Here is a 42,085-nt window from a genome sequence, read left to right as displayed (position 1 = left end):
ATTCATCGTCACGCGAAGCGCTTGCCCGGCCTTGTGTTCACCGGCTTGGAAGACGCGTTTCCACACGGCCTCGGTGGCTTGCGGACGTTGGCCTGTTAGATTGGCTGGCGATCGTTGGGGGTGCACATGACTGTAATGCAGTGGCTTTACGCGGTGGCGATCGCGATGGTCTTGGCCGCTCTGCTACAGCTTCTGGGAACGCGGTTCGCCAAACTGGTAAAAAGGCATTCGCCTGAGACCAAAATCGTGGTGATCGCGCGGTTCATCGCGTTCTTTATCTTCTTTCTGTATTCCGCCGCTCGGACCATGGCCCCAGGCCTTGATCGGCAAATCCCGCCAGCGGCATTCCTTTTCGGCTGGGTAATCGTCGGCGGCGTCGCGCTTCACCTGATTTCTGAAGCACAGAGCAGTAAGAAGGCCCCAGCCAGTTCTGAAGCAGACCCACCGACCGCCGGCTAAGGATGGAAGTCGGCCCTAGCACTGCTAAGCTCGACCGATGACCCACGGTTCTCCCCGCACATTCGTGATCGAAGACGAGCTTCACTGCGAAATCATCGGTGAGTTCGTAGCAAAGTCGGATGCCGTCGATATGCTGAAACGGTTGGCCCAGGCCCCCTGGGATGAGCAGCCTAACTGCGCGCCTTGCATGAGTTGGAAGACGTGCGGTCGCGAGTACGTTCTCATCGAGTACGACACCGCATCCGAACCCTGGGATGAACTTAGCCGAAGCGGCGCACTGAATATTTCGGCGGCCAAAGTCGAGTGGCTTCTACCTTCGACCTAACGTCCGCCTAGGGTCGGGAGCGGAAATTGGATCCGTCGCTCAAAGCGGACATCCCGCCTGTCGGGTCTGCCGGCGGCTCCCGGAACACCGCGGTTCCCGGCGCGCGAACACCCGTCGGAGCGCGGGGATTCATCCTTCTCCCCTTGCGGGAGAAGGTGGCCGCCGAAGGCGGTCGGATGAGGGGTCGCGCGAGGCTCAACAGCTTGCGCCGCAACGTTAATCGGAAACATCCATCAACCCCTCATCCGGCCCTTCGGGCCACCTTCTCCCGCAAGGGGAGAAGGGAAGGTCACGGGGATTGAAGCCGTCCCATCCCCGGCTCCGAAACCTGCCGTATCCTCTATCCACCTCGAAGCACTGGGGAGGGCGCGCGGCCAGCGACCTTCGCGGCTTCGGGGGGCGGTCGAGCGGGCGCGCTCGTCGGCGCGGGGGAAACTCCGCAACTGCATCCCTCTGGCGGCGGTCGGCCCTGGAACACAGAAACGACGTGGGATGTGGACCGACGGCGCGACGGGGGAGCTGAAAGGCTCCTGTCCGGGACCGGGCTTCGCGGTCCGGCCCGCCCGTCGGAGGCTTCAAGGGCGATCAGGCGCGAACAGCGTCGGCGCGCCACGCTTCCGGATAACGATCGCGCGGGGCGCTGCGCTTCGTCGAAACGGTATTTCTCCATCTGCTCCGGGCGAGGTCCCGGCGCCCCGCTGCCCTCCCCGTGCCCTCCGCCGCGCCGCGTCGGAGCGCATCGACCTGTCTGGAGAAGAGCCCATGCCGCGCCATCACAGCCCCATTCCGCCAGATACCGCCTGGCCGCCGGCCCGCAAGGCGCAGTTGCGACGGAACGTCTGGAAGAAGATGCGGAAGTTCCGCGCCTCGGCCGAATACGCGCGGATGGTCGCCAAGGAAAAAGCCCCCGGCCTTACGACCGGGGGCTCTGTAGATCTTGTCATCCCGGGCGAAGACCCGGGACCGCCAGAAACGCAGGCGCTTGCCGTGGTCCCGGCTCGGCGCGCTACGCCCCCGGCTCAAGGCCGGGGCGGGATGACCGTTTTAACGGACTAGCGGATGACCCGCGCGCCCTTGCCCTTCATCACGGCCTCGACCTCTTCCTTGCGCACCATCGAGGTGTCGCCCGGGGTGGTCATGGCCAGGGCGCCGTGGGCCGCGCCGTACTCGACAGCGGCCTGGGGGCCCTTGCCTTCCATGAAGCCGAACGCGAGACCGGACGCGAAGCCGTCGCCGCCGCCGACACGGTCATAGATCTCGAGGTTCTCGCGCATCATCGAGGCATAGAACTCACCGCCGGCGTACAGGATCGCCGACCAGTCGTTGACCGAGGCGGTCTTGGCGTTGCGCAGGGTGGTGGCGGCGACCTTGAAGTTCGGGAACTGCTTCACAGCGGTCTCGATCATCTTCTTGAAGTTGGCCGGGTCGATCGAGCTGATGTGCTCGTCCAGGCCCTCGACTTCAAAGCCCAGGCAGGCGGTGAAGTCTTCTTCGTTGCCGATCATCACGTCGACGTACTGGGCGATGTGACGGTTGACCTTCTGAGCGCCTTCCTTGCCGCCCTGCGACTTCCACAAGCTCGCGCGGTAGTTCAGGTCGTAGGAGATCACGGCGCCGTACTTGCGGGCGACTTCCACGGCTTCGATCACGGCTTCGGCCGTGTTCGAGGCCAGGGCCGCGAAGATGCCGCCGGTGTGGAACCAGCGCACGCCTTCCTCGCCGAACAGCTTTTCCCAGTTCACTTCACCGGGACGGATCTGCGAGGCGGCCGAGTGACCCCGGTCGCTGCAGCCCAGGGCCGGGCGAACGCCAAAGCCCTTTTCGGTGAAGTTCAGGCCGACGCGGGTGTTGCGGCCCAGGCCGTCGAAGTCGCGCCAGATGACGTGCGAGGTGTCGACGCCGCCCTGCATCATCAGATCCTCGACCAGCCAGCCCAGGTCGTTCACCGGCAGCGCCGTGACGGCGGTCGAGCGCTTGCCCCAGCACTTGCGGAAAGCGCGGGCGACGTTGTATTCGCCGCCGCCTTCCCAGACCTGGAACTGGCGGGCGTTGCGGACCCGGCCGAAGCCCGGGTCGAAGCGCAGCATCACTTCACCGAAGGACGCGCAGTCCCACTTGGTCTCCGAAGCCGGGCGGATGTTGAGGATATTGTCGGTCATTTAGGCCTTCCCACGAACCTTCTTGATCAGGTCAACAGTCTCGCGGACCTTCTTGGTGATGCCCGCGTAGTCCTTGGCGTCCAGCAGCTCTTGGGTGATCAGCTTGGAGCCCATGCCGGCGGCGACGATGCCCGCGCCGAACCACTTCTTGACCGAGGCCTCGTCCGGATCGACGCCGCCCGTCGGCATGATGCGGGTCCAGGGCATCGGGCCCAGCACCGCCTTGACGAAGTCCGGGCCGCCGACCGACGAGCCGGGGAACACCTTGACGATCTCGCAGCCCAGCTCTTCGGCGTACGAGATTTCCGAGGCCGAGCCGCAGCCCGGCGAATACGGGATCTTGCGGCGGTTGCAGACCTTGGCGACGTCGGCGTTCAGGATCGGGCCGACGACGAACTTGGCGCCGTTGGCGATGTAGATGCCGGCGGTCGGGGCGTCGACGATCGAGCCCACGCCCATGATCACGCGCGGATCGGCCTCGTGGAAGTAACGGGTCACTTCGTAGAAGACGTGGCTGGCGAAGTCGCCGCGGTTGGTGAACTCGATGCAGGGCGCGCCGCCGTCGGCGCAGGCCTGGATCACCGCCTTACAGACCTCGACGTCGGGGTGATAGAAAACCGGGATGACACCCTGGTCCATCAGGGCGGCCAGCACCGCCATACGGTCTTTTACCATCATAGACTCCTTCCCGAAGGATCGATCTTGCGCGGAGGGCCTTTTGGGCGGCCGCGCATGCAAGATTTCGCCGGAATTGGCTCAGGGCGATCCCTTAGACCGCGTTGCCGACGAGCGCCACACCGGGCTTGCCGTAACGTCAAACTAAGGGGTTTTGAAGCACGGTTTCACGACCGCTCGGCGGCGTTTTCCGCGCCTTGGATCTCTGGTCTCGCTTCCATCCCCGAACGTTTTTCCTTCGGCTCCCTCCCCCGCCCCGGACGCAAAAGTGAGGGCGCCGGTATGACCCGACGCCCCGGAAGTTTGCGCAGGAGCGAGCTCAAAGAGCCGCAAACGAGACGGACCGACCAAGACGCCGAACCGAACCGTGTTGATACCGGTGTCACGGAAATCCGGAAAAGTGGCCAGGCCACTTCGCCACCGGTGTCATGAGCAGATAACCAGAAACCGCCAGGGAGCGCAAGCGCCGTAAAGGCAGGAGGTGAGAAGGGGCAAATTGTTGAAAAGGAAAGCCTTTGCGGGCTTGGGAATCCCGCGTTTCGCCGCCCCACCTTCCCTTGTCATCCCGGACGGCCTGCAAGGCCGATCCGGGACCGCGGGAAACGCGGGCGCTTGCGGCGGTCCCGGCTTTCACCGGGATGACAGGGTAAAGGCGCTCACCCTGTATTGCGCAGGCCCGCCGCGATGCCGGCCACGGTCAGCTGGATGGCCAGGCGCAGCTCCTCGTCGGCCTCCCCCGCCCGGCGGCGCGACAGCAGCTCCAGCTGCAGGTGGTTCAGCGGATCCACCGAACGGCTGGCCAGGCTCACCGACTCGGCCAGGTCCGGCTGGTTGTCGAGCAGGGCCGAACCGCCGCGGATCGCCAGGGCGATGCGCGAGGCCGCGTCGTGCTCGCGCTGGATGGTCGCGAAGATGCGCGCGGCGTTTTCCTTGTCCGGCGACAGGGCCATGTACCGGGCGGCTATGCCCATGTGGCTCTGGGCCAGGGCCAGTTCCATGTTCGACAGGAGGGACGCGAAGAAGTCGAAACTTCCGGCCAGGTCGCGCAGTTGCTCGACCGACAGCTTGGCCCGCTCGACGCCCGAGGCGAAGCCGTACCAGCCCGGCAGCATGAACCGGGCCTGCGACCAGCTGAACACCCACGGGATGGCCCGCAGGTCCTCGATCTTGCGGCTGGCGGTGCGGCTGGCGGGACGGCTGCCGATGTTCAAGCCCACGATCTCGCTGATCGGCGTGACCGACCAGAAGAAGTCCTCGAACGCCGGATCGTCATACACCAGGGCGCGGAAGCCATGGAACGAGGCCTCGGCCAGGGCGGTCATGGCGGCCTCGACCTGGGGGTCGGGCTTGTGGACCGGGCGCTCGCTGGACATCAGCACGGCGGCGGCCAGGCCGTCGAGGTTGCGGCGGGCGGTGGGCTGGTCGCCGAAACGGCGGGCGATCATCTCGCCCTGCTCGGTCATGCGGATGCGGCCCTGGACGGTGCCGGCCGGCTGGGCCAGCACGGCCTCGGCGGCGGGACCACCGCCCCGTCCGACGCTGCCGCCGCGTCCGTGGAACAGCTGCAGACCGACGCCCATCCGGTCGGCCTCGAACGCCAGGGCCGAGGCGCCGCGAGCGACACCCCGGCGGCTGGCCACGTACCCGCCGTCCTTGTTGCTGTCGGAGTAGCCGAGCATGATCTCCTGCACCGGCCGGTCGCCCAGGATCGTCCGGCTCAGCGGCAGTTCCAGCCACTGGCGCAGCACGGCCGGGCCGTTCTCCAGGTCGCCGATGGTCTCGAACAGCGGCGCGACCTTGACCGAGGCGCGCGGCGCGGCCCCGCCCCAGACCAGGCCGACCTGCTTGAGCAGAACGAGCGGTTCGAGGATGTCGGACAGGGTCGCCGACTTCGAAATGATGTACGCCCCGAGGCAGCCATGGCCGTAGTCGCGCACCGCCTGGGCGGCGGCCCGCATGGTGGCCAGCTCCTTGGTCGTCTCCTCGCCATAGGCGGTGAACGGCGAGACCAGGGGGCGCTGGTGCGACAGCTCCTCGATCAGGACCTTGCAGCGGGCATCCTCGTCGAGCTTGAGATAGGACACGCCCGTGCCGGCCCGCTGGAACAGCTCGTCGAGCGTCCGTTCGTGAACGTCGGCGTTCTGGCGCAGATCCAGGCTCATCAGATGGAAGCCGCAGGCCTTGGCCACCTCGACCAGGGTGCGCAGAGCCGAGCCGACCAGCCGCTCGCCGCCGTTGCGCTCAAGGCTGTCGATGATCACGGTCAGGTCGGCGACGAAGGCATCGGGATGACCATAAGCCTCGACGTCGGTCGCGCCGGTGGCGTAGGCGACCGGGGCGCCGGTCAGCTTCTGCGACACGGCCGTCAGGCGGTCGAAGATCAGCTCCAGGGCCAGACGGTAAGGCTCGTCCAGACGGTGGATCGACGGGTCGCGGGTCTGGGCCGCCAGGGCCAGCAGCTCGTTCGAGACCGGCGTATAGGCGGTCGAGACGGCCAGGTTGGACCACAGCTTGCGCACCTCGCCGGCGTACCAGTCGAGGATCACGCGGGACTGGCTGGCGAAGGCCAGCTTCAGGGTCTCGCCATTGACGCCGGGATGGCCGTCGCGGTCGCCGCCCAGCCACGAGCCCATCTTCAGCAGCGGCGCCATATGGCCGTGCGAACCGATCTTGGCCGTCCAGTCGCCATAGAGCTCGATCATCGCCGGCAGGATCGAGGTGCGGACGATCGACAGGGCGTTGCGGATCTCGTCCTTCACGGTGATCCGCTCGGGACGATAGAGGCGGGTGCGCCACATCAGGGCGATCTCGCGGAACAGGCCCTCGCGGATCTCGGCGTCCAGGTCCGCCGGCAGGTGGTGACGGCGCAGGGCCATCAGGCGCGAGATCTCGGTCTCGCGGTCGACCATGCTGCGGCGACGCACCTCGGTCGGGTGGGCGGTCAGCACCGGCACCACGTTCATGGCCGCGAAGACCCTGGCCAGCTCGGCGTCGGTCTTGCCGCGCCCCTTCAGGCGCTTCACGGCGTCGACCAGGGTGCGCGGCCGCTCGTCGCCCGGCTGGGCGTCGGCCTCGGCGTGACGACGGCGGCCGGCGACGTCCTCGCCGATATTGGCCAGCAGCGAGTGACTGGCGAAGGCGCGGGCCAGGAACACGGCCTGATCGTTGGTGAGATCGGCGAACAGATGGTCGAGGACGGGCGCGTCGCTGGTATCCTCGTCCTCGCCAGAGGCGGCCTTGCGCGCCTTGGCCACCAGAGCGGCGGCCTCCTCGCCCTCGAGATAGGTGATCGCCTCGATCAGGAGATCGTTCAGCAGGTTGGCGTTCTGGCGGACGTGACGGCTGGTGGGACGGTCGACGTCGATCGACAGGGCCGGATTGCGCATGCGCGAACTCCAGGATCGGCCGGAGCCGTTCGGGACGGGAATGGATCACGAGAAAGCGTCGACGACGCGGGATCGATCCCAGGCGCTGACGTTACGGCGCCCTCTAGCGCGCTTCACCGGGCGGGAAAACCCGCCCGGCACAATGGTTGCGCTACCATCGCATTTTTGCGTGGTTTTCTTTCGTCAGCGCGCCAGCCAGCCGCCATCCACGGGCAAGGTAATGCCCTGAACGTAGTCGGCGGCCGACGAGGCCAGGAAGACGGCGGCGCCGCCGATATCTTCCGGGCGGCCCCAGCGCCCGGCCGGGATGCGGGCCAGGATCGAGGCGTTGCGGTCGGCGTCGGCGCGCAGGGCCTCGGTATTGTTGGTGTCGAAATAGCCGGGGGCGATGGCGTTGACGTTGATGCCTTTGGCCGCCCACTCGTTGGCCAGGATCTTGGTCAGGCCGGCCAGGCCCGACTTGGCGGCCGTATAGGACGGCACGCGGATGCCGCCCTGGAACGAGAGCAGGGACGCGATATTGATCACCTTCGCGGTCACACCGTTCACGGGCCCCTGCTTCAGCGCCTGCTTGGCGAAGGCCTGGGTCAGGAAGAAGACGACCTTCAGGTTGGTGTCCATCACCGCGTCCCAGTCGGCTTCCGAGAACTCGATCGAGTCGGCGCGACGGATGATGCCGGCGTTGTTGACCAGGATGTCGACCTTGCCGAACGCGGCCACGGTCTCGTCGACCACGCGCTGGACGGGTTCGGTCGAGCCGAAGTCGGCCTTGATCGACAGGAACTTGCGGCCCAGGGCCTCGACGGCCTTCCGAGTGTCGGTCGGCGCGCTGCGGCCCGCGGCGGCGATGTCCGCGCCGGCGGCGGCCAGGGCGATGGCGATCCCCTGCCCGATCCCGGTGTTGGCGCCGGTGACGAGCGCGACCTTGCCTTCGAGGCTGAACGGATTGGCCATGGTGCGAAGCTTCCCTTGAAGATTGTCATCCCGGACGACCCGAAGGGTCGATCCGGGACCACCACAAGCGCAAACGCGTTGGGCGGTCCCGGGCCTACGCTACGCTTCGCCCGGGATGACAAGCGAAAGGCGCGGTGGCTTTCGCCCCTACTTCAGCTGGCAGATGTCCAGCACGTTCATGTCGGTGTAGTCGAGGTTCTCGCCGCCCATCGCCCAGATGAAGGTGTAGTTGGCGGTGCCCGAGCCCATGTGGATCGACCACGGCGGACTCATCACGGCTTCCTCGTTGGCGATCACGATGTGACGCATCTCATCCGGCTCGCCCATGTAGTGGAAGACCCGGTCGTTCTCGCCCAGGCCGAAGTAGAAATAGGCTTCCGAACGACGGTCGTGCAGGTGGGGCGGCATGGTGTTCCAGACGCTGCCCGGCTTCAGCACGGTCATGCCCAGCAGCAGCTGAGCCGACTTGCAGGTGGTCGGCACGATGTACTGGTAGATGGTGCGCTCGTTGCTGGTCTCCAGCGCGCCGCGCTCCAGGGCGACGGCGTCGGCGAAGGCCAGCTTCTTGGTCTCGAACGCGGCGTGGGCCGGCAGGCTGACCAGGTAGAAGCGCGCGGCTTCACCGTTCAGGCCCTCGAAGGTCACGTCCTTGGCGCCCATGGTGACGTACAGGCCGTCACGCGGAACGATCTCGTAGGCGACGCCGTCGACGGTGATCTTGCCGGTGGTCTCGCCGACATTGATCACGCCCAGCTCGCGGCGCTCCAGGAACGGGTGGCCGGCGGCCGAGGCGGGCTCGGTCTGGTCGGGCAGCTTGATCGCCGTGGTGGCCACGACGCCGCCGACGACGAAGCGTTCGGCGTGGTTGTAGGTCAGAACGATCTGGCCGTCCTGGAACAGGTCCTGCATCAGGTAGCGGTCGCGCAGGTCGTCGTTGCTGACCGCGAACATCATGTCCGGATGGGTGGCGTGATAGGTCTTGGCGAACATCGGGAAGTCTCCGGAAGGGTGTTCTTATTCGGCGGCGACGGCCAGCGCCGCGACGGGACGGGCCCAGTCGGGACGCCGATCCAGCTTGTAGGCCTTCTTGGGCAGGTTGTACGTCAGGTCGACGATCAGCGCCTCGGCCTCGACCAGATCCATCCGGTGCTCGGCGACCATGCGGGCCAGGAAGGCGCTATCGACGCGGCGGGCCACGTCGTGGCGGGCCGGGATCGACAGGAAGGCGCGGGTATCATCGTTGAAGCCGACGGTGTTGTAGAAGCCGGCGGTCTCGGTGACCTGCTCGCGGAAGCGCATCATGCCTTCCGGGCTGTCGTGGAACCACCAGGACGGACCCAGCTTCAGCACCGGATAGTGCCCGGCCAGCGGGGCCAGTTCGCGGCTGTAGACGGTCTCGTCCAGGGTGAACAGGATCACCGACAGGCGCGGGTCGTTGCCCAGGCGGCCCAGCAGCGGCTTCAGCGCCGAGACGTACTCGGTGCGCATCGGGATGTCGGCGCCCTTGTCGCGACCGTGCGAGGCCAGCAGGCCCGTATTGTGGTTGCGGTGCGAGCCCGGGTGGATCTGCATGACCAGCCCGTCGTCCAGGCTCATCTTGGCCATCTCGGTCAGCATCTGGGCGCGGAACAGCTCGGCCTTCTCGGGCGTGACGTCGCCCTTCACCAGGCTTTGGAACAACGCCTCGGCCTCGACGTCCGAGAGGTCGGCGGTGGCCGCCGTCGGGTGGCCGTGGTCGGACGAGGTGGCGCCGGCTTCGATGAAGGCCTGGCGGCGCAGGCGGTGCGCCTCCAGGTAGCTCTTCCAGCTGTAGACGTCCTGGCCCGAGGTCTCGGCGAAACGCTCGAAGGCCCGCGGCGAACGCTCGTCCTCGAAGTCGATGACCGCGTCGGGGCGATAGGCGGTGATGACGTGACCGCCCCACCCGCTCTCGCGGATGGCCGCGTGATGCTTCAGGCTCTCGTGCGGGCCCTCGGTGGTGGCCAGGGTCTCGATGTTGAAGCGATCAAACAGGGCGCGCGGACGGAAGGCGTCCGTGGCCAGGGCTTCGTTGATACGGTCGAAATAGTCGTCGGCGTTCGAGGTCTCGAGGAACTCGGTGAAGCCGAACACCTTGGAGAACACGTGGTTCAGCCAGATCCACGACGGCGTGCCGCGGAAGAGGTGGAAGTTGCTGGCGAACAGCTTCCAGGCCGCGCGCGGGTCGGTGTCCGGAACGCCAGCCTTCGAACGCACCTTCAGGTCGTCCAGGCTGATCCCCTGGCTGTAGAGCATCCGGTACAGATAGTGGTCCGGCGCCAGCAGCAGGTCGGTGGCGTCCTGGAAGGGCTCGTTCGTGGCGAACCACGAGGGATCGGTGTGCCCGTGCGGGCTGATGATCGGCAGGTCCTTGACCAGCGAATAAAGGCCGCGCGCGTAAGAGCGCGTCGCCGGGTCCGCCGGAAACAGACGATCCTCATGAAAATTCAGCGGCCTGGGCATTTTTCGCTTCCTCTTCCCAACGTCTGGACGGCCTCGCGGCGGGCTGTCGTGACGCGCTTGGTAACCGGTGTCACGACGCGTTGCAAGAAAGGAGGCAGGCGTCGCTACGGGTTGTCCTCAGGACTTCGGCGGCGCGGCCGAGGACTCCCGCAGGACAAGATATGGGATTGTGCTGGCGGGATCACGCGCTTCGCGACTTTCCCGTCCGATGAGCTTTTCGGCGGCGATACGGCCCACCTCGCGCGTCGGGATGTGGATCGTGGTCAGCGGCGGCCAGACGGCCTGGGCGATCTGGAAGTCGTCGAAGCCGACGACGGTCAGATCCTCGGGAACCCTCAGCCCCGCGCGCCGCGCCGCCTGCAGCGCGCCGGCGGCCATTTCGTCGTTGCCGCAGAAGATGGCGGTGGGGCGCGGCTTCATGGCCAGCAGAGCCTCGCCGCAGGCCAGGCCGGACTCGAAGGTATAGGCGCCCTGGACGACATAGTCGGGCTTCAACTCTACCCCGGCCTTCCGAAGCGCGTCCTCCAGCCCGCCCCTGCGTTCGTGCGAGGACCGGAAGTTGGGCAGGCCGCTGATGAAGCCGATCAGCGTGTGACCCAGGTCGACCAGGTGCTGACCCATCACCTCCCCGCCCAGACGGTCGTGGCCGACGATCATGTGCTCGGGCTTGTCCAACTCGACCGAGGCGATGCGGATGTACGCGCAGCCGATCTCGTTCAGCAGCTTGGCGACACGTTCGTCCTCGGACACCGACGGCGGCAGCACGACGCCGAACAGCTTCTGGCGCTCCACGAAGGCGCGGATGTCCGTCAGGAAAGTCGGGCTGGCGCGGTTGCAGGGGTGGACGACCAGCTCGAAGCCCGAGCCGCGCATGCCGTCCAGCAGCCCCAGCTGCATGTTGACGACGTACTGCGGGTTGGGGTTGTCGTAGATCATGCCGATCAGGAACGAGCGGCGGAACGCCAGGCCCCGGGCCTGCGGATCGGGCGCATAGCCCCACTCGGCGATCACCGCCTCGATGCGCTCGCGGGTCTCGTCGCGGACGAAGGGAGACTGGTTGATGACGCGGGAAACGGTCTTCTTGGACACCCCGGCAAGCCGGGCGATGTCGTTGATCGTGGCCCGCTTGCGGCCGCCCTCGACGCTGCTCTCTGGATCTTCCGGGGACGAGGAAGGCGTCTTCGAAGAGTTCACGGCGTTTCCAAGCAGCTTTAAGCGTTGTCTTTTGTCATACTCTAGCCGCGCGGGCGTCGCCAACCTAGGACGAAACCTCCGCTTTTGGGGTGACTGACACCGGTTACCATGTCACTAGGCAGTGAAATTGACGACACGAAACTCGGCGGCGAAGACGAACCCATGACCGATACGACCCTGGCGCCTCACGAATCGATCCACCCCGTCGACCCGCGCGACCACGTGGCCACCGCCCTGCGCGACCTCGTGGCTGGCGAGGTCTTGGACCTGCACGGCCAGGCGATCACCGTCCGCGCCGACATCCCCAAGGGTCACAAGATCGCCATTCGCTGTGCCAGCGCTGGCGCCGACGTCCTGAAGTACGGCTGGCCGATCGGCCGGGCCACGGTCGACATCGCGATCGGCGACCATGTCCACGTCCACAATGTCGAGACTCGCCTGCAAGGCGTCGAGGGCTACAGCTTCGCCCCGACCGCGCCGGAGCCGCACGTCGAGCCCGCCCCTCGCACCTTCGACGGTTATCGCCGCAAGAACGGCCGGGCCGGCACCCGCAACGAGATCTGGGTGCTGTGCACCGTCGGCTGCGTGGCCAACACCGCCCGCCGCATCGCCGAAAAGGCCAATGCCCGCTTCGCCGGCCGCGTCGACGGAATCTACGCCTTCCCCCACCCGTTCGGCTGCTCGCAGCTGGGCGACGACCTGACCCACACTCGCAGCCTGATCTCGGGCCTGGCCGCCCACCCCAACGCCGGCGGCGTGCTGATCCTGGGCCTGGGCTGCGAGAACAACCAGCTGCAGACCCTGCTTGAGAGCGCGCCGGACCTCGACCGCGACCGCCTGCGCAGCTTCACGACCCAGATGGTCGAGGACGAACTGGAGGACGGCCTCGCCGCCGTCGAGGCCCTGGTCGCGATCGCCGAGCAGGACAGGCGCGAGCCGATGCCGGTCTCCGAACTGGTCGTCGGCCTGAAGTGCGGCGGCTCGGACGGCTTCTCTGGCGTCACCGCCAACCCGCTGGTCGGCCGCATCGCCGACAAGGTCGCCGACGCGGGCGGCACGCCGGTGCTGACAGAGATTCCGGAGGTCTTCGGAGCCGAGAACGTGCTGCTGCAGCGCGCCGCCAGTCGCGAGATCTTCGACCAGGCCGTCGGCGTGATCGACGACTTCAAGCGCTACTTCATCGACAACAACCAGCCAATCTACGAGAACCCCTCGCCCGGCAACATCGCCGGCGGCATCACCACGCTCGAGGAAAAGTCCCTGGGCGCGGTGCAGAAGGGTGGCCGGGCCCAGTTGGTCGAGGTGCTGCGCTACGGCGAGCGCGTCGGCCCGCACGGCCTGACCCTGCTGGAGGCCCCCGGCAACGACGCGGTCTCGTCGACGGCCCTGACCGCCGCTGGCGCGACGGTCATCCTGTTCACCACCGGCCGCGGAACGCCGCTGGGCTTCCCGGCCCCGACCCTGAAGATCGCCTCCAATTCGGGCCTCGCCCAGCGTAAACCCGGTTGGATAGACTTCGACGCCGGCCAGGTGCTGGAAGGCGTGTCGATGGACAACGCGGCCGACCGGCTGATGGACCTCGTGGTCGACACCGCCTCGGGCAAGGCCACCAAGGCCGAACTCAACGGAGAACGCGAGATCGCCATCTGGAAGTCCGGCGTGACTCTTTAAAAATGGTCAGGCCAATTGCCGGCGTTGTCAGACTACCGCATTTAGACGATCGACCCTTCCGCTACGAAACTCCAGGCGTGCTCCCTTGACGGCTTCTCCCACGACCTCCCCCGCCCTGCGTCTGAGCGCGACCAGCTATCCCGGCGCGATCCCCGGCACGACCCTGCCGACCTATGACCGCGACAAGGTGCAGGTCGGGGTCGTCCACTTCGGCCCGGGCGCCTTCCATCGCGCCCACCAGGCCTTCTATTTCGATCAGCTGTTGGCTACCGATCCGCGCTGGGGCATCTGCGCCGTCTCGTTGAAGAGCCCGGGCGTCCGAGACGCCCTGCAGCCGCAAGACGGGCTCTACACCCTGGCCCAGCTGGACGCCGAAACCACGTTCCGCATCGTCGGCTCCATCGTCGAGGTGCTGGTCGCGCCCGAGGATCCGCCGTCGGTCTTCGCCCGCCTGGCCGCACCGACCACCCGCATGGTCACCCTGACCGTGACCGAAAAGGGCTACACCCTGTCGGCCGAGGGCGGACTGGATGAGAAGCATCCGGACATCGTTCACGACCTGGCCCATCCGCGCGAGCCGAAGAGCGCCGTCGGCTATATCGTCGAGGGCCTGCGCCGCCGGTTCGCGGCGGGCCTGTCGCCCTACGCCGTCGTGGCCTGCGACAACCTCGCCGACAACGGCTGGCGCCTGAAAGCGGCCGTGGTCGCCTTCGCCGACAAGATCGACGCCGACCTCGCCGCCTGGATCGAGGCCGAGGGTAGCTTCCCGCGCACCATGGTCGACAGCATCACGCCCGCCACCGACGACGCCCTGCGGGCGCGGGTCCAGACCGCCACGGGCCTGGAGGACGCCTGGCCGATCCAGCGCGAGGCCTTCACCCAGTGGGTCGTCGAGGACGTGCTCCCGGACGATGCGCCGGACCTGGCCAGCGTCGGCGTCATCCTGACCGACGACGTCCGTGGCTTCGAACGCGCCAAGCTGCGCCTGTTGAATGGGGTCCACTCGACCCTGGCCTATGCCGGCATCCTGCGCGGCCACGAGACGGTGTTCGAGGCGGTCAGCGATCCGGTGCTGGAAGCCCTGGCCCGCGACCTGATGGCCAAGGACATCATCCCAACTCTGACCGCGCCGCGCGGCCTGGATCTGGCCGACTACGCCGAAGCCATCCTGGCCCGCTTCCGCAATCCCGAGATCCGCCACTACCTGGCGCAGATCGCCTGGGACGGTTCGGCCAAGCTGCCCTTCCGCATCCTCGGCACGTTGACGGAAACCCTGGAGGCCGGCCGCTCGATCGAGCGCCTGGCGATCCCGCTGGCGGCCTGGATGCGCTTCATCGCCCTGCGCGCCAAGACCGGCGAGGCGATCACCGACCCGCTGGCTGACAAGCTGACCGAGATTGGCGTAGGCGTCACCGGCGACGCCAAGACCGACGTGGCGGCTTTCCTGGCTCTGGACACCGTCTTCCCGGCGGCGCTGACCAGAAACCCCACTTTCGTGGCGGCGATCGAGAAGGCCTATACGGACCTCACCTGAACTAGCGGGTCACGCCCTTGGCGGTCAGCACCGGCACGACGGTGCTGACCATGATCTCCAGGTCGAACAGGAATGAGCGCCGAGCCAGGTACTCTGCGTCGAGCGCCACCTTGTCCGGAATGGCCAGTTCGTCGCGGCCGTTGATCTGCGCCCAGCCCGTGACGCCAGGCCGCAGGACATCGACGCCGGCGGCCTGGCGGGCGGCGATCAGGTCGTCCTGATTGAACAGCGCCGGGCGCGGCCCCACCAGGCTCATGTGGCCGACTAGCACGCTCCAAAGCTGCGGCAGCTCGTCCAGGCTGAGCTTGCGCATCACCGGCCCCAGCGGCGTCAGCCAGCGGTCGGGGTCCTCCAGCAGGTGCGTGGCGACCTCGGGGGTGTCGATCCGCATGGTCCGGAACTTGGGCATCGGAAACAGCGCCGAGCCCCTGCCCACCCGCCGCGACCAGTAGAGCCCCGGTCCCGGCGAGGTCAGGCGCACCAGCAGCCACAGCATGGCGAGCGGCAGGGCCAGCAAGATCAGGCCGACCGCCGCCGCCACGAAATCAAAGGCGCGCTTCACTAGACCCTAGCCGAGATCGCCGCTGGCCGCGTCGAGCAGAAGGTAGGCCCGGCCGGCGTCCGACGACAGCAGAGCCGCCAGCAGGAAGCCCTCGCGGTCCTGGCCCGCCGCCTCTTCGATCATGCCAGCGTAGCGCTTCAGGAAACGCTCCGTATTGGCCTTCAACGTCGAGTCGGAGAACAGACGGCGGACCAGGCGGCGGATGGCGGCCGGCGCCAGGCGCTTGACCACCTCGCGAGCCCCGCCGTCGTCACGCGTCTGCAGGGCGGCGGCGATCTCGTCTATCCGGCCGCGCGGCAGAAGGGCGTGCGGGTCGATGCCCATGGCCGTGATCTCGGCCGCCAGCTTCTCGCCCAGACCGGCGTCGCCCGGCGAGCTGTTCTCGATGCCGGCCAGCAGGTTGCGCCAGCTCCAGCCGCCCTCGCCGTCAGGATCGGACGCTGGCTGGGGAGGCGTCTGTTTGCGGGCCGAGGCCTGCTCGAACACCGAGCGGAATTCCTGGTCGGTGGCCGTCGGCGTCAGGCGCAGCCGGCGACGGTCGGTCGGCGGCTCCTCGTCCTCGTCGTCGAACACGGCCATCGGCAGCGGCTCGGGCTGGACCGGAGGCGGCGGCGGGGCGCCGGCGCGCGTCCGGCTCGGCGGCGCCTGCGCCGAGGTCGAGCGGGCGGCCACGGTCGAGGCGCTGGACGCGGTGATGGCCCCCGCCGCTTCGCTCAGCATCTCGTAGTTGCGACGGACGCGCTCCTGGAAGGCCTGATCGATCGCGGCCGTCTCCTCGGCGGTGCGACGGACGGCGTTCATCAACTGCTCAACGCCCTGCTCGATGGACACCCGGACCTCGACGGCTTTCTGCAGCGCCTCGGCCGGCAGGTCGGCGGTGCGCTTGCCGATCTCGGCCAGCATCGCCTCCAGCTCGTCCAGCGTGCCGCGGGCGGCCTGGACCGAGTCGGCCAGCTTCTGCGAGGTGCGCGCCCCGGCCTGCTCGACCATCTGGGCCGAGTGCTCGATGATGTCGCGCGCTTCTTCCATGCGGGACTCGAACACCGCGTCGGCCTTCTGACCGGCGGCGAAGGCGATCTCGTTCAGCTGGTCGACACGGCTGCGGGCGGCCTCGACGCGGGCCTCCACGCCCTCTGCCGCCTTCAACGCCGACTCGGCCATAGCCTCCATGGCCGCCTTCAACTCATCCTCGAGCAAGGTGCGCTGGTTCTCGGCGACATCGCCGATGGTTTCGAGCGTCTTCTTGGCGTTGTCAGCCAGGGCCTCGCGCTGGCTGGTGGCGCCCTCGGCCAGTTCGCGGAACTGATCGGCGGCCGCGCTGATCAGGCCGCGCAGGATCTCCGCGCCCATCGCGGCGGCGTCCGACAGTTCGGTGGCGCCGACACGGGTATAGGCGACGAACTCGGTGAGCTGAGCGGTGCGGGTCTCGGCCTCGGAGGCGAAGTCCTCCTGGTCCGAGCGCAGGGCCTGGCTGATCTCGACGAGCGCGGCGCGCTGGGCGGCAAGGCTCTTCTCGACCGACGAGACCTGGTCGCCGACCCCATGACCGGCGGTCTCCAGCCGGGCGATCTGGCGCGACAGGTCCTCGGCCCCGACCCGGGCGGCGTCCGACGCTTCGGCGGCGGCGGCGGCCAGGTCGGCGGCGCGGGCCGCCAGGGCGGCTTCGGCCTCGCGCAGCTGGGTCTCGGCCAGGTCGGAGGCCTCGGCCACCATGCGGGCTTGGCTGCCGATCGCGTCGACCACCGCCGTGGAGCGGGCGTCCAGCGACTGCGACAGGGTCTCCATGGCCGTGCGCTCGTGACCCAGGCCCTGGGCCAACTGCTTGGCCATCTTGGCGGACTCGGCGGCGGCCTCGGCCAGACGCCCGGTCTCCTCGGCCAGGGCCTGGCGCAGCGAGACGATGTGCTCGCGCGCCCGCTGGGCGGCGGTGGATGCGTCATCCACGCCCTGGCGCAGGGCGTCGACCGCGCTGGACGCGCCCAAGGCCGCCAGGGCGGCCGGAGTCACGATGCGGTCGGTCAGTGTGCGGGTGCGACGCAGTTCATCGGCGATGCCGGTCGCTTGGCGCAGCAGATAGGCGCCTAGCAGGGTCAGCAGCGCCGGACCGAGGGCCAGACCGGCGAACACCGTCAGGGCGAAGCCCTCGACCTTGAAGGCCGGCACGCCGCGGGCATAGCCCAGGGCGAAGGCGATCGGAGCCAGGGCCCACAGGAAGGCGATGGCGGTGGCCAGGGTCCAGAACAGAACGCCAGACATGCGGCGCGGAACGTCCTCGGTCCGTAGCGGCACGGTCGCTTCGGGTCCCCGCAGGTCCAGGGTCGGCTCGCGGCTCTCGGCCTTGGCAGGCGCGGCGTGTTCGGGCTCGACCACCGGGGCTGGCGGCTGGGCGGTGGCGGCCAGCGAGGTGGCCAGTTTCAGCTCGGGTTCGGAAAAGCTCTCGACCGGCTCGGGATCGGGCTCCCGGCGCCGACGCGAGCGCACGGTCATCGGCGGCGGAACGGCCAAGTCATCGTTCAGCGTGTCCTGCAAGCTCAGGGGTTCGGCGGTCGGAACGTCCGCCTCCGGCCCGGCGAACGACGTCGCCCCAGGAACCTCCGGAGGGAGTTCAGGCGTGGTCTTGGTTTCCTCGGGAGGGGCATCCGTCGGCGTAGCGGAAAAATCGAGCGGTTGGCGCTTCTTAGGCTTCATACACAGCCAGGGTCCCAAGGCGTCGGCGAGGGGCGCAAGAGACAACCTTCGCGCGCCGGACCCCTCCTTCGCGTGTCACATGAACCTAACGGCGAAAAGCCTTGGCGAAAAGCGACTTCCGTTGCGTTCGCGGGGTCTGGGCGCCTTGCGCGCGTGTTCACGCGTCGCGCGCGGTCGCCTCGGCCGTTCCGCGAGGCGCATTCACCGCGATCGGCGCGCCGCGCGGCGAGCGGGCGACCGTCCTGGCCGAGGCGCTCTTGGCGTGCGGGCAGACGGCGTGCTCGACGCTCACCCCGAACTGGCAGAGCGCGAACGAGGACAGCCAGACGACCGCCACAGCCAGCATTTCCGTCAGAAAGCCCATAGCCCGTCCCTGGACCGATACCGGCGTTATGCTAGCGTTCTTGGACGGGGGCGAGTGAACTTTTGGTCATGAAGGTCGGTGCTCACCAGCCTTGGCGCCATGTCCACTGACAGCGCCCCCAGAATTCCAGCGGTTGTCCGCGGCCTCGCCCGGGCCTAGGTCGCAAGGTGACGCAGCGCGCTCCTCGACGGACGCGCTGGGACGTTTTTCCTTTGCGGACCCTCGCCTTGGCCCTTACCCAATTCGCACCCGCCGCGTACCCGCCGGACTCCGCAATGACCGAAATCTCGCCGGCGCGCCTGACCCACCTCCAGCGCCTGGAGGCCGAGAGCATCCACATCCTGCGCGAGGTGGCGGCCGAGTGCGAACGGCCGGTCATGCTGTATTCGATCGGCAAGGACAGCGCGGTGATGCTGCATCTGGCCGCCAAGGCCTTCTACCCCAGCAAGCCGCCCTTCCCCCTGCTGCACGTCGACACGACCTGGAAGTTCCGGGACATGTACGCTCTGCGCGACAAGGTGGCGTCCGAGCTGGGCTTCGACCTGATCGTCCACAAGAATCCCGACGCCGAGGCGCGCGGGGTCAATCCGTTCGACCACGGCAGCGCCCTGCACACCGACCTCTGGAAGACGGAGGGCCTGAAACAGGCCCTCTCCAAGTACGGCTTCGACGCGGCCTTCGGCGGCGCTCGCCGCGACGAGGAGAAGAGCCGGGCCAAGGAGCGGGTCTTCTCTTTCCGCTCGGCAGAGCAACGCTGGGACCCGAAGAACCAGCGGCCCGAGCTGTGGAGCCTCTACAACACCCGCAAGCACCCGGGCGAAAGCCTGCGCGTCTTCCCGATCTCCAATTGGACCGAGCTGGACGTCTGGCAGTACATCCACCTCGAGACCATCCCGATCGTGCCGCTCTACTTCGCGGCCGAACGGCCGGTGGTCGAGCGCGACGGGGCGCTGATCATGGTCGACGACGACCGCTTCCGCCTGCGCGACGGCGAGGTCCCGCAGATGCGGAGCGTCCGTTTCCGCACCTTGGGCTGCTACCCACTGACGGGCGCGGTCGAGAGCGCCGCGGCCACCCTCCCCCAGGTCATCCAGGAAATGCTGCTGACCACGACGTCGGAGCGCCAGGGCCGGGTCATCGACCATGACCAGTCCGCCTCGATGGAGAAGAAGAAGCAAGAGGGCTACTTCTGATGGCGCACCAGTCCGCCCTGATCGCCGAGGACATCGACGCCTACCTGCATCAGCACCAGCACAAGTCGCTGCTGCGCTTCATCACCTGCGGCAGCGTCGACGACGGCAAGTCCACCCTGATCGGCCGCCTGCTGTACGACAGCAAGATGATCTTCGAGGATCAGCTGGCGGCCCTCGAAGCCGACAGCAAGAAGGTCGGCACCCAGGGCGGGGCGATCGACTTCGCCCTGCTGGTCGACGGCCTGGCCGCCGAGCGCGAGCAAGGCATCACCATCGACGTCGCCTACCGCTTCTTCTCGACCGAGAAGCGCAAGTTCATCGTCGCCGACACCCCCGGTCACGAGCAGTACACGCGCAACATGGTCACCGGCGCCTCGACCGCCGACGCGGCCGTGATCCTGATCGACGCGCGCAAGGGCGTGCTGACCCAGACGCGGCGCCACAGCTATCTCGTGTCTCTGCTCGGCATCCGCCACGTGGTGCTGGCCGTGAACAAGATGGACCTGGTCGGCTGGGATCCGGCGGTATTCGACCGGATCGTCGCCGACTATCGCGCCTTCGCCGAGCGGATCGGCCTGACCGTGTTCACGCCGATCCCGATCTCCGGCCTGGGCGGCGACAACATCGCATCAAGCAGCGAGCATACGCCCTGGTTCAAGGGGCCTATCCTGATGGACTGGCTGGAAGGCGTGGAAGTCGAGGACGACCTGCGGTCCAAGCCGTTCCGCATGCCGGTGCAGTGGGTCAATCGCCCGAACCTCGACTTCCGGGGCTTCTCGGGCCTGATCGCCTCGGGGAGCGTCAAGCCAGGCGACCGCATCCGCGCCCTGCCCTCGGGTCGCGAGAGTCGCGTGGCCCGCATCGTCACCTTGCCCGGCGATCTCGACCAGGCCGTCGCCGGCCAGTCGGTGACCCTGACGCTCGAGGACGAGATCGACATCTCGCGCGGCGATGTCATCGCGACCGCCGACGCGCCCGCCCCGGTCGCCAACCAGTTCGAGGCCACGCTCGTCTGGATGGACGACGAGCCCCTGCCCCCGGGCCGCACCTATCTGCTGAAGCTGGGGACGAGGACGGTCGGCGCCAGCGTCACCGACATCAAGCACCGCGTGAACGTCAACACGCTGGAGCACACGGCCGCCAAGCGCCTGGAGCTGAACGAGATCGGCCTCGTGAACCTTTCACTCGACCAGGCGATCCCGTTCGAGGCCTATGCCGACAACCGCCAGATGGGCGGCTTCATCCTGATCGACCGCCTGTCCAACCGCACCGTCGGCGCCGGGATGATCAACTTCGCCCTGCGACGGGCCGACAACATCCACTGGCAGCACACCGACGTCACCAAGGCCTCGCGATCAGCGCTGAAGAGCCAGCGCGGCCAGGTCGTCTGGCTGACGGGCCTCTCCGGCGCGGGCAAGTCGACCATCGCCAATCTGGTCGAAAAGCGCCTGCACGCCCTGGGCCGCCACACCTATCTGCTGGACGGCGACAATGTCCGGCATGGGCTGAACAAGGATCTCGGCTTCACCGAGGAGGACCGCGTCGAGAACATCCGCCGGGTGGCCGAGGTGGCCAAGCTGATGGTCGACGCCGGGCTGATCGTGCTGACCGCCTTCATCTCGCCGTTCCGCGCCGAACGCCAGTTGGCGCGCGACATCCTGGAACCCGGCGAATTTATCGAGGTCTTCGTCGACACGCCCCTGGCCGTGGCCGAGGCGCGGGACGTGAAGGGCCTCTACAAAAAGGCCCGCTCTGGACAGCTGAAGAACTTCACCGGCGTCGACAGCCCGTATGAAGCGCCGGAAGCCCCGGAGCTACGCATCGACACCACCGCGATCGATCCCGTGGAAGCGGCTGAACGGATCGTGGCCTGGCTGGAAGGCCAGGAGATCGACTACACGATCTGAGATCTCGAGCGGCGCGACAGCAGGATCGCGCCGCCCAGGCCCAGCAGGGCCATGAAGGCGGTGGCCAGGTAGCCGTACGCCCCCAGCCGATCGAACAGCGGCCCCGACGCCAGGGTCGCGATGCCCAGCGTGAAGCCCGACGACAGCGCGGAGTTGATCGCCTGGGCCGGCGACGCGGCGGCCGGCGGGGCCAGCTTCTCGATCAGGCGCAGCGAGGCCAGGAACGAGGCCGCGAAGGTCATGGCGTGCAGCATCTGCAGCGGGAACAGCGCCCACAGCGGCGGCTCGAACGCGTAGAGCGTCCAGCGCAGCACGGCGGCGCTGGCGCCCAGGATCAGGAACCGCTCCGGTCCCCAGCGGCGGCGCAGCGGCTCCAGGAACCACATGAAGCCGACCTCGGCCGCGACGCCCACGCCCCACAGGACGCCGATCATCGGCTCGGAGATTCCCTGCTTGCGCCAGAGGATGGCCGAAAAGCCGTAGTAGAAGGCGTGCGCGCCCTGGATCAGGCCGGCGGTGACCACCGCCAGCACGAAGGTGCGATTGCGCAGCAGCTCGGAGAGGCCTTTCCAGCGCTCCGACCGGTCGGGCTTGGCGCCTTCGGCGTGGACGCGCTCGGGCGGCACGAGCACCGCGGCGGCCAAGGCCGCGATGAAGCAGGCCGTGGCGATCCAGATGGCGATGATGGTCGGCGCGGCGAAAGTCAGGATCGACCCCATGGCCAGGTTCGCCGCGATAAAGGCGCTGGAGCCGGTGCCGCGCGGGATCCCGTAGTTGAAGCCCTCGATCCGCGCCCGGCGCAGAGTGATGATGTCGATCAGCGGCGAGACGGTCGACAGCAGGGTCTGGCCGACGAACCAGGCCAGGATGAACCACCACAGGTTCGGAGCGGCCAGCAGGCCCGCATAGCCCAGTCCCGCTCCGACCAGCAGCAGCAGCATCGGCGTGCGCCGCAGGGTGAAGCCATCGGCCCACACAGCCAGCGAGGCGCCGGTAAAGGGCTTCAGCAGCAGCGGCACGGCCAGGATCAACCCGATCTCGCCGCCGCTCATGCCGCGCGAGCGCAGATAGGTGCCGATATACGGCAGGCTGACGCCAGAGCTCAGAAAGATAGCGGCGTAGAATAGGCAAAGGCGGACCAGGGTTGGGAGCCCCTTCCCGTCCGCCCTGTACGCCGTATCCGGCACCTTAGTCCGCGCCGCCGAAGCGAGCCGTCCATTCGGCGATCTGCTCGTCCTCGATCTTCTTGAACAGGACGTCCGGCACCGTCACCTTCGCGCCGACCGTCAGCACGTCGAGCTCGACCTTGGCGTCGTTCGACGGCCACGGGGCCGGGTAGTCCAGGCCGAACGCGTTACCGATCGTCTCGGCGGCGAACGGGATGAACGGCGCCGAGAGCTTGGCGTAGAGGGCCACCAGGTTCAGGGCCGTGCGAACGATGACGGCGGCGCGGTCGCGATCGGTCTTGATCGCGGTCCACGGCGCGGCCTCCTGCAGGTACTCGTTGCCGACCACCCACAAGGCCCGCAGCGCCTGGGCGCTCTTGCGGATCTCGATGGCGTCCATCTGTTCGGAAAGATCCGCCAGGCGCGCCGAGACGTCGGCGAACAGCTTCTCTTCCAGCGGACCGGGCTCGCCGCCCGCCGGCACCACGCCCTCGAACTTGCTCTCGTTGAACTTCAGGATGCGGTTGACGAAGTTGCCCAGCACGTCGGCCAGGTCGCGGTTCACGGCGCTGGCGAACTGCTCCCAGGTGAAGGCCGTGTCGCTGCTCTCCGGCGAATTGGCCGTCAGGTACCAGCGCCACAGATCCGGCGGCAGGATCTCCAGGGCCGCGTCCATGAACACGCCGCGCTTGTTCGAGGTCGAGAACTTGCCGCCGTACCAGTTTAGCCAGTTGAAGGCCTTGAGCATGTCGACGCTCTTCCACGGCTCTTCCGAGCCCAGGATGGTCGCGGGGAAGCTGACCGTGTGAAAGGCCACATTGTCCTTGCCCATGAACTGGACGTAGCTGACATCGTCGGCGCCCGCGTCGGTGCGCCACCAGCGCTTCCAGTCGCGGTCGGGCGAGCCCTCGGCCCATTCCTGGGTGGCGGCGATATATTCGATGGGTGCGTCGAACCAGACGTAGAAGACCTTGTCCTCGAAGCCCGGACGCGGAACGCCGTCCTTGGCCACCGGAATGCCCCACGCCAGGTCGCGGGTGATGCCGCGGTCGATCAGGCCTTCATCGAGGTGCTTGTAGGCGATCGAGCGAGCCAGCGGCGGCCAGTCGGCGTGGCTGTCGACCCAGGCCCTGATCTTGTCGGCCATCTTGGTCTGCAGCAGGTAGAGGTGGCGGGTGTCGCGCACCTCGATGTTCCGCGAGCCCGAGATCACCGAATACGGATTGATCAGGTCGGTGGGGTCCAGCAGGTTGCCGCAGTTGTCGCACTGGTCGCCGCGCGCCTTCTCGAAGCCGCAGTGGGGGCATGTGCCCTCGACATAGCGATCCGGCAGGAAGCGCTTGTCGTCGACCGAATAGACCATCTGGTCGACGCGTTCCTCGATCAGGCCGTGATCTTCCAGGGCCTGGCAGAAGTGCTGGGTCAGACGGTGGTTCTGCGGCGAGGACGAGCGGCCGAAGTGATCCCACGACAGGCCGAAGGCGCGGCCGACATCGTGCTGAAGGATGTGCTGCTCGGCGCAATAGGTGGCGACGTCCTGACCCGCGGCGGTCGCCGCGAGTTCGGCCGGCGTGCCATGTTCGTCGGTGGCGCAGATGTAGAGGGTCTCGTGCCCCTGGGCCCGCTTGAACCGCGCATAGACGTCGGCCGGCAGCATCGATCCGGCAAGGTTCCCCAGATGCTTGATGCCGTTGATGTACGGCAGGGCCGAGGTGATCAGGATGCGAGCCATGCGGGCGCGGCCTTTCGGGGAGTCACGGGAAGCTTAGAAGCGTCCGCATATAGAAGGGTCGGGCCGGAAGGGAAAGGTTTGGCCGTACAAGCCCCCTCCACCCGCGTTCGCCGGTCCCCCTCTCCCAAGAGGGGGAGGAGAAAAAGCAGCCGCGACTATTCTCCGCCTCGCTTTGGCGGCGGACGGACCGCGCTTAGCGCGGTCAGGTGGGGGCCTGTGCTGAGCTCGCCATCCCTACAGCGGAATATTGTCGTGCTTCTTCCAGGGGTTGGACAGTTCCTTCCCCTTGAGGCTCTTGAGCCCCCGCACGATCCGGCGGCGGGTGCCGTGGGGCATGATGACGTCGTCGATATAGCCGCGGCTGGCGGCGACGAACGGGTTGGCGAAGCGGTCCTTGTACTCGGCCTCGCGGGCCGCGAGCGCCTCGGGATCCTTGGCCTCCTGGCGGAAGATGATCTCCACCGCGCCCTTGGCGCCCATCACGGCGATCTCGGCGGTCGGCCAGGCGTAGTTGAGGTCGCCGCGCAGGTGCTTGGAGCTCATCACGTCATAGGCCCCGCCATAGGCCTTGCGGGTGATGACGGTGATCTTCGGCACGGTGGCCTCGGCATAGGCGAAGAGCAGCTTGGCGCCATGCTTGATCAGGCCGCCGTACTCCTGCTTGGTCCCCGGCATGAAGCCCGGGACGTCGACCAGGGTGATGATCGGGATGTTGAAGGCGTCGCAGAAGCGCACGAAACGCGCGGCCTTGCGGCTGGAATCGATGTCCAGCACCCCGGCCAGCACCTGCGGCTGGTTGGCCACGATCCCCACCGTCTCGCCGTCCATGCGGGCGAAGCCGACGACGATGTTCTTGGCCCACTCGCTGCTGATCTCGAAGAAGTCGGCCTCGTCGACGATCTTCAGGATCAGCTCCTTCATGTCGTAGGGCTTGGCAGCGTCGGCCGGGACCAGGGTGTCGAGGCTGGCCTCCTCGCGATAGGCCGTATCGAAGCTCTCGCGCTCGGGCGCGGGCTCGCGGTTGGACGAGGGCAGGAAGTCGACCAGGCGGCGCACCTGGGTCAGGGCTTCAAGATCGTTCTCGAACGCGCCCTCGGCCACGCCCGACTTGGCGGCGTGGACCCGGGCCCCGCCCAGTTCCTCGGCGGTGACGACCTCGTTGGTCACCGTCCTGACCACGTCGGGGCCGGTCACGAACATGTAGCTGGTGTCCTTGACCATGAAGATGAAGTCGGTGATCGCGGGGCTATAGACGTCGCCGCCGGCGCAGGGGCCCATGATCACGCTGATCTGCGGGATGACGCCGCTGGCCAGGGTGTTTTCCAGAAAGATGTCGGCATAGCCGGCCAGGCTGTCGACGCCCTCCTGGATGCGCGCGCCGCCGGCGTCGAACAGGCCGATGATCGGCGCGCCGACCTTCATGGCCTGGCGCTGGACCTTGATGATCTTCTGGGCGTGGGCGTTCGACAGGCTGCCGCCGAACACCGTGAAGTCCTTGGAGAACAGGTAGACGACCTTGCCGTTGATCGTGCCCCAGCCGGTGACGACGCCGTCGCCGGGGATCTTCTGGTCCTGCATGCCGAAGTCGGCGCTGCGGTGCTCGACGAACATGTCGAACTCCTCGAACGAGCCCTCGTCCAGCAGCAGGTCGATGCGCTCGCGAGCGGTCAGCTTGCCCTTGGCGTGCTGGGCGGCGACCCGCGCCTCACCGCCGCCGGCCCTGGCCTGCTCGCGACGGCGGTCGAGTTCCTCGAGAATGTGCTGCAACGCGCTAGCTCCCTGCCCGGATCTTCGTGCTGGTGGTTCGCCCACCTTGGAAACTCAAGCCCTAGCGAGGCCAAGGGGTGCAGGCAAGACGGACCTTGCGGCGCCGCGGAGTACGGAAGGTCTCGCCCCCTAACGGAGCGCGGCGAACCAGCGGTCGATCATCTCGGCCTCGACCGCCAGGAACGCCACGCGGGCGGTCGCCTCGGCGTCCTCTCCCCACTGCTCGGCCTGGAAGGCCTCCTCCAGGCGCGACAGATCCAGGGCCTTGCGGCCGGTCAGACGGCCGGCGCGAACGGCCAGGGCCAGCACGGTCGAGCCGTAGAGACCTGCGGCGAAAGCCACCCCAGCCAGGCTGAAGTCGTCCAGGGTCAGGGCCAGGGCCTCGACCGCCGCCAGGGTGGCCGGCGGCTGCGGCTGGTGGATGATTCCGCCGACGGGGGTGAACACCAAGCCATGCTCGGCCTTGGCCCAGTCCAGGATCGCGCCCCACTCGCGCTCCTGACGCTCGACCAGCGGCGTCGGGTGTTCGGCGCGGTAGCAAAGATGGTCGGAGGCCGCGTAGGCGGTGATCTCCTTGGCCACCTCGGCGCGGGTCTCGGCGATACGGTCGATCGCCGTGAAAGCCAGGCGCGTGGCCGGCATCAGGCTGTTGTCGATATACTCGACCTGGGCCTCCCACTCGGCGGCGATCGTGTCGGCCAGGGCTTGGTTAGGCAGGATCAGCGGCTTCCTGGCCGGCGACTTGGGCGTGCGGCCGTCGAGCTGAACGGCGAAGCCCCCCTCGACCGGGACCGCGACGGCGGCCTTGTAGAAGCGCTTGGGTTTCAGCAGCAGCTCGGACTTGTCGGACACGGCGAGAACTCTTTTTCGGGCCGCGCGACGGAACGGCCAATGACCCGCGTTGAATGAGCAAGATCGCGTGTCAGTGCAAGGGAGAGCGCCGCTTGAGCCTACCGTCCAAGGACATGATGGCCGCCATCGCCGTCACCCGGTTCGGCCTGGGCGCCCGCCCCGGCGAGATCGACGCCGCCGGGGCCGATCCGCGGGGCTTCCTGGCCGCCCAGATCCGTCGCGAGGGCGCCGACATCCCGCAGGACGGCGGCGAGAGCGCCGCTCAACGCTTCGAACAGATGCGCGACTACCAGCGGCAGCAGAAAGCCGCGCGCCAGAAGAAAGATGGCGAGACTCCCGACGATGCGGCCCTGCAAGCCGCGAAGGCCGCCCAGATCGCCCTGCGGGACAAGGTCAATGCCGACTTCCTGGCCCGCGCGCGCCTGGCGACCAATACGCCAGCGGGCTTTCGCGAACGCTGGGCGCTGTTCTGGGCCAACCACTTCACCGTCTCGGCCACCAAGCAGATCACCTCGGTGCTGATCGGCCCGTTCGAGCGCGAGGCGATCCGGCCCCACGTATTCGACAGCTTCGAGAACCTGCTGGTCGCCTCGTCGACCCATCCGGCCATGCTGACCTATCTGGACCAGGCCCAGTCGATTGGTCCGAACAGCCAGGTCGGCGTCCGCAGGCGCGGCGCCCGGGCCGGACTGAACGAGAACCTGGCCCGCGAGATCATGGAACTGCACACGGTCGGCGTCGACGCCGGCTATACGCAAGGCGACGTCACCGAGTTCGCCCGCGCCCTGACCGGCTTCTCGGTCGGCCGCGACAACGAGGACCGCCAGGGCCAGTTCGTGTTTCGCGACGCCGCCCACGAGCCCGGCGCGCGCACGATCATGGGCCGCCGATACGCCCAGGCCGACATCCAGCAGGGCATGGCGGTCCTGAAGACCCTGGCCGCCGACAAGCGCACCGCCCGCCACGTCTGCGGCAAGATCGCCCGCCACTTCGTCTCCGACACGCCCCCGCCCGCCCTGACCGCGCGGCTGGAGAAGCGCTGGATGGACACCGGCGGCGACCTCGCCCAGGTCGCCAAGGCCCTGGTCGAAAGCCCCGAGGCCTGGGATCCCACGCCCGCCAAGTTCAAGACGCCCTACGAATACACCCTGTCGACCTGGCGGCTGATCGGGGCCGAGCCGTCGGCGATCGAGCGCCTGGCGCCGATCCTCACGGGCCTGGGCCAGAAGCCCTTCTCGGCTCCCTCCCCCAAGGGCTGGGCCGAGGACGCCCAGACCTGGGCCTCGCCCGACGGCCTGGTCAAGCGGATGCAGTGGGCCCAGGGCTTCGCCGCCGCGGTCGCCGACCGCACCGATCCCAACGCCCTGGCCGTCTCGGCCTTGGGCGCGCGCCTGACGCCTCCCGTCGCCAAGGCCGTGTCGCGGGCCGAGACCCGCAAGGAAGCCTTCGCCCTTCTCGTGATGAGCCCGGAGTTCCAACGCCGATGACCGCTCAAATCAACCGCCGCTCGCTGCTGGGCCTGGGCGCCAGCCTCGGGATCACCGTCAACTTCCTGGGTTCGCAGGCCTTCGCCGCCACGGAAGGCGATCTCGCCAGGAAGAAGCTCGTCGTCGTGATCTGCCGGGGCGGCATGGACGGCCTGTCTGTTTCGCCACCGGTGGGCGATGCGAACTACGCCAACCTGCGCGGCTCGATCGCCCTGAAGCCCGACCAGGTGCTGAAGCTGGACGACACCTTCGGCCTGCACCCCGAGCTGAAAACCGTTCACGCCCTGGCGCTGAAGGGCGAGGCCCGCATCGCGCCCGCCATCGCCAGCCCCGACCGCGCCCGCTCCCACTTCGAGGCCCAGGACGTGCTGGAGACCGGCGCGGCCCATGTCTACGGGACCGAGACCGGCTGGCTGAACCGCACGCTGGAGGCCCTCGCCCCCGCTCGCAAGGTCGAGGGGCTGTCGGTCGGGACCACCGCCCCGCTGATCCTGCGCGGCAAGGTCCAGGCGGCCAGTTGGTCGCCCGGCAAGGGCGTCGACGAGACCGCGCGCCTGCCGACCCTGTTGCAGGACCTCTACAAGAACGACCCGATGCTGGGCCCGGCCTTCGCGCGCGGGCTGGAGACCGAGACCATGGCGCAGACGGCGATGACCGCCCTTTCGGCCACGCCGGCCATGAACATCGCGGCGGCCTCGACGCCGGCAAAACCGGGCGCCGCGCCGATGTCGCCCACCATGGCCAACGACCGCCAGAACCGCGCCGGCGGCGAGGCGGCGCGCAAGCTGGGTTCGACCCTGGGCGGCTTCATGATCCAGGCCGGCGGACCGCAGATCGCGGCGATCTCGCTGGACGGTTTCGACACCCACGCCGGCCAGCCCGGCCAGATCGCCACACGGCTGTCCTATATGGACGCGGTGCTGGGCGGCCTGCACGACGGCCTGGGCGCGGAATGGAAGAACACCGTGGTCATCGCGGTGACCGAATTCGGCAGAACGGCCCGCGTCAACGGCACCGGCGGCACCGACCACGGCACGGCCTCAACGGGCCTGATCCTGGGCGGCGCGCTGAAGAAGGGTGGCATCGTCGGCGACTGGCCGGGCCTCTCGCAGACCGCCCTGTTCGAGAACCGCGACACCGCCCCGACCCTCGACATGCGCGGCCTGTTCAAGGGCGTGCTGGCCGACCACATCGGCGTCGACCGCGCGATCCTGGAGCGCAAGGTGTTCCCGGACAGCGCGGCGGCGAAGCCGGTCACGGGTCTGGTCTAGCAACCCCATCACCGTCTTCCCCGGCGAACGCCGGGGCCCAGATACACCTCGAGCGGTTCGAGATGACGCGCCTCAAGCAGCGTCCACGGGCTAAGATAAGCGGGCTCGATCTGGGTCCCGGCTTTCGCCAGGAAGATCGGATTTGGAGATCAGCGCCGTTTGGTTTGGCGTCGGGCGAACGGTTCGGCGTCGGCCTCGTCTTCCGAAAAGCCGAACTTGCGAAAGCCTTCCTTCATCTCGGGGCTCAACGGCGCCTCGATGTGCAGCATGCCGGCCGAGGGGTGCGGCAGCAGGATCGAGCGCGCGTGCAACTGCAGCTTCAGCCCCTCCGACAGCGGCGCGGACTTGTCGTCGCCGTACTTGGGGTCGCCCAGGATGGGATGGCCCATGGCCTTCATGTGGGCGCGCAACTGGTGGGTGCGGCCGGTGTGCGGACGCAGGGCCATCCAGGTAACGCGCGGCCCGGCGCGGCTGATGGTGACGAATTCGGTCTCGGCCGGCTGGGCGTCCGGGTCCTTGGGCTGGGCCGGCACCACCAGTTCGCGATCACCGACCCCGCGCTTGGCCAGGTGCAGCTCCATCACGCCCTCGGTCGGGTGCGGATTGCCGGCGACGATGGCCCAGTAGGTCTTCTGCGCCTTGCGCTTGGCGAAGGCGCCCGACAGGCGCGCGGCCGCGGCGGGCGTCTTGCCCAGCAGCAGCACGCCCGAGGTGTCGCGGTCCAGGCGGTGGACCAGGCGCGGTCGATTGACGCCCTCGCCCCAGGCGCTCAGCAACTTGTCGACGTGGTGGGTGGTCTTGGTGCCGCCCTGAACGGCCAGGCCGGCGGGCTTGTTCAGCGCCAGGACCTCCTCGTCCTCGTATAGCACCAGCGATCTGGCGTAGGCGATGTCGCGCGGCGACAGCTTGGCCTTTTCGTTCGGATCGGGCGCGTCGGGCAGCGGCGGCACGCGGATCTGGCTACCGGCGACCAGCTTGGTGTCGGCCTTGGCGCGCGAGCCGTCGACCCGGACCTGGCCCGAGCGGAAAAGCTTGTTCAGCTGGATGTGGTTGAGGTGCGGCCAACGGCGCTTGAACCAGCGGTCGAGGCGGACCCCGTCCTCGCCGGCGTCGACGTACAGCGTGCGGACTTCCTTGATGCTCATGCGAAAACCTTGCGGGCGATCAGAAGGCCCGCGAACAGGGCCGCCACGGACAGAAGCACGCTGGCGGCGGCATAGGAGAAGGCTGGCAGATAGTCGCGCTTCTGGATCATCAGCGCGGTCTCCAGCGAGAACGAAGAGAACGTCGTGAAGCCGCCCAGCACGCCCACGCCCAGCAGCACGCGCCACTGTTCGCTTGAGGCGTTGCCGCGATGCGCCAGCCACGAGGCCAGGCAGCCCATCAGGAAGCCCCCGGCGATGTTCACGGTGAAGGTGCCATACGGCCAGCCCGTCCCCATGACCCGCATGGCGCCGACGCCGACCAGATAGCGCGCGACCGAGCCGACGGCTCCGCCAGCGGCCACCAGAAGCAGCTTGTTCATGAACGCCTTATGCGCCGAGCAGACGCCAGCGCCAAGCATCCAACGAAGTTCCCTTGATTTTCCCCGGTTTCTTTCACGGTAAACGCGTTTGGAAACCGTATTTCCGAACGACCGGTTAAGCGCGCTTCCCGCATTCTCCAGGGCGTATCAACAGCGCCAGACTCATGCCCTTCGACACCTCAACCTCTTCAGACGCGACCGAACGCGTGGCCCTTCCGGGCCCGGTGGCTCAGCGCCTGTCGGGCTCGGAGCTCGTCGCGCGCGGCTCGGTCAACGTGATCAGCATCAAGGCCATCCGGCACTGGGCCGGCGAATGGTGGAGCCAGAAGCGCGGCGACGTCTGGACCTATGTCGAGCTGAAGCTGAACGAACATCTGGACCGCAACGACATGCGGGCCCGCATTTCGGACAGCGAGTTCCTGATCGCCATGAACAACGACCAGGGTCTGGCCGCCCAGGCGACCAGCGTGCGGATCCTGGAAGACGTGCTGACCCATCTGCTGGGCAATGCCTCGGCGAAGGACCTGGGCATCCGTTCGGTGATCGGGCTGGAGAACGGCGAGGCCATCTGCAGGCCCATCGACCCCAGCGTGATCCTGGCCGCCCGCGCCCGCCGCGACTCCGCGCGCTCGCCGGTCCGCATTGAAGTGGATCCGGCTGACGAGGCCCGCCGCACCCCGGTGGCCTTCACCACCGCCGGCGGCGCTGCGCTGCGCGTGGACTTCACGCTCGAGCATGTGGTCAGCCTGCGGCGCAACATCACCACCGCCGTGCGGGTCGAGCCGATGGTCACGCACCTGGCCAGCGGTCGCCAGGCCTCGGCCCGCGCCCTGACCAAGCTGTCGGACCGCGATGTAGCCTTCATCGACGAGTCGACGCTGAAATACGCTGCGGTGTTCGCGCGCTCGGCCCAAGGCCACAACGCGCCCGAACTGATCCTGCCGGCCTCGTTCCGCACCCTGGGCACCCAGCGCGGCCGCGACCTGCTGACGGGCACCGCCGGCCTGTCGCTGAGCCTGCTGCGCGGCGGCTTGATGATCGAACTGGTCGACGTCACCCGCGGTACCCCCGCCGGCCGGCTGCTGGAGGTGGTCGGCCTGCTGCGCGCCCTCACCCGCGGCGTCATCGCCCGCGTGCCGCCGGACAAGGAAGCCCTGCGCGTGCTGCGCGACGCCCGCCTGGCCGGCCTGGCGCTGGACGCCTCCGATCTCTCCGGCGAAGCCGGCAAGATCGCCATGGAGATGATGGCTTTCGGTCGCGACGCCCGTGGCCTGGCCCCGATGACCATCCTGCAAGGCCTGCCCCAGGACGGCTATTTCGCCGCCGCCGAGACGGCCGGCCTCACCCACGCGGCGCTGCGCGCGAACTATCCGCTGGGCAAGAGAGCGGCGGCCTAACTAGACTCGCTGCCGGCCGTAGCCGACATTCTTGACCACGTCCCGCGCGTCGTAGGCGTCGCGATCGCGCGGCGTCGCGCCCTTGCCGAACACGACCTCGATCGAACGCGACACGGCCGGGCCCGGGCCGAGATTGAAGCTCGTCCCCAGTCCCACGCCGACACTGGAACGCCGGCCGAAGCTGGCCGAACCGCCGCCGACCGACACGCGCGGCCCACGGTCGTAGCCGCTGACGTTTGTCGAGCGGTCGGCGATCCGGAACCAGTCATAACCGTCGCGCAGGGCCAGTTCGGCGGCGCGCAACAGGGCGTAGTCGGCGACCTGGGCCTCCTTCGCGCCCGGCCCGCCCTGGAAAGTGACGCGATAACGTCCGGCTTCCAGGCGATATTCCGAATAGCCGACGTCGTTGGGCGCGCCGAGCTGGGCGCGATAGACGGTCGGGGTCGTCGCGCAGGCCGCCAGTAGGAAACCGGCGAGCGCGGCGGCGATCAGGGGTTTTGCGATCTTCATGGCGACTGTCCTCAGACCTGATCAACGGCCTCGGAACCTGGCTGTTCCGGAACCGCCAGATCCAGGGCCTGGAGCATGGCTTTGAAATCGGACGGAAGCGGGGCCATGACCTTGCGCTCGCCGCCCAGCGGATGCGGAAAAGTCAGGCGCGCGGCGTGCAGCATCAGGCGCGGCACGGCCACGCCGCCCAGCATCAGCGCCCCGCCATAGCGGCTGTCGCCCGCCAGCGGCCGGCCGATCGAGCCCATGTGAACCCGAAGCTGGTGCATACGCCCGGTGTCGGGCGACAACTCGACCAGCGCCGCGACGCCATTGCTGGCCAGGGTGCGGTAGCGGCTTCGGGCGGTCTCGGCGTCCGGATGGTCCGGCTCGCAGACCCGCATATAGGCCTCTCGGCCGATCGACTCTCGGCGCAACGGGCTGTCGATCATGCCGCCCTTCGGCTCGGGCGCGCCCGGCGCGACGATGGCGAGGTAGGATTTGCGGAAGCGTTTGGCCATCATGGCCTCGCCCAGGAAGGCCGCGCCCGGCTTGGTCTTGGCCGTCAGGATCACGCCCGAGGTGTCGCGGTCCAAACGATGGATCAGGCGCGGCCGAGCCTTTCCCGGCCTGGCGAACGCCCACAGCAGGTCGTCCAGCGTATGGGCCTTGATCCGCCCGCCCTGGCTGGACAGGCCGGCGGGTTTGTCCAGCACGATGACCGTCTCGTCCTCGTACAGCACCCACGACTTGGCCGTGTCGATCTCCTCGGGCGTCAGAGTGATCGGGCACTCGACGGCCTTGGGCTTGGCGACACCAGGGGGACGGCGGAATTTCGGACTGCTCATTTGCCGTCCTTACGCACCTTGCCCCAGGCTTCCAAGCGCTCACGCACTTTGGCTTCCGCGCCGACCGGCTTGGGTTCATAGAACCGTCGCCGCTCCATGCCGTCCGGGAAGTAGTTCTGGCCCGAGACGCCGCCCTCGACATCGTGGTCGTAGGCGTAGCCGTCGCCATAGCCGAGGCTCTTCATCAGCTTGGTCGGGGCGTTGAGGATATGCGACGGCGGCATCAGGCTGCCGGTCTCCTTGGCGGCGCGGCGGGCGGCCTTGTAGGCGTTGTAGACGGCGTTGGACTTGGGCGCAGACGCCATGTGGACCACGGCCTGGGCCAAGGCCAGTTCCCCCTCTGGCGAGCCCAGGAAGTCGTAGGCGTCCTTGGCGGCGGTGGTCAGCAGCAGGGAAAGCGGATCGGCCGCGCCGATGTCCTCGGACGCCATGCGCACCAGGCGGCGGGCGATGAACAGCGGGTCCTCGCCGCCCTCCAGCATCCGCGCCAGCCAATAGAGCGCCGCGTCGGGATCAGAGCCACGCACAGACTTATGCAGGGCCGAGATGAGGTTGTAGTGCTCCTCGCGGTCCTTGTCGTAGGCCGGGCGGCGCTTCTGCAGGAACTGGCCCAGCTGGGTCGTATTCAGCGGGCTGTCGGTCCCGATCGAGAACAGGGTCTCGGCCAGGGTCAGCAGGTAGCGGCCATCACCGTCGGCCATGGCGACCAGGGTCGAACGCGCCTCGGCGTCGATCGGCAGCGGCCGGTTTTCGGCGACCTCGGCGCGCTGCAGCAACTGGTCCAGCGAGTCCTCGCCCAGGCGTTTGAGCACGAAGACCTGGCAGCGGGACAAGAGAGCGCCGTTCAGCTCGAAGGACGGGTTCTCGGTCGTGGCGCCGACCAGGGTGACGATCCCCTCCTCCACGAACGGCAGGAAACCGTCCTGCTGGGCGCGGTTGAAGCGGTGGATCTCGTCGACGAACAGCAAGGTGCTCTGGCCGGCCGCGCGGCGCATGCGGGCCTGCTCGAAGGCCTTCTTCAAGTCGGCGACGCCCGAGAAGACCGCCGAGATCTGCTGGAACTCGTAGCCGCCGGCCTTGGCCAGCAGACGCGCGATGGTGGTCTTGCCGGTGCCAGGCGGCCCCCACAGGATCATCGAGGCCAGGCGATGGGCGGCGGCCATGCGGCCGATGGGGCCTTCGGGACCCAGGAGATGCTGCTGGCCCACCACCTCGTCGAGGCTCTGGGGTCGCAGGCGGTCGGCCAGCGGCGCCGGCGCGTGGGGCGTCAGGCCGGCGGCCTGGAAGAGATCGGACATGAGTCCTTTCTAGCAGGCCGCCGGGCCCAAGTCGTCAGCCCGAGAAGCGGGCCGTGATCCGCTGGCCGTTGCGCTCGATCGTCACCACCCAGTTGCGGGTCGGCAGCTTCGCGGCGGCGTTGAGGTCGGCCACCGTATTGACGGCGCGGCCGTTGACCTCGCGGATGAAGTCGCCCGGCTGCAGGCCGATATTGGCCGCGTAGCCGCCGCCGATCTTGGTCACCAGCACGCCCTTGCCGACGAACGGGTCGACGTCCAGGTCCTGGGCCACGGCCGGCGACAGGTTGACCACGGTGGCGCCGTTGAACGGGTTGGAGCCCGACAGGGTGCGCTCGTCGCGGGCGGGGGTCTCCGGCGCGGCCTCGGCCCGGACGGTCAGCGTCTGCTCCTTGTCGTTGCGATGGATCTGCATCGGCACGCGGTCGCCGACCTTGTGGGTGCCGATCGCGAAGGCGCCGCCGCCCTCGTCGTTCACCGCACGACCGTCGATCGACAGGATGACATCGCCTTCCTTGAGGCCAGCGCGATCGGCCGACGAGCCAGGATAGACCTGGGCCACCAGCACGCCGCGCGGGACGGTCATGCCCAGGCTCTTGGCGATGTCGCCGGTGACCGGCTGGCCCTTCACGCCCAGCCAGGGCCGCACGACGCTGTGGCCGCCGCCCAGCGCAGCGCCCACCACCTGGCGGACCACGGCGGCGGGGATGGCGAAGCCGACGCCCGAGGACGAGCCCGACCGCGAGATGATGAAGGTGTTGATGCCGACCAGGTCGCCGTCCATGTCGACCAGCGGGCCGCCCGAATTGCCCGGATTGATGGCCGCGTCGGTCTGGATATAGCTGCCGAAATTGGCCGCGCCGACGTCGGTCCGGGCCAGGGCCGAGACGATGCCGTTGGTCACGGTCTGCCCGACCCCGAACGGATTGCCCAGCGCCAGGACGAGGTCGCCGACCTCCATCTGGTCCTGATCGTCGATGGCCATGACCGGCAGCTTCTCGCCCTTGGTGTCGATCTTCAGTACGGCGAGGTCGGCGCGCGGATCGTCCAGCAGAACCGTGGCCGGGAACTCGCGACGGTCGGCCAGCTGAACGGTGATGTCGCTCATCCCGTCGATATTGTGGTGGTTGGTGATGATCACACCGTCGGCGCGGACGATGGCGCCCGAGCCCAGCGAGCCCTGCACCTGGCTGCCGCCCTGGCCGCCGCCGCCCATGAAGAAGTCCCAGAAAGGATCGACGCGGCGCTGCACCACCCGGCGGCTGGCGACATTGACGACCGCCGGGGCGGCCTTCTTCACCACCGGCGAGAACGACAGCTTCATCGAAGCCGCGTCGGCCGGAGCGCGGCGGGTCGGTTGCGGCATGTCGGGAACGGGTCCGTTGCCGACCGATTGGGCATTGGACGGCCCGGCCGGATTCGAGCAGGCGGCCAGCAGGACGACGACGGGCAGCAGGGCGCGGATGGTCTTCAAGAAAAGGCTCCTAACGTTCCTCGGGAACTCAGCCGAGCTTTCTGGCGAGTCTAAGGCGTTTTGCGCGATGGTAAGGCTTCAGGCCGCCTGCGGTTCCGGCGCGGGCAGCGGTCGGGCCTTAGCGTAGGCTAACACGGTCGAAGCCAGCATCAGCGCCGCGGCGATCAGCACCGGCAGGCCCGGCATGTGCAAGGTCGTGTCGTGGCGGATGGCGAAGGCGAAAGGGAATAGGAACAGCGGCGGTCCGATGATCGAGGCGATGCCCATCATCGCCGAATTGGCGCCTTGCAGCTGGCCCTGTTCGTTCGGCGCGACGCGGCGGGTCATCAACCCTTGCAGGCCCGGCTGGATCAGGCCCGACAGCGCGAACAGCGGCAGGCCGCACAAATACAGCATCCCCGTCGGCGCCAGGGCGTAGATCATGAAGCCGGCGAAACCCGAGAACAGGCCGATCATCAGCGCCCCGCGCTCTCCGAACGCCTTGACCACCCGCCCGACCACCAGGGCCTGGACGATGATGCTGGAAACGCCGCTGGCCATCAGGGTCAGGCCGATGGTCGCCGGCGACCAGCCATAGCGGAAGCCCATATAGAGCACGAACACGCTGGGCAGGACGTTGTGCGCCAGCTGGAACAGAAAGCCGACGCCGGCCAGGCCCAGCAGGCCCGGATGGCGGTTCAGCAGCTGCAGCGAGCCGACGGGATTGGCCTTCGTCCAGTCGAAGCGCGGCTGGCGGCGCTCAGGCGGCAGAGACTCCGGCAGCACGAAGAATCCGTAGAGCCAGTTGCAGAGCGCCAGGGCCGCGCAGACCAGGAACGGCGCGCGATGGTCGAACTGCCACAGCCAGCCGCCCAGGGCCGGACCGAAGGTGAAACCGACGCCGAACGCCGCGCCCATCAGGCCAAAGCCCTTGGCGCGGTTCTCCGGCGTGGTGACGTCGGCGACATAGGCCGAGGCGGTCGAGAAGCTGGCCGCCGTCATGCCGTTGAAGATCCGGCCGACGAACAGCCACCAAAGGCTAGGCGCGAAGGCCATGAACAGGAAGTCGACGCCCAGGCCGAAGATCGAGGTCAGGATCACCGGCCGGCGGCCGAAGCGGTCGGACATCAGCCCCAGGATCGGCGAGCAGAAGAACTGCATCACGCCCCAGACCGTGGCGAACAGGATGTTCCAGTCGGCCGCGACGGCCGTGTCGCCGCCGCCGAACTGTTTCACCAGATTGGGCAGGACCGGGATCATCACGCCCAGGGACAGCACGTCCATGATCGCGGTGACGAAGATGAAGCCCAGAGCGGCCTGACGTTTGGCCCCGGTGATCGGTTGGTTCATGGATCGCCCTCCCCGGCCGTCTCTAGTTGGACGCTGTTCGCCCGGCTCGCAAGACCCGCCGGCAACGCTCCCCGCCATTCCGCGCGCTCCACGCCGCGGGCGACTGTCAGCGCAGCGCCTGGCTGATCACCTTCAGCGACCCGTCGCCCTTCTCGGGCTTCACGCCGGTCACCTTCGCCAGCAGCGGATAGACGTCGACATTGTCAAATACCGGCAGCACGACGCCCGGCCTGAACGAGGGGCCGTGGGCCACGAACACCGCGCGCATCCTGGCGTCATAAGGGTCGAAGCCGTGCGCGCCGCCGTCCTTGCCGTCCCACTTGCCGGGCTTCTTCCGGGCTTCCAGGGTCGTCGTGTACCAGCCGGTCTCCGACAGGCAGACGATGGCCGGCACGCGCCTGTTGCGGCCATAGTGGAAACGCGCCGGGATCCGTCCCTTCTTCCAGCAGGTCATGTGCGGCGGCGCGGTCTTGAGGAACGCCGTCTCGACCGCCTTGGCCTGGCCCGGCAGGGGCGAGAAGCTGGTCACCGCGCCCTTGGCGACGAGGTGGATCTTGGAGACGTCGATCAGGTCGTCCAGCACCACACGATGGGCGGCCGGCAACGGCGCCATGCCGTGATCGGCGACGATGATGAGGTCGGTCGTCTCGAAACGTCCGCGCGCCTTGAGCCCCTCGACCAGACGGCCGATGCAGCGGTCCAGTTCGACCAGCGCCGCCGTCAGCTCCGGAGAGTCCGGGCCGTAGTGGTGCCCCTCGGTGTCGGCGGCGTCGAAATAGAGGGTGGCGAAGGCCAGCGGCGGGCCGTCGGCGCTGTCCATCCAGGCCAGCACCTGGTCGATCCGCGCATCGTACGGAAGGTCATGCTGGTATTTCATCCAATGGCTGGGGCGGACGCCGTCGATCGCCGTCTCCGAACCCGGCCAGAACATGGCGGCGCTCTTCTTCCCCTGCTGTTCGGCCGAGACCCAGAACGGCTTGGCCTGGTTCCACCAGCGTGGGTCGTTGGAGGTCGGGCCGTTCATCACGAATTTGGGGCCGCCGATCACGGCGTCCTCCATCTCGTTGCCGACCACGCCGTTGCGGTCGGGACGCTTACCGGTCACCAGGGTGTAGTGGTTCGGATAGGTCAGGCTGGGAAACGAGGGGCGCATGGACCCGCGCGCCCCGTCGTCGGCCAGGGCCTTCAGGTTCGGCGTCACGCCACGGTCCAGATAGTCGGCGCGGAAGCCGTCCATCGACACCAGGAGCGTCAGATGCGGGGCCTTTTCCCGCGCCTGGACGCCACCGGCCAAGGCGAGGCTCACGGCCACGATCAGGGACAGCAGGCGAAAGACGGACATCGGCGGGCTCTTAGGCGGGGGGAACTGAAGCCCCCTGATCAGCGTCCGGTGTTACAGGGGTGTGACAGGAACCGCATGACCGGCTCTTAACTTGGCGGGCGCGCCCCGGGTCGCCATAGTCCCCCTCGCCTGCCGACTCGTTTCGGCGCTCGGAACTCCCCGCATGTCGATCGCCCTCGAGGCCGACCGCCTCACCAAGACCTACGGGGCGGTGCGCGCCCTTGACGACTTCTCCATCGCTATTCCGGCCGGCGGCGTGTTCGGGGTGCTGGGTCCCAACGGCGCGGGCAAGAGCACCCTGTTCCGCATCGCGCTCGGCCTCGTTAGGCCGACCACCGGCTCGGCCCGCCTGTTCGGCGCGGCGCCCGGCGACATCACCGCCCTGCGCAAGGTCGGAGCGATGATCGAGACGCCGCGCTACCCCGCCTATCTGACCGGCCGCGACACCCTGAAGATGCTCGCGCTCGAGAGCGGCGCGAAAAGCGCCGACATCGACGGCTGGCTGGAGCGCGTTGGCATCGCCCACGCCGCCGACCGCTCGACGGCCGGCTATTCGGTCGGCATGAAGCAGCGCCTGGGCCTGGCGGCCGCCTTCTTCACCAAGCCCGAACTCGTGATCCTGGACGAACCGACCAGCGGCATGGACCCGGCCGGCATCCAGGAGATCCGCGCCCTGATCGTCGACCTCGCCAAGCGCGAAGGCGTCACCGTCATCCTGGCCAGCCACCAGCTGGACGAGGTGCGGCGCGTCTGCGAGCGCGTGGCCATCCTCTCCAAGGGCAAGGTCGTGGCCGAGGGCGGCGTGGCCGAACTGACCGCCGGCGAGGCCCGCCTGCGCATCACCGCCGCCTCGCCGATCGCCCAGGTCCTGGGCGTACTGGGGGCCAAGGGCGTCGCCGACGGCGCGGACTCGGCCCTGGCCGACATCCGCCGCGAAGACGCCCCCGCCCTGATCCGCGCCCTGGTCGAGGCCGGGGTCGAGATCACCGAGGCCCGCTGGCGCGACGCCGACCTGGAGGGCGTCTACCTCCGGACTCTCGAAACGGCCCAGCCTTCGAACGAAGGAGCGCTCTGATGCTCACCGACGCCATCGCCGCCGAACGCTTCCGCCTGCTGCGCGACCGTTCGGCCCTGTTCTGGGGGTTCTGCTTCGCGCCGATCGTGGGCTTCCTGCTCAGCATCGGCGGCGACCTCTTCCTGCACTATGTGGTCAAGAAGCCGATGCCGGGTCTCGGGATCGGCCTGCTGGACCAGATGATCAAGGCGCTGGCGGGCGGGGCCTCGACCTTCGGGGCGCTGTTTCTGATGATCGGCGCGGCCGCCATCCTGGCCGGCGATTACCGCTGGGAGACCTGGCGGCTGCTGACGCCCCGCAACACCCGCCAGAACCTGCTGCTGGCCAAGCTGGTCGTGGTCGGCGAGGCGGTGTTCTGGAGCCTGGCCCTGACCGCCGTGCTGTCGGCCGCCGCGGCGGTGATCGGCGCGGGGATCAACGGCAAGGCCCTGGCCGTCTCGATGTTCGACCGCAACCTGTTCGACGTGCTCGGCGTCCTGGCCATCACCTGGCTGGAGGCCATGACGCTGGCGGCGCTGGCCGCCTGTATCGGGGTGCTGTCGCGATCGAGCATGGGCGTGGTCGTCGCCTGCCTGGGCGTGCGGTTCGTGCAGACGGTGCTGGCCAGTTCGCTGCGCATGATGGAACAGGGCCAATCCAGCTGGAAGCTGCTGGCCATCCCCGTCTATGACGCGGACCTGCTGCGCGCGACCCTGCTGGAACCGACCATGCTGGGCCAGACCGCCAGCTCGGCCGGCGCGGCCCTGGCCATGCTGGCGGTGTGGACAGCCGTATTGACGACCGGCGCGGTGCTGCTGTTCCGCCGCCAGGACCTGACCAAGGAGTAGGCGTGAAGACCCAGAAGCAACGTATGCTGGCCGGCGAGCTCTATACCGTCGACGCCGAGCTGCAGGCCGACCAGCGCGCGGCCCAGACCTGGATGGATCGCTATAACAGCTCCGGCCTCGACGAGCGCCCGATGCTGCTGGCCCAGGGCCTGGGCGCGGTCGGCGAGAACGTGGCCGTCCGCGCGCCGTTCTTCGTCGACTACGGCTACAACATCCGTCTGGGCGACGGCGTGTTCATGAACTTCAACTGCGTGATCCTGGACGTCGTCGAGGTCACTATCGGCGCGGCCACGGCCATCGGACCGGGCGTGCAGATCCTGACCGCCGACCATCCGCGCGATCCGGTCCAGCGCCGCACGGGCCAGGAGTCCGGCCAGCCGATCCACATCGGCGCCAATGTCTGGATCGGCGGCGGCGCGATCATCCTGCCCGGCGTGACCATCGGCGACGACGCGGTGATCGGGGCCGGCGCGGTAGTGACACGGGACGTGGCCGCCGGGGTGACAGTGGTGGGAAACCCGGCGCGGCCGGTTGCGCCGAAGGGTTAGGCACTGAAGCTACAAGCGGACGTGATGGGAGTCGTACCCATCCGGTGAGCGCCGCGGCGAGGATGGCGCCTATAGGGGATGAAGGTGTCCGTCGGTTTCGATCAGTTTG

General features: G+C 68.2%; 34 protein-coding genes. 11 read left to right on the top strand and 23 right to left on the bottom strand.

All coding sequences use genetic code 11. The features are described 5' to 3' along the window. Nucleotides 1–126: 126 nt before the first annotated feature. Nucleotides 127–459, top strand: coding sequence for a hypothetical protein (locus tag AC1RJ9_RS26940; RefSeq protein WP_492841627.1), 333 nt, complete (start codon nucleotides 127–129; stop codon nucleotides 457–459). A gap of 1,098 nt (nucleotides 460–1,557) precedes the next feature. Here the strand turns inward: AC1RJ9_RS26940 and AC1RJ9_RS26935 are convergent. From AC1RJ9_RS26935 to AC1RJ9_RS26900, 8 genes are all read right to left on the bottom strand, one after another. Further along, nucleotides 1,558–1,680, bottom strand: a complete 123-nt coding sequence (locus tag AC1RJ9_RS26935; protein ID WP_492841625.1) for a hypothetical protein — start codon at nucleotides 1,678–1,680, stop codon at nucleotides 1,558–1,560. Nucleotides 1,681–1,836: 156 nt separating this feature from the next. Beyond that, nucleotides 1,837–2,943 (bottom strand): PfkB family carbohydrate kinase, encoded by a 1,107-nt coding sequence (locus AC1RJ9_RS26930; RefSeq protein WP_492841623.1) that lies wholly within the window; start codon nucleotides 2,941–2,943, stop codon nucleotides 1,837–1,839. Next, nucleotides 2,944–3,618, bottom strand: a complete 675-nt coding sequence (locus tag AC1RJ9_RS26925) for a bifunctional 4-hydroxy-2-oxoglutarate aldolase/2-dehydro-3-deoxy-phosphogluconate aldolase (protein ID WP_492841622.1) — start codon at nucleotides 3,616–3,618, stop codon at nucleotides 2,944–2,946. Between the two features lie 656 nt (nucleotides 3,619–4,274). Further along, complete coding sequence (gene ppc, locus AC1RJ9_RS26920; RefSeq protein ID WP_492841621.1) at nucleotides 4,275–7,004, bottom strand: phosphoenolpyruvate carboxylase; 2,730 nt, start codon at nucleotides 7,002–7,004, stop codon at nucleotides 4,275–4,277. Between the two features lie 183 nt (nucleotides 7,005–7,187). Next, nucleotides 7,188–7,958: a 2-dehydro-3-deoxy-D-gluconate 5-dehydrogenase KduD gene (gene kduD / locus AC1RJ9_RS26915; RefSeq protein WP_492841620.1), complete on the bottom strand. Its 771-nt coding sequence runs from the start codon at nucleotides 7,956–7,958 to the stop codon at nucleotides 7,188–7,190. Between the two features lie 147 nt (nucleotides 7,959–8,105). Then, nucleotides 8,106–8,948 carry a 5-dehydro-4-deoxy-D-glucuronate isomerase gene (gene kduI, locus AC1RJ9_RS26910; protein WP_492841619.1) on the bottom strand — a complete coding sequence of 281 codons (843 nt, stop codon included), beginning with the start codon at nucleotides 8,946–8,948 and terminating at the stop codon, nucleotides 8,106–8,108. A gap of 24 nt (nucleotides 8,949–8,972) precedes the next feature. Next, nucleotides 8,973–10,439, bottom strand: coding sequence for a glucuronate isomerase (gene uxaC / locus AC1RJ9_RS26905; RefSeq protein ID WP_492841618.1), 1,467 nt, complete (start codon nucleotides 10,437–10,439; stop codon nucleotides 8,973–8,975). A gap of 117 nt (nucleotides 10,440–10,556) precedes the next feature. After that, nucleotides 10,557–11,633, bottom strand: coding sequence for a LacI family DNA-binding transcriptional regulator (locus AC1RJ9_RS26900; RefSeq protein ID WP_492841617.1), 1,077 nt, complete (start codon nucleotides 11,631–11,633; stop codon nucleotides 10,557–10,559). A gap of 162 nt (nucleotides 11,634–11,795) precedes the next feature. On the opposite strand from AC1RJ9_RS26900, the gene AC1RJ9_RS26895 reads away from it, so the two are divergent. Beyond that, nucleotides 11,796–13,304, top strand: a complete 1,509-nt coding sequence (locus tag AC1RJ9_RS26895; RefSeq protein ID WP_492841616.1) for a UxaA family hydrolase — start codon at nucleotides 11,796–11,798, stop codon at nucleotides 13,302–13,304. 85 nt (nucleotides 13,305–13,389) lie between these two features. Then, nucleotides 13,390–14,838 carry a mannitol dehydrogenase family protein gene (locus AC1RJ9_RS26890; protein ID WP_492841615.1) on the top strand — a complete coding sequence of 483 codons (1,449 nt, stop codon included), beginning with the start codon at nucleotides 13,390–13,392 and terminating at the stop codon, nucleotides 14,836–14,838. A 1-nt stretch (nucleotide 14,839) separates the two neighbouring features. On the opposite strand, the gene AC1RJ9_RS26885 is transcribed toward AC1RJ9_RS26890, so the two are convergent. The 3 genes from AC1RJ9_RS26885 to AC1RJ9_RS26875 form a co-directional block, all read right to left on the bottom strand. Beyond that, nucleotides 14,840–15,400: a sugar transferase gene (locus tag AC1RJ9_RS26885; protein WP_492841613.1), complete on the bottom strand. Its 561-nt coding sequence runs from the start codon at nucleotides 15,398–15,400 to the stop codon at nucleotides 14,840–14,842. A gap of 6 nt (nucleotides 15,401–15,406) precedes the next feature. Further along, on the bottom strand, nucleotides 15,407–18,088 hold the full coding sequence (locus AC1RJ9_RS26880; protein WP_492841611.1) for a coiled-coil domain-containing protein: 2,682 nt from the start codon (nucleotides 18,086–18,088) through the stop codon (nucleotides 15,407–15,409). Between the two features lie 157 nt (nucleotides 18,089–18,245). Further along, complete coding sequence (locus tag AC1RJ9_RS26875) at nucleotides 18,246–18,452, bottom strand: hypothetical protein (RefSeq protein WP_492841609.1); 207 nt, start codon at nucleotides 18,450–18,452, stop codon at nucleotides 18,246–18,248. A 227-nt stretch (nucleotides 18,453–18,679) separates the two neighbouring features. Between AC1RJ9_RS26875 and cysD the strand changes: the two genes are divergently transcribed. Together cysD and cysN are read left to right on the top strand one after the other, a co-directional pair. After that, nucleotides 18,680–19,645, top strand: a complete 966-nt coding sequence (gene cysD, locus AC1RJ9_RS26870) for a sulfate adenylyltransferase subunit CysD (protein WP_492841607.1) — start codon at nucleotides 18,680–18,682, stop codon at nucleotides 19,643–19,645. Further along, nucleotides 19,645–21,552 carry a sulfate adenylyltransferase subunit CysN gene (cysN, locus tag AC1RJ9_RS26865; RefSeq protein ID WP_492841605.1) on the top strand — a complete coding sequence of 636 codons (1,908 nt, stop codon included), beginning with the start codon at nucleotides 19,645–19,647 and terminating at the stop codon, nucleotides 21,550–21,552. Before cysD ends, cysN begins: the two co-directional genes overlap by 1 nt. Here cysN and AC1RJ9_RS26860 read toward each other — a convergent pair. The 4 genes from AC1RJ9_RS26860 to AC1RJ9_RS26845 form a co-directional block, all read right to left on the bottom strand. After that, nucleotides 21,540–22,739 carry an MFS transporter gene (locus AC1RJ9_RS26860; protein ID WP_492841603.1) on the bottom strand — a complete coding sequence of 400 codons (1,200 nt, stop codon included), beginning with the start codon at nucleotides 22,737–22,739 and terminating at the stop codon, nucleotides 21,540–21,542. The two genes, cysN and AC1RJ9_RS26860, sit on opposite strands and share 13 nt — an antisense overlap. A gap of 1 nt (nucleotide 22,740) precedes the next feature. Next, the gene (gene metG / locus AC1RJ9_RS26855) at nucleotides 22,741–24,450 is read right to left on the bottom strand and encodes a methionine--tRNA ligase (RefSeq protein ID WP_492841601.1); all 1,710 of its coding nucleotides are present in this window, start codon (nucleotides 24,448–24,450) and stop codon (nucleotides 22,741–22,743) included. Between the two features lie 234 nt (nucleotides 24,451–24,684). Continuing rightward, a complete protein-coding gene (locus AC1RJ9_RS26850; protein ID WP_492841599.1) occupies nucleotides 24,685–26,217 on the bottom strand; it encodes an acyl-CoA carboxylase subunit beta in 1,533 nt (510 codons plus the stop codon). Nucleotides 26,218–26,346: 129 nt separating this feature from the next. Next, on the bottom strand, nucleotides 26,347–27,069 hold the full coding sequence (locus tag AC1RJ9_RS26845; RefSeq protein ID WP_492841597.1) for an ATP12 family chaperone protein: 723 nt from the start codon (nucleotides 27,067–27,069) through the stop codon (nucleotides 26,347–26,349). Between the two features lie 53 nt (nucleotides 27,070–27,122). On the opposite strand from AC1RJ9_RS26845, the gene AC1RJ9_RS26840 reads away from it, so the two are divergent. After that, entirely contained in the window at nucleotides 27,123–28,556 is a 1,434-nt protein-coding gene (locus AC1RJ9_RS26840) for a DUF1800 domain-containing protein (RefSeq protein WP_492841595.1), read from the top strand. After that, on the top strand, nucleotides 28,553–29,827 hold the full coding sequence (locus AC1RJ9_RS26835) for a DUF1501 domain-containing protein (RefSeq protein WP_492841593.1): 1,275 nt from the start codon (nucleotides 28,553–28,555) through the stop codon (nucleotides 29,825–29,827). Before AC1RJ9_RS26840 ends, AC1RJ9_RS26835 begins: the two co-directional genes overlap by 4 nt. Before the next feature lie 149 nt (nucleotides 29,828–29,976). On the opposite strand, the gene AC1RJ9_RS26830 is transcribed toward AC1RJ9_RS26835, so the two are convergent. Further along, nucleotides 29,977–30,972, bottom strand: a complete 996-nt coding sequence (locus AC1RJ9_RS26830) for an RluA family pseudouridine synthase (RefSeq protein WP_492841591.1) — start codon at nucleotides 30,970–30,972, stop codon at nucleotides 29,977–29,979. Continuing rightward, nucleotides 30,969–31,352, bottom strand: coding sequence for a fluoride efflux transporter CrcB (gene crcB, locus AC1RJ9_RS26825; protein WP_492841589.1), 384 nt, complete (start codon nucleotides 31,350–31,352; stop codon nucleotides 30,969–30,971). The genes AC1RJ9_RS26830 and crcB overlap by 4 nt, the downstream gene beginning before the upstream one ends. Before the next feature lie 164 nt (nucleotides 31,353–31,516). Between crcB and AC1RJ9_RS26820 the strand changes: the two genes are divergently transcribed. Then, nucleotides 31,517–32,749 carry a hypothetical protein gene (locus tag AC1RJ9_RS26820; protein WP_492841587.1) on the top strand — a complete coding sequence of 411 codons (1,233 nt, stop codon included), beginning with the start codon at nucleotides 31,517–31,519 and terminating at the stop codon, nucleotides 32,747–32,749. Here AC1RJ9_RS26820 and AC1RJ9_RS26815 read toward each other — a convergent pair whose 3' ends face one another. From AC1RJ9_RS26815 to AC1RJ9_RS26790, 6 genes are all read right to left on the bottom strand, one after another. Further along, nucleotides 32,750–33,259, bottom strand: a complete 510-nt coding sequence (locus AC1RJ9_RS26815; RefSeq protein WP_492841585.1) for a CC0125/CC1285 family lipoprotein — start codon at nucleotides 33,257–33,259, stop codon at nucleotides 32,750–32,752. 11 nt (nucleotides 33,260–33,270) lie between these two features. Next, entirely contained in the window at nucleotides 33,271–34,086 is an 816-nt protein-coding gene (locus AC1RJ9_RS26810; protein ID WP_492841583.1) for an RluA family pseudouridine synthase, read from the bottom strand. Next, entirely contained in the window at nucleotides 34,083–35,384 is a 1,302-nt protein-coding gene (locus tag AC1RJ9_RS26805) for a replication-associated recombination protein A (RefSeq protein WP_492841581.1), read from the bottom strand. Before AC1RJ9_RS26805 ends, AC1RJ9_RS26810 begins: the two co-directional genes overlap by 4 nt. Before the next feature lie 34 nt (nucleotides 35,385–35,418). After that, nucleotides 35,419–36,855: a DegQ family serine endoprotease gene (locus AC1RJ9_RS26800; protein WP_492841579.1), complete on the bottom strand. Its 1,437-nt coding sequence runs from the start codon at nucleotides 36,853–36,855 to the stop codon at nucleotides 35,419–35,421. A 78-nt stretch (nucleotides 36,856–36,933) separates the two neighbouring features. Further along, nucleotides 36,934–38,184, bottom strand: a complete 1,251-nt coding sequence (locus AC1RJ9_RS26795; RefSeq protein ID WP_492841577.1) for a TCR/Tet family MFS transporter — start codon at nucleotides 38,182–38,184, stop codon at nucleotides 36,934–36,936. Nucleotides 38,185–38,290: 106 nt separating this feature from the next. Next, complete coding sequence (locus AC1RJ9_RS26790; RefSeq protein ID WP_492841575.1) at nucleotides 38,291–39,526, bottom strand: alkaline phosphatase family protein; 1,236 nt, start codon at nucleotides 39,524–39,526, stop codon at nucleotides 38,291–38,293. Between the two features lie 163 nt (nucleotides 39,527–39,689). Here AC1RJ9_RS26790 and AC1RJ9_RS26785 point away from each other — a divergent pair, with 163 nt between their 5' ends. Genes AC1RJ9_RS26785 through AC1RJ9_RS26775 form a run of 3 tightly spaced genes read left to right on the top strand, consistent with a single transcriptional unit; the run spans nucleotide 39,690 to nucleotide 41,976 of the window. Continuing rightward, the gene (locus tag AC1RJ9_RS26785) at nucleotides 39,690–40,601 is read left to right on the top strand and encodes an ABC transporter ATP-binding protein (RefSeq protein WP_492841573.1); all 912 of its coding nucleotides are present in this window, start codon (nucleotides 39,690–39,692) and stop codon (nucleotides 40,599–40,601) included. Further along, a complete protein-coding gene (locus AC1RJ9_RS26780) occupies nucleotides 40,601–41,428 on the top strand; it encodes an ABC transporter permease (protein WP_492841571.1) in 828 nt (275 codons plus the stop codon). Before AC1RJ9_RS26785 ends, AC1RJ9_RS26780 begins: the two co-directional genes overlap by 1 nt. A 2-nt stretch (nucleotides 41,429–41,430) precedes the next feature. Beyond that, the gene (locus tag AC1RJ9_RS26775; protein ID WP_492841569.1) at nucleotides 41,431–41,976 is read left to right on the top strand and encodes a sugar O-acetyltransferase; all 546 of its coding nucleotides are present in this window, start codon (nucleotides 41,431–41,433) and stop codon (nucleotides 41,974–41,976) included. The last annotated feature ends 109 nt before the right edge of the window (nucleotides 41,977–42,085 follow it).

Source organism: Caulobacter sp. GW822-FHT07D08, from assembly GCF_058798735.1.
Note: the sequence above shows the minus strand (reverse complement) of the source record. Positions and strands in the feature narration are given on the sequence as shown.

Coding starts and splice junctions, on each gene's coding strand:
- AC1RJ9_RS26940 (WP_492841627.1), top strand. CDS start 127: ATGACTGTAATGCAGTGGCTTTACGCGGTGGCGATCGCGATGGTCTTG.
- AC1RJ9_RS26930 (WP_492841623.1), bottom strand. CDS start 2,943: ATGACCGACAATATCCTCAACATCCGCCCGGCTTCGGAGACCAAGTGG.
- AC1RJ9_RS26925 (WP_492841622.1), bottom strand. CDS start 3,618: ATGGTAAAAGACCGTATGGCGGTGCTGGCCGCCCTGATGGACCAGGGT.
- ppc (WP_492841621.1), bottom strand. CDS start 7,004: ATGCGCAATCCGGCCCTGTCGATCGACGTCGACCGTCCCACCAGCCGT.
- kduD (WP_492841620.1), bottom strand. CDS start 7,958: ATGGCCAATCCGTTCAGCCTCGAAGGCAAGGTCGCGCTCGTCACCGGC.
- kduI (WP_492841619.1), bottom strand. CDS start 8,948: ATGTTCGCCAAGACCTATCACGCCACCCATCCGGACATGATGTTCGCG.
- uxaC (WP_492841618.1), bottom strand. CDS start 10,439: ATGCCCAGGCCGCTGAATTTTCATGAGGATCGTCTGTTTCCGGCGGAC.
- AC1RJ9_RS26895 (WP_492841616.1), top strand. CDS start 11,796: ATGACCGATACGACCCTGGCGCCTCACGAATCGATCCACCCCGTCGAC.
- AC1RJ9_RS26880 (WP_492841611.1), bottom strand. CDS start 18,088: ATGAAGCCTAAGAAGCGCCAACCGCTCGATTTTTCCGCTACGCCGACG.
- AC1RJ9_RS26875 (WP_492841609.1), bottom strand. CDS start 18,452: ATGGGCTTTCTGACGGAAATGCTGGCTGTGGCGGTCGTCTGGCTGTCC.
- cysN (WP_492841605.1), top strand. CDS start 19,645: ATGGCGCACCAGTCCGCCCTGATCGCCGAGGACATCGACGCCTACCTG.
- metG (WP_492841601.1), bottom strand. CDS start 24,450: ATGGCTCGCATCCTGATCACCTCGGCCCTGCCGTACATCAACGGCATC.
- AC1RJ9_RS26840 (WP_492841595.1), top strand. CDS start 27,123: ATGAGCAAGATCGCGTGTCAGTGCAAGGGAGAGCGCCGCTTGAGCCTA.
- AC1RJ9_RS26835 (WP_492841593.1), top strand. CDS start 28,553: ATGACCGCTCAAATCAACCGCCGCTCGCTGCTGGGCCTGGGCGCCAGC.
- AC1RJ9_RS26830 (WP_492841591.1), bottom strand. CDS start 30,972: ATGAGCATCAAGGAAGTCCGCACGCTGTACGTCGACGCCGGCGAGGAC.
- crcB (WP_492841589.1), bottom strand. CDS start 31,352: ATGAACAAGCTGCTTCTGGTGGCCGCTGGCGGAGCCGTCGGCTCGGTC.
- AC1RJ9_RS26820 (WP_492841587.1), top strand. CDS start 31,517: ATGCCCTTCGACACCTCAACCTCTTCAGACGCGACCGAACGCGTGGCC.
- AC1RJ9_RS26815 (WP_492841585.1), bottom strand. CDS start 33,259: ATGAAGATCGCAAAACCCCTGATCGCCGCCGCGCTCGCCGGTTTCCTA.
- AC1RJ9_RS26810 (WP_492841583.1), bottom strand. CDS start 34,086: ATGAGCAGTCCGAAATTCCGCCGTCCCCCTGGTGTCGCCAAGCCCAAG.
- AC1RJ9_RS26805 (WP_492841581.1), bottom strand. CDS start 35,384: ATGTCCGATCTCTTCCAGGCCGCCGGCCTGACGCCCCACGCGCCGGCG.
- AC1RJ9_RS26795 (WP_492841577.1), bottom strand. CDS start 38,184: ATGAACCAACCGATCACCGGGGCCAAACGTCAGGCCGCTCTGGGCTTC.
- AC1RJ9_RS26790 (WP_492841575.1), bottom strand. CDS start 39,526: ATGTCCGTCTTTCGCCTGCTGTCCCTGATCGTGGCCGTGAGCCTCGCC.
- AC1RJ9_RS26785 (WP_492841573.1), top strand. CDS start 39,690: ATGTCGATCGCCCTCGAGGCCGACCGCCTCACCAAGACCTACGGGGCG.
- AC1RJ9_RS26780 (WP_492841571.1), top strand. CDS start 40,601: ATGCTCACCGACGCCATCGCCGCCGAACGCTTCCGCCTGCTGCGCGAC.